The following is a 41,356-nucleotide window of genomic DNA, read 5'->3' as shown; positions in this document are numbered from 1 at the left end:
TTGATCTTCCCCCAATTTTGTAGACTTCTAGCTTCCAGTTAAATACTGTTTTTCATACTCTTCGGGAGACACATGGCCAAGGTGGCTATGTAATCGTTTACGATTGTAGAACATTTCAATGTAATCAAACAAATCTGCTCTAGCATCATTACGAGTCTCGTACACTTTTCGCTTCACGCGTTCTGTTTTTAGTGAGTGAAAAAAGCTTTCTGCTACCGCATTATCTAAGCAATGTCCTCGGCGACTCATACTCGGTACTAAGTTGTTTGCGGTTAAGAATTCACGGTAATCACAGCTCGCGTATTGGCTGCCTTGGTCGCTGTGAACTATTACTTCATGTTTTGGATTTCTGCGCCAAACAGCCATTAATAGTGCTTTGATCACGATATCTTTACTCATGTTCGGTTGCATCGACCAACCAATGATTTTTCGCGAGAATAAATCAAGTACGACGGCAAGGTACAGCCAGCCTTCATAGGTTTTGATATAGGTAATGTCTGCTACCCAAGCCGTATCTGGTTCACTAACAACAAACTGTTGTTGAAGGTGATTATCCGCAATTAATGCGGGCACGGTTGACTTAAAGTACCGCCTTTTATAACCGATATTAGCTTTTAGCTTGGCTTGCTTCATTAGACGGGCAACACGATTCTCTCCACATGTTTCACCTTGCCTGCGTAGCTCATGAGTAATGCGTGGACTGCCATAAACACCACCACTCTCAACATAGCCAGCCTTGATACGCTCAAGCAGCCTCCGGTTATCTTGCTCACGTTTAGATAGTGGTTGTTTGAGCCAAGCATAGAAGCCACTACGGTGAACATTTAATGCCTGACACATTGCTTTGACGCGGTAAACTTCGAGTCGTGATTTTATGAACGCGTATCTTTCCTTGACTCGCTTGCAAAGAACGCGGCGGCTTCCTTTAATATATTCCGCTCTTCAGTCACGCGTTTTAACTCAGCTCTTAGCTTGCGGATCTCTTCCTGCTCTGCTGACTTCTTGGCTGGTACTTTAGTTTTCTTGACCCAGTAATACAGGGACTTATCGGAAATGCCCAAACGTTTGGCAACATCAGGTACTGAATAGCCTTTATCAACCACTTGGCGAACAGCTTCATCTTTAAATTCTTGGGGATATTTATTATTACTCATAACATCTCTCATCATACTTCATTTTCTAAATAAAAGATGTCTACAGTGTTAGGGGAAGATCAGTTCTCTCATACTCAACACCTTCAATGAGCTTTTGGGTTTTAAAAAGCTCATTAGAAAATAGTATTCATCATTCGCTTCCTATTGCTTAGAGCGATCAATATTATAGCATTTACTTGGTGAAGGAATGATTTACCTGAATATTGACTACAATCAGGCAGAAGCAAAATACCTAATCATATAGCAACAAACTTTTCTAATTAGAAACGAAACTCCGTAGAAGGAAAAGGTAAGGCAATAATCATATAAAATATAGAGATGTTTTCCGCTATACTAAAAGTAGCACAGGGTAATTTTTGTTAGTAGGTGTTTGCTAAGGAAGCTTGTAAAAATGGTGGCCCCTCCCAGACTTGAACTGGGGACCTAACGATTATGAGTCGTGTGCTCTAACCAACTGAGCTAAGGGGCCATGCTATTAGCGAAAGCTAATTTTTAGATGCGTTTATAGACATAAGTCTCTAAAGCGGGTTGCAGTATAAAAACTTTTTTTAGCCTTGTCACTAGCAAAACTCTTTATTTTAACAATCAATACTCTAACTGCTCAAATAGTAAACTTATCTATTTTTCAATTACCTCTGCAATGTTGGCTAGTTTGTAGACGTTGATATTGTCCTAGATCAAATAGCAGAATGAGTAAACTCGCTAAAATAGCCACTCTATTAATTGCGGAGTGCTGACTGTGATAAATTTACCAAGCTGGGATCAATCTCTGATCAACAAGTACAATATTTCTGGGCCTCGATATACCTCTTACCCCACCGCATTGTCTTTAGCTGATGGTTATAAACAACAAGATATGATCAATGCGATTGCGGCCTCGAAGAGCCGTTCTTTATCTTTGTATATCCATATCCCTTTTTGCAGTCAGCTTTGTTATTACTGCGGTTGTAATAAAGTGATCACTCGTCATCAATCGAAAGCCGATTTATACCTAGATAACTTGGCACTTGAGATTGCTGAGCAAGCAACGCTATTTGCTGATTATAGCGTTGAGCAACTGCATTTAGGGGGTGGTACGCCAACCTTTCTATCGGCAGAGCAAATGAGCCGTTTAATGGCATTGGTTGAGCAACACTTTAATTTTGCTGATGATGCCGAGCGCGGTATTGAAATTGATCCTCGTTCTTTAGCTGATGGCATGCTAGTACACCTGCGCAAGCTTGGCTTCAATCGTGTCTCGTTTGGTATTCAAGACTTCAATGATGCTGTACAGCTGGCAGTTAATCGCCCACAAAGCGTTCAGTCAGTAAAAGGTTTAATCAGTGAGGCTCGTGAGCTTGGCTTCAAATCAATTAATGCTGATATGATTTACGGTTTGCCATTACAAACACCAGAGAGCTTTAAAGAGACGATTTCGCAGTTAATTGAATTAGACCCAGATCGCGTGTCGGTTTTTAATTACGCTCATTTACCTGATAGGTTCGCAGCGCAGCGTAAAATTAAAGATGCAGACTTACCGTCTGCTAGCGACAAGCTCACAATGTTTAAAAATACGCTTGAACAGATGTTAGCTGCGGGCTATCAGTTTATCGGTATGGATCACTTTGCCCGTAAAGATAATGAGCTCGCCATTGCACAAAACAAAGGTCAATTACACCGCAATTTCCAAGGTTATACCACGCATGGTCAATGTGATTTATTAGGCTTAGGTGTGTCGTCAATTTCGCAAATTGGCAATGCCATTTTACAAAATGAAAAAGAGCTTAAGCACTATTATAAAGCTGTGCAAGAAGGTTTTGGCAGCGCGGTATGTAAAGGTGTTTTACTCAGTGATGACGATACCTTACGTGCAGCGGTGATCAAACAACTGATTTGTCAGTTTGAGCTTGATATTCCAACAATCGAGCAACAGTTTAAAATTAACTTTACACATTATTTCCGTGAAGCTCTACTCGCTCTCGAGCCATTACGTGCTGATGGTTTAGTGTCAGTTAGCGAAGACAAGATCACTGTTACAGCCCGCGGTAACTTATTTATTCGTATTATTTGTATGTGCTTTGACGCGCACTTACAACAACAAATCAAACAAACACGTTTTTCACGGGTTATTTGATATTTTCACGCCCAAACTAAAAAGCAGAGCAATAAAATTGCTCTGCTTTTTTATAACAGCTTTACCAACCCGCTTAATTGAATACGACGTTTTCACTGCCAGGTGCGGCTTTAAACTCTTCGATTAAACGTGCGCAATCCGCTTTTATCTCGTCGCTATGTTGCTCTTCTGCACGCCAACGTGTTGTATCCATTTTGAAAACCTCTTTTTTAGAGTATTTTTTACGGGCATCGTGCGTTGGCATGTCTTTGACCACTTCGTACATTTTAAAAATACCTGGATAGCGCTCACTCAGTTCGAACTCTTCAGCAAAGCTATATTGAGACATCAATACCCAGATACGTAAGCAGCCTTCTGAAAATTCGCATTGCTCTTCATTCATAGCACGCGCTATCAAGTGAATGCTATCAGCCAATTTTGCGTTACGCTTCATTTTTGATGCAGCAAGCTGCTGCTCATGCTCAGCTTGTTTTTTTGCGATCGACTTTTTTTGTACATTTAACTTATACAATAATTGCCCTGCATAAAATGCAAGTCCTGCGATAATTGCCGCTCCTATAACAATGGCAATAATCAAGCTCGTGCTCATCGCTCATCCTCATCGTCTTCATCAAACCATTCGTTCGCTAAATCGTCTGATAAGTACTTATCAAAGTCAGACTCGCCTTCTGCATCAAAGTCATCTTCAAAGTCGTCTTCGTAATCATCTTCATCTTCGATACCTAAAAGCTTACAGAGCGCTTGGTGACGCGCAATACGGCTATTAAAGTATTTGGCATCTTTACCTGTTAGTAACTCGCCACGTTCATGACGCTCAACAAGCTTAAGCAGGCGCTCGTCACTTTCAAGTGCTTCTAACTCTTGCTCTGGCGTTAACTCAGGCTCAGCCACTTTCTTAAGCTCAACCATTGGTTTTAAGTTACGTTTCATTTCAACTTTTGGTTCAGCTTTTGGTGCTACCAATGAAACAGGCTTTTTACTGCCCGTTCGCTTATCTTTAGGCTGACTGTTTGTTGTCGCTTTATCATCTTTTAAAGCATCAGGTGCATTGCGAGTACCGGCTTTTGCCCCTTTTGTTTTCTTTACTCGCTGCTCTTTTAGTGCGCGCATTTCTCTAAGCTTTTCTTTACTTAGACGTACTGGACCATTTGATGGAATCTTACGCGACTTTTTCTTTCTACTCATATCTTGATCGTCTCACTTAAGAGGTTGTGCACAACGCCTCTAGGCATTGTAATGCTGGCATAACCAGAAGAATTTGGTGTGTGCGGATGACGTTGGTCAATACGATGACCTGCGCACTTTTTATACTTATCGTATAAACGGGGGCTATTGTAACAGGACAAATAAAAAGGCGGTAGAGAAAACATCTCTACCGCCTACTAATCTGAGCGCCAATTATCTGGACACTTCTCCCTTCGACTTTTTTAGTCTTTATTATTTTTATTATTATTGTTTTCCATTTTGTTATTATTTTTACCTTCCGTGTAGCATTCCATTTTGTTTTTATTATTAGACTTCCATGAGCTTTTATTATTTTCGGTCAATCCTGACACTTTTTTGTTATTTCCTTTAGGACACCTAACCAGTGTCTACCCCTAAAGATTCGCCGCAGTTACTTTCCTTATTAACATTGTCCATGTTGTTCTATTGTTTCAGCGACAGTGGTTAATTTACTTATTAATAATTTTGTTACAACTAATTTATATAACTTTTCTTACATTGAAGATATTGAAACAAGCTCATTTCATTCAATAACAATAAGTTACATTTAAAGATAAAATAAAAATAAGACTTAGCTCACACCAAGGTATGGTCAATGTCTCACACAAGAGTAGGATATTTCGACACAGGATGTAGATAAAAAAAAGCAGCTTACGCTGCTTTTATCAAACTAAATAAATTTTAGTGCGAAACAATATAGCTCGCAATCAGACTTTAGTGTAAGCCACCTAGGTATTTTGAAAGTACTTCGATGTCTTCATCTGTTAGTTTTTTAGCAATGTCTTGCATCATGCCATTTAGGTCGTTATTGCGCGTACCATCACGGAACTTTTCAAGTTGCGACTTAATGTATTCAGGATGCTGAAACGAAATTTTCGGGAACTTTGCAAGTGATGTACCATTACCACGAGGACCGTGACATGCTGCACATGAAGGGATACCACGCTCAGCATCGCCTGCTTTGAAAAGCTGTTGACCCACTTCAACTACATCTTTAGGTGTTGTACCTTCAGACATATTTAAAGAAGAGAAGTAAGCTGCTAGGTCTTTCATGTCTTGATCGCTAAGCGGCATTGCCATGCCACTCATTACTGGATCCATACGACCTTCTTTGCCGCCAGATGTCATACCTAATTTAAACTCTTGTAATTGTTTATAGATATAATCTGCGTGTTGGCCTGCAATTTTAGGGTAGATAGTAACCGGTGCATTACCGTCTGGGCCGTGACAAGCCGCACACGTTGCCGATTTCTCTTTACCTGCGTTTACATCGCCATCAAATGCTGTTGCGTTGCTTGCTGACAACGTACCAAGCAATATAGTTAAAGATAGTGCTATTTTTTTCATGGTGAATTCTCTGTTTCCGACCCTGTATCATCTACAATATGGATGTTGTGATTTCTATATTCTACACGATAATAAATTCTCTGGCACGTTTTCTGCCCACATTAAGCTCATAATTTATAGGGATTTGACTTAGATTAAGTTTCTACCTAGAAATTTTCCTCATTCAAAGCCAGCTTAGCACCCCTAAATACGCTTTTGAATGCTGCTTTAATAGTATAAAATACGTGCCTTAAGTGGATTTAGGCCACTGACTACCATTATTTTTAAAAGACTAGGAGAGCCTGTGCTCAAATCTCGTATCAAATATAATACTGCGTCCTTTGTTACCAGCGCACCTGATATCTCACGCTTACCTGCTGATACGGGGATTGAAGTCGCGTTTGCTGGTCGTTCGAATGCGGGTAAATCCAGTGCCCTTAATACCTTAACAGATCAAAAATTAGCACGTACATCTAAAACACCAGGTCGTACTCAGTTGATCAATACGTTTGAACTTGATGCCGATAAACGTCTTATCGATTTACCAGGCTATGGTTTCGCTAAAGTTCCTATCGAAATGAAGAAGAAATGGCAAAAATCGCTAGGCGAATACTTACAAAAGCGTCAAAGCTTAAAAGGTATCGTTGTTTTGATGGATATTCGCCATCCGTTAAAAGATTTAGACCGTGACTTAATTGACTGGGCTGTGGGCAGCGAAATTCCAGTGCTGGCACTATTAACCAAGTGCGACAAACTCAAACAAGGTGCGCGTAAAGCACAAGTTTTACACGTTCGCCGTGAGTTAAGTAGCTTAGAGGGTGATATTACAGTCCATGCCTTCTCTTCATTAAAAGGCACAGGCTTACCTGAAGTTGCTAAAAAGCTAGATGAGTGGTTTTTAGGACCAATTGAAGTACACGCGCCTGAGTCTGACGAAACACCTGAAGCGTAACCTCTTAAGCCAAGTAATAACGCTTGGCCAACGATTCGATATAATAGCCCTGCTCGTCTGAGCAGGCTATTTCCGCCCACTGATAATAAACCTTTCTCGATACCCTTGCAGCCAATCCATGGGCCAATTGTAAGTAAGGTATACTCACCCCAGCAAATTCACGTAGCTCTAATGGTTGTTTTTCAGAGACTAGCCAGTTGCGCTGTAAATTATCAACACAGCAAAGCGCACGACCTTGTTCAGTCTCTTCAAAACGCCAATCAACAATAATAAAGGGGACATCATCGACTGCGATAGCCATTTTCTCAACAGGCGTTTTTAAAAAATAGCTGTCAGCTTCTTTGCAAAGCACGGAGGCAAAGAGTTTAACCATTGCCTCGCGTTTTATTTCACTGCCGGCATAAAACCACTGTCCTTGCGCATCAATCGTTATTGGCAATTGCCCACAACTTTGTGGCTGCCATTGATCAAACGGTTTATCAGGTGTCTGAAGGGCGGCTTCTAACTCAGCAAGTGATTGCATTACTTTTCTTTATCAAGCGTAAGTGAAAAGGTAACAGGGACAGCTGTTGCAATGGATGGTAAACCCGCTAGCTTTTGTAATTCGCTGATGCCTTCTGTTACTTTGAAATCGCTTGCATTAATAATAACTGGCGTAAGAGATGACACAGTTACATCGCCTTTCGGTGACATGTTGGCAAGTACATCAATCGTTAACTCTTTCTTGTTCCCATGAAAGTCTAATTCAGCCTTTAAACCTTTAAGTACATGCTGGCCTGGTTTAAGGGTTGCTAGTGTTTTACTGAGATCTGCCGTTAAAATTGCGTTTGGAAATTCATGTGTTTCAAACAGTAATTTAGTCATGCGCTCGTTACGAATTGGAATGAGAGTTTCCACAGACGTCAGATCAATCATTAATTTTAATTGGCCTTGCTCGTTCAAGCCTCCTGATAGCTTTTTAAAATGGTGCGCTTCAGCGATTGAATTCTTCTTGATAGAGACAAAGCTCACTTTACTTTGCTCATTATTAACTTGCCAGTTTGCGCTGGCTAAAGGGGCAACTAATAAACTCGATAATGAAAAGGCAGCAATTGCCATAGATTTAAACATAACGCATTCCTTCGAAAGTAAATAAGAATCACTTTTGATGGTACCATCTAGGTTAATTTGTGCAATGAATTGTATGATAAGAAAAGAAAAAGCGACTCACTCAACAAGGAGTGAGTCGTTATAGCAAACTGGGGAGAAGCTATCAATACGTTGCACCTTTTCAGATGCATCATCAACAGGATGTCCTACAGGATGAGGACGGCGCGGACTTTAGCAAATACTCAGTTAAAAATAAATTAAATCTGGTACTAAAAAACACGAATTGATAAACATATAACGAAACGATAAAACGGTCTTTTCTTGTTAACTTTAATTTTACAACAAAAGCCATTTTACATTATGGGTTCTTCTTCTTGTGCCTTAAGTAACTCGTCTTTTATAAAGGAAGGGTTTTGCCGTGAAGTACTTAATTTTTTACGCGAGCAATTTTGTGGCTGTAACTCGGCGTAAGGTGGGAGGAGCGATTGTATATCGCGCAATCTATAAAAGTGAAAGCGCGAGATAAACCCGCGACTACATTTTAATCCTGCAGAGCCACTTGTATTTTATACTCGCGGCTCCTAATTCAGCGATTAGTGAGCTTGTTGCCAGTTGTCGCCACTGTCGGCTTCAACAATCAGTGGTACATCAAGCGTGGCGGCTTCAGACATTAGCTTACAAATTTCTGCTTTATAGTCGTCCACAGATTCTTCTTTAATTTCAAACACTAATTCATCGTGTACTTGCATAAGTAATTTAACAGAACCTTCAGCTTGTGCGTTCACCCACTGGTGAACTTTCAGCATCGCTTTTTTGATGATATCAGCAGCGGTGCCTTGCATTGGTGCATTGATAGCAGCGCGTTCTGCCGCTTTACGACGAGCTCCGTTTCTTGCGTTGATTTCTGGTAAATGTAATCGGCGACCAAAAATAGTCTCTACATAGCCTTTATCAGCTGCTTTTTCACGGGTTGTTTCCATGTACTCAAGCACACCGGGGAAACGCTCAAAGTATTTATCGATATAATGCTGTGCTTCATGGCGTGGCACATCTAATTGGCGTGATAAGCCAAACGCCGACATACCGTAAATTAAACCGAAGTTAACTGCCTTTGCTTTACGGCGCATATCGCTGGTTACGTCTTCAAGATTTACCCCAAAGACTTCTGCAGCTGTTGCACTGTGTACGTCTAAGCCATTAGCAAACGCGGTAAGTAGGCCTTTATCTTGTGATAAATGCGCCATGATACGTAATTCAATTTGGCTGTAATCCGCAGCCACTATCTTATGACCCTTTGCAGCAACAAAGGCTTCACGAATACGACGCCCCTCTTCCGAACGAATTGGAATATTCTGCAAATTAGGATCCGTTGAGCTTAAGCGCCCTGTTGCTGTTACAGCTTGATGATAAGAGGTATGTACTCGCTTCGTGCGTTCATTAACCATTAGCGGTAGTTTATCTGTGTAGGTTGATTTCAGTTTAGATAAACCACGGTGTTCGATAATCACCTTAGGTAACGGATAGTCATGAGCAAGCTCTTGTAATACTTCTTCAGCTGTTGAAGGCGCGCCTTTTGGTGTTTTCTTAATAACAGGAAGTTCTAGTTTTTCAAACAAAATTGCTTGCAGTTGCTTAGGTGAGCCTAAGTTAAACTTTTCACCAGCCATATCATAAGCTTCTTGCTCAAGCTCTAACAGGCGTTCGCCTAAACGTTGGCTATGAGCAGCAAGCATATTACTATCAATCGCTACACCGGTACGTTCAATATCAGACAGCACAGAAACGAGTGGTAACTCAATCTCTTCGAAGACTGATTTTAATTGGCTGTCAGCATCAATTTTTGGCCATAGTACTTGGTGAAGACGAAGTGTTATATCAGCATCTTCTGCGGCATACGGCGCAGCTTTTTCTAGCTCAATTTGATTAAACGTTAACTGTTTTTTACCTTTGCCTGCGATATCTTCGAAGCTGATATTTTTATGGCCTAGGTATTTAAGTGCCAATGAGTCCATATCATGACGGCTACCCACACTATTAAAAACATACGACTCCAACATAGTGTCGAACTTAATACCGTTTAATTCAAAGCCGGCGTTAGCTAATACGCTTTTATCGTATTTTAAGTTTTGTCCAACTTTGGCTTTGTTTTCATCCGCGAGGATTGGGCCAATTTTTGCCATAACCGTATCTAAGCTTAATTGCTCAGGCGCATCAGGGTAATCGTGAGCAACTGGAATGTACGCGGCTTCACCCGCTTTAACTGCAAAGCTCATGCCAACCAATTGCGCTTGCATATAGTCAAGGCTGGTTGTTTCAGTATCAAAAGCAAAAAGTTCAGCGTCATTTAATTGCTTTACTAAAGTATCAAGTTGCTCTTCAGTTAAGATTGTCTCGTAGTGAGCGTCAGCCACTTTAGGTAATTCGTTAGCCTCAGTAGGTACATCCAAGTGCGTGTCAGCGTCTTTAGGGTTATCCAGTAATTCAGCCAACCAACGGCGGAATTCACATTCGCCGTAGAGTGCAATCAGTTCATCACGATTAGGCTCTTGTAGTTTGAAATTTTCAAGCTCCGATTCAACTTCAACATCACATTTAATCGTCGCTAATTCATAGCTAAGTGGTAGGTGATCAAGTGCTGCAGCAAGCTTTTCACCAATCTTGCCTTTGATTTCACTAGCATGATCAATCACCCCTTGTAATGATCCATATTTTTGTAGCCATTTCACCGCAGTTTTTGGACCACAACCATCAACACCTGGAATGTTATCGACTTTGTCGCCCATTAAGGCAAGGTAATCAATGATCAGCTCAGGCCCCACACCAAATTTCTCAACCACGGTTTCTGGATCTGAAATGCTATCGGTCATCGTGTTAATAAGCGTTACGTGCTCATTAACAAGCTGCGCCATATCTTTATCGCCCGTCGAGATCAGTACATGACGCTGTTGTTCAGAGGCAATACGTGCAAAAGTACCAATCACATCATCCGCTTCAACACCTTCAATACTAATAAGTGGAAAACCCATTGCTTTAATAATGTTATGCAGTGGTGCGATCTGTGTGCGTAAGTCATCCGGCATTGGCGGACGGTTGGCTTTATATTCGCTGTACATGTCATTTCTAAAGGTTTTACCTTTGGCATCGAACACTACCACCATGTGTGATGGATCATATTGTTTGATCAAACTTTTCAGCATATTAACTACGCCATAGATTGCGCCTGTCGCTTCACCTTTTGAGTTAGTAAGGTGTGGTGGCGAATGATATGCACGGAATAAATAAGAAGAACCATCAACAAGAACAAGTGGATTTTCAGGGATCTGAGCCATGGTGAAATTGGATCCTAATTGAATAACATTAAATTGTCTGTAAGCATGCCATAAGGCTATGAAGAAAACGACTGTGAATTATTAACCAATAACGGTTTCTATAATAGCAAGCTGTGGATAACTTTGTAGATAAAACCCACAAGCTATCCTCCCGAAGTAGATTTACACTTAGGAATTTTATATAAGCTTATGTTTTTATTTAAAAAAGATAATGCGAGGTTCTTTTTTTATTATTTTACCCAATGTGGAAAACGGTTTTATCTATTCACGTCCTGTGTCTATTCGACAACGAATATAACGTCCCTTTCCATAACCGGAGGAGTATTCTAGCACAATGGATCAAAGATCATAGCGATCCTTTATACTTTTTTTAACGTTAGTATTTTATGAAAAGGCATAAACAGCGATTCATCGTATGTTGCGAGCATTTTAACGACAAAATTATTTTATTTTGTGGTCTTACTTAGATACTTGCTACACTAAACCCAGTTGCATTAAGGAGAGATATCAAATGAAAAAAGTGGCTGTTATTTTAGCTGGTTGCGGTGTTTATGATGGCGCAGAGATTAACGAAGCAGTACTTACCCTGTTGCACATTGCAAAAGCAGGTGCATCTTATCAATGCTTTGCACCCGATATTGACCAACTACACACAATCAACCATTTAACCGGTGAAGAAATGGCACCTAATCGTAATGTGTTAGTGGAAGCTGCTCGCATAGCTCGTGGTGATATAAAAGCAATTACAGAGTTAAAGGTAAGTGAATTTGATGCGTTAATTGTCCCAGGTGGCTTTGGTGCCGCTAAAAACCTATCTGACTTTGCAGTAAAAGGCCCTGAAGCTCAGGTACAAAATGACGTACTAAAAGCCTGTACAGATTTTGTTAAAGCTAATAAAGCCGCAGGTTATATGTGTATTGCGCCCGCTATGCTACCTCTTATTTACGGTCAAGGTGTTAAAACAACCATTGGTAATGATGCAGACACAGCCTCAGCCATCGAAAAGCTAGGCGGCGATCACCAAGCGTGTGCTGTTGAAGATATTGTTATTGATGAGCAGCATAAAGTCGTTACCACACCCGCCTATATGTTAGCGCAGAGCTTATTAGATGCTGATGCAGGGATTCAAAAACTCGTTAAAAAAGTACTCGAATTGGCATAGTGCGCTATTTAAGCAGCTAATTTTTATTGCGCTAACGCAAAAAATGACGCTTTTTATAAAGAAAAAGCCTTTCAGATCATTTTATAAATTGTGGCTTAGCGTTATAATCGTTCTAATTTCCGTCATATATATCGTGATTGATCACGTTCAAATCGAAGTGAGCAAGGCAAAATGAAAAAACTATCAGCTGCATTATTACTGCTAGCAACAACGGCATATGCGCAAGCATATGACAACTCTTTGACTGAAGATGCCATTAAAAAGCGTCTAGCGCCAATTGGTTCTGTATATCTAGAAGGTGATAAAGCGGCTGCTGCTGCTGAGCCAACAGGTCCACGTTCTGGTGAACAAGTTTATCAAGCCGCATGTTTTGCATGTCACGGCACAGGTGCTCTTGGCGCACCTAAATCAGCAGATGACTGGGCTCCTCGAATTGCCAAAGGTAAAGATACCTTATTAGATCACGCAATCAATGGTTTCAATGCCATGCCGCCGAAAGGGACATGTATGGACTGTTCTGATGAAGAAATCAGTGCAGCAATCGACTTTATGACTAGCAAATAATTGCTAAATAAATAACGACGAAGGGCTTAACTCTGTTAAGCCCTTTTTTTTGCTCTTTAACTCCTCTCAAACCCAAGCAATTCGTACCTATAATCGCATATCTTCACGACTAATAGAGACCATCATCTACTTGACGATCTACGAAAAAAGTGGAACTATAGAGAACAATAAATAAACAAAAATAATAACTGGTTCTAAATCATTGGAAGATTCAGCAACACACATTGAAAAGCTAGCCCATAAAAATGCTCGCTTAAAATCGCTTATAAAGAAATATAAGCAATCACATCACTTGCAGCATGCTCTACTACAACTTTCAGAGCAAGCAAGTACTGTTGCCGAATTAACCCTACTCTACCCTGCTATTCATAATATTCTACAAGACTTTATACCCAGTAAAAGCTTTTATGTCGTACTAAATAACCCTGTTACAGATAACCTTGAACTTTCTTATTTTGCCGATGAAAAAGATGGCCTGTCTGTCCCTCTAAAATATGAACATTTCTTCAAAGATGGTTTAACTGGGTACGTATTTAAGCACGGCAAAACAAGCTATTTTTCTAAACAGCAAACACAAGAAGCCGTTGAGAAGGGATTGTTTAAAGCATACGGCACGCCAGCAGAGCATTGGGTGGGCGTACCCGTTTACCGTGAGAAAGCCATCATTGGTGTCATGGTCGCGCAAAGTTATGACAAAGCACAAAACTATACAGAGCAGCAAATAGAACTACTAGAAGTCATGTCGCTTTACCTTGCAACAGCAATCGAACGGGTGAAAAAACGCGAGTTACTTGAGTCTGAAGTAAAAATTCGCACCCGTGCACTGACGCAAAGTAACCAAGCTTTAAATGATGAAATTTTACAACGTAAAAAAGCACTCGATCGCCAACAAATTTTATTCAAAATATCAGAGCTGGCAACTTTGAGTAAAAACGTTGAAGACGTCTATGCCCATGTGCATGAAATTATTAAAACCATCACCTATGCCGATAACTTATACATTGCCTTGTATGATCAAACATCTAATTGGTTAAGCTTTCCTTATTGCGTAGATGAATTTAATGACAACGCAAAACCTAGACCTTTCGCCAAAGGCTACAGTGAATTAGTACTTAGTACAGAAAAGTGCCAAGTGATAGATGAGCAAAGAGCAAAAGATTTAATAAAACTAGGCGTCATTGAACGCCCTATCGATGTCCCACCACAAAGAAGAGCAACCAGTTGGTTAGGCGCACCACTAAAAACGTCACAAGGGGTCATTGGTCTTATTGTTTGCCAAGCTTATTGTAATAAACATGAATTTAGCCAAGATGATTGCGAATTAATTACTTTTGTATCACATCAAATAGCAAGCGTCATTCAGGCTCATTTAGCAAGCCAAGAGTTAAAGCTGAGCCACCAAAAACTTGAACAACGAGTTACAGAAAAAACGAAAGAGCTCCGCCAAGCAAATATGCATTTACAAATGCAAATTGAAGAGCGTAAAAAAATAGAGCAACAGCTATATCATGATGCACATCATGACTCACTAACCAGCTTGCCCAACCGTAGCTTATTCTTAACTCAACTTGAAAAAACATTACAACATTATCAACGTTATCCTGAGCAACAATTTGCGGTTTTATTTATTGATTTAGATAAGTTTAAAGATATAAATGATCAACTTGGTCACCAAGCAGGGGATCAATTTTTAATTGGTGTTGCCGAGTCTTTCTCACATTGTATAAGAGAGCACGACTTATTAGCTCGCTTAGGCGGTGATGAGTTTGTGGTACTGTTAAATCATTTAACCGAAAGACAGCAAGCAGAAGATGTTGCAAAACGTATTATTGAGATAATGAAAAAGCCTTTTTGCATGAAAGGTCAGTGCGTTCAAAGTGGCGCAAGTATTGGTATTACTTATTCAAAAGCAAGTTATAAACATACCGATGAAATTATTCGTGATGCAGATGCTGCAATGTATTATGCAAAAAATGCAGGGCGTAACCGTTTTGAGTGCTTCCACCCTTTATTAAATACCACCACTTCTCAACACGAAACCGAGAGTATGCATCATCTTGATGACCTGCCAATGCATTTTAGAAGCGCTGAAATCATTACGCTCAACGAGGAGTCTAGAGCTGAGTCATTATTGGAAGCATTTGGTGAACACCCTGTGCTTGGCAGTACTAGTTTTGAAGTATTGAAAAAGTTTGCAACTGATAGAGTTCAACATTTCGAAGTGGAGCTTAGCTTGTTGAAGCAAGCGTTCGAATTAGCCCATAATGCTAACTTACAAAAAGTACTCTTCCCATGCTCAGGGTTAGTATTAGAACGTATTAATTTTCAATCGTTACGCCAGTTACTAAAGGCAAACAATGCACAAAGAATGTGTTTACTGTTTAATGAACAGGAGATCCGTTACGCATCTGCGGTACAAATTGAAAACTTAAAAAGCTTAATTGAACAAGGGTTTTCAGTAGGACTAAACGAGTTCGCAAAAGACAGATGTGAGCTTAATTTACTGACAGAGTTTAACTTTGATTACTTACTACTTAGTTCTACCTTTAGTAAACGTGTGCTCCAACAAGATAATTATCACCTTCAATTGCAAGGCGTGTTGGCCATTACGAATATCCAAAATATTCAGGTAATCGCCAAGGGGCCATCGATTTTTAACTATCGCACTTTGTTAGATAAGCACGGTCTATCCTTGTTTATAGGTAAACAACACGCCCTAGCCCCTTTTAGTCCTTTTTCACAAACAGTACAAAGTATTACTTCTTAAGCATAGCTCTTAGATTAGCTACACGGGCTTGGCCTTTTTCCATGCGCTCAGCCTGTGAAGACGGTGGTTTTTTCGCTTCGAAGGCTAAATCATCTTGTGGTAACTCTTGCACAAAACGACTGAGCTCAGTATCTGACGTTTCACCAAATTGACGGCGTAACTTAGCATAGGTCATTACCAGCTCTTGCTGAGCACGCGTGATACCTACATAAGCAAGACGACGCTCCTCTTCAACGTTATCTTCATCAATACTTACTTGGTGCGGTAATAACCCCTCTTCCATGCCAACCATGAACACATACGGATACTCCAAACCTTTTGAAGCATGTAGCGTCAGTAATTGTACCGCATCAGATTCATCTTCTTCTTCGTTGCGCTCAAGCATATCGCGCAAGGTCAGTTTACTGACCACCTCAGCAAGGTTCAGCGGTGGATTGTCTGCATCCCCTGCTAGCATGTCAGTAATCCAACGATAAAGCTCTGAAACGTTCTTCATGCGCATTTCAGCGGCTTTTGCACTCGGTGATGACTCATATAGGTATGCTTCGTAGTTAATTTGCCTAACTAACTCTTTTACAGCTTCAAGGGTATCGCCCCGTACCGCATTATCAGAAAGCTCAACCACCCAGCGAGCAAAGCCAGCTAAGGCATTAAAGCCACGGCCTTTTAATCGGTGTGCAAGCTCAGGCTCAAAACAGGCAGCAAATAAGCTGATATGCTTTTCATTAGCAAGCGTACCTAGCTTTTCCAGTGTCACCGTACCAATCTCACGGCGTGGCGTATTAACAATACGTAAAAAGGCATTATCGTCGTCTTGATTCACCAGTAAACGTAAGTACGCCATGATGTCTTTGATTTCTGAACGCGAGAAAAATGACATGCCGCCGCTGATCTTATAAGGAATACGGTTGCTCATAAGTGCTTTTTCAAACACGCGTGCTTGGTGATTACCGCGATATAAAATCGCGTAATCTTTATAGCTGGTGCGTTTCATGAATTTATGAGAAATGATCTCTGCCACCACTCGTTCAGATTCATGCTCTTCATCACGACAGCCAATCACTTTGATAGGCTCACCATAACCAAGCTCACTGAATAGTTTCTTATCAAACTCGTGAGGGTTATTGGCAATCAAAATATTCGCCGCTTTAAGAATTCGTCCAGCACTTCGGTAATTTTGTTCAAGCTTAATTAAACGTAAGCCCGGAAAATCTTTACTCAATAGCACAAGGTTTTGAGGCTTAGCACCGCGCCATGAATAAATAGATTGGTCGTCATCGCCTACCACGGTAAAACGAGCGCGTTCACCCACTAATAGCTTAACCAGTTGATACTGACTAGTATTAGTATCTTGATACTCATCCACCAGCAAGTAACGAAAACGCTGTTGCCAACGTTCACGTGCCGTAGCATTTTGGCCTAACAACAAGGTGGGGATCATGATCAGATCATCAAAATCAAGGGCATTATAAGCACGTAGTTGATTTTGATAACGCGCATACAGCTGAGCAAATAAGGCTTTTTGCGGCTCACGAGCTTCGCGAATAGCACGCTCTGGTAGAATCAATTCGTTCTTCCAGCTACCTATTTGCATCTTCAGTAGGTTGAGTAAGTCTTTGTCTTTTTTAAGTTCTTCTTCGGTCAGCTCGGCTAATAACTGGTTGGTATCTTGATCATCAAATAGTGAGAATCCAGGTTTAAAACCTAACGTCGTTAACTCTTTTTTGATGATCTCAAGCCCAAGGGTATGAAACGTTGAAACCCATAAGCCTTTCGACTCTTGTTTACCCAGTGTTTGCGTTACACGCTCACGCATTTCTTTTGCCGCTTTATTGGTAAAGGTTACCGCAGCAATATTGCGTGCTTGATACTCACACTTTTGCACCAAGTAAGCGATTTTATTAGTAATAACACGCGTTTTACCTGAGCCCGCACCAGCTAATACTAAGCACGGCCCACTAATATACTTTACCGCTTCATCTTGTTTTGGGTTGAGTTTCATAAGCCCCTAAAGAAATTATCCAAAGACAGGACGGGCAATTTTACCGTAATCACTACACTACGCCTAGCCAATAAGGTAAGATTGTTTTTTTACGTGACTCAAGGGACGAAGATGATCAACCCAGCAAAACTTGAAGAAATCGCTAAGCAAATCACCGATAACATGCCGCAAGGCGTGAAAAACCTTGCCGAAACAGTCGAAGGCAAAACCAAGCAAGCTATTCAAAACAAACTTGCTGAGATGGACTTTGTAAGCCGTGATGAGTTTGATATTCAAAGCCAAGTACTTATTCGCACTCGTGAAAAACTCACTGAGCTTGAAGAAAAAGTGGCTTTACTTGAGCAGCAACTTGCTAGCAAACAAGACGAACAATAAAAAAGGAGAGCTTATAGCTCTCCTTCTTCTATCTAACTAGCTTTTGGTATTAGCTTTTTTCAGCAACACGTTCAAAAACGCGCTTTACTGCAATACCATAGGTATCACTGGCTTCTTCAGCACAGGTTACGACCGACTCTAGGTCGTTCAAATGACCATTTGCTAAACCATACACCCAACCATGAATTGTTAACTCTTGGCCTTTCGCCCAAGCATCTTGCACAATGTTAGTACGGCACACGTTACGTACTTGTTCGATAACGTTTAATTCGATCAAGCTATTTAAACGCTCTTGCTCAGGTAATGCATTGAGTTGTTCGATATGTTTTTCTTTTACATCACCTACATGGCGTAGCCAGTTATCGATTAAACCAAAGCGTGCTTCGTTTAATACCGCTTGTACACCACCACAGCCATAGTGACCAACAACCATGATGTGCTTCACTTTTAGTACTTCAACAGCGTATTGCATCACTGAAAGGCAGTTATGATCGGTATGAACAACCACATTTGCTACGTTGCGGTGAACAAATAACTCACCCGGCAACAAGTCTACGATTTCGTTTGCAGGTACACGCGAGTCAGAACAACCGATCCATAAGTACTCTGGATTTTGCTGCATTGATAGAATTTTAAAAAACTCAGGGTCATTTTCGCTCGTACGTGCCGCCCAACGTCTATTATTTTCGAATAAATTTTTTAACTTTCTCATTGCGCCTCTTTACGGTTTTTAATAATTAGCTTGGATCAAGATATTCCTTGGTGTCAGTTGTTTCTCACAAAACGTGCTCACCGTTACTTGATATCCTTGTTGTTGCAAATATAAAGCACGATCGAGCACGAGCCAAACTTCAATTGCCCTTCTGAACACATGTCGGACGAGTTCAACTCGCTCGGTGACCCTTTTGCGCTTTTTGCCTATTTCTAAAAACTTATTGTAATCAATACCTTCAGGTAGAGATAATGATTTTTTCTCAGCTGCCCATAAACAAAATGATTCAAAAGAATCAGAGAAGATTGCTTTGTTCACTGACGGCACACTCACATAGTGTAATTCACCAGTGATTGATTTACGTAACGCATCAAATCCAAGACGCCATTCAACCTCTGTTTTTCTGACCTTATCTACGCGACTCGGTGCCGTTACCGTTTCTTGCAGCGCCAGTTTTAAATCGCGATGAGTAAGCGCAAGCTGACTTTGTTTTGCAGGCTCGCTCATTGCCTGATAAGCGTTATCTGTGAATAAATGATAACAACATGGTGAAAAGCTTATTTGCTGAGTTTTCGCTTTGCTTGCTTGCTGCATAAATGTTTGATGCAAACGACCACAAGCATGTAAAGCTACAGCATGCTGTTGGCTTTCAAAAAAGCCATCAATGTCATCGGTTAATACATCTGCTTGTGAAAACTGCATCGCCAATTGCTGTTGTGTTGCACTGTGCTGGCCTTGGTCGCACAAGTGTTGTTGCAGCTCAATACTATGTACACTGGGCGCGCCATTAAATGCCAGCATACGACCTAAATGCCCTTTACCTGCACACCACTCTAAAACAGGCTGGTTTAATGGATGCTGACTAATCGCTGCAACAAAGTCTTGTAGCTGCTCAAATTTACGACCTTTAATGCCATTACTTATCCAAAACGGAAATTCACTACGTGCAGTACTGATCGCTGGCAGTTCACATAACAGAGCCAACTGGTCGATACCCTCAATTGCCTCAGCAAAATAACGATATAAAGCTGGCTGATCGGCATCAAGCTTGCTGACTTGTTGGTCATCCAGCGTCCATAGTAAGTTAGCTAATTCAGGCCAAGGAAGATCATCAAAATCGAAGGCGGTGCATTGCCAGTATTGGCGAGTTTTAAAAAGCAGCGTATCTAAGGCAATAAATTGCTGAGCAAGCGTCATAACTTCTAAACGACAAAAAATAAAACTGATTATAACAGTTTTTCACCCTTTAACGCCTACCACTGCTGATTAAACGTATATAAAGAGGGATGCATAAAATACTCAGTACAATAGCTAGAATAAGCATCCAAGATAATTCAAAGCCGCCATCGTCTTGATGTTGATACATAAAGTGTTTAAACGCGCGGTCAAACTCGGTTTGATCTAGGCCATATAGTTCAGCAATTAAGCGCCACTTTGCCATCGACATACTGCCAAGATTTACTCCTGGTGGCTTAATATAACTCGTTAATACATTTGCTTCATAAGCAAGCTCTTGTAAGCTTTTATGAGTAGCATAATCGTGTTTAGTTACAGCAATACTCTCTTCTAAGTGTAATAACGCGTAACGCCAGCCTTTAATACTTGCATGATAAAAGCGCTCAACGATATCTGGATTTTTTTCTACCATCGCTTCACTGGTATATAAAATATCGCCATACACATTCAAACCAAACTTTTGTGGACAAATGAGTCGGTGACCCACTCCTTGTAATGTCATCGTGTATGGTTCATTGGTGACATAAACTTGCACCGCATCTAAGTCACCGGCAAGCCACTGTTCAATGCCCCCTTCATGGCTTGCAGCTATTAAACTTTGTTGATCAAGCCCTGCACGTTGCAACATCACTAACAACTCAGCGTTTTCAACTGAGCCGATTTTACTTAGCTTCTTATCGGCAAAGTCTCTGGGCTGAAAAATATCTGAGTTATTTTTTACCATCCAGCAGTAAGGTGAAAACTGCAGTATGGCTCCCAGGGCAACAACTGGTGCGCCTTGTTTGCGCTTTTGTAATATGCCTGAGTGAGTAATGGCGAAGTCGGCTTCACCGCTTAATACTTTAGGGAAGGTATCTGGCGCATTCGGATCGGCAGGTATTATGGAAACATCAAGGCCCGCTTCCTTATAAAAGCCTTTTTTTGCAGCCATATAATAGCCTGCAAACTGAAACTGGTGAGTCCATTTTAGTTGTAGGCTAACTTTATCAGCGCACTGTGCGCTCATAGATAGCAATAAACAAGTTAACCCTAGTAGGCTTTTTATACCTTGCACGCATCATCCTTGCTTGAAACCGTGCATTAACTATAGGAAAAATAGAGAGAAAATCAAGACTGCACATTAACAGTCTTGATGATACTTAGCTACTGATTTGCCGCTTTAACTTCACTCAGTTCTTGACCTTGGCTGGTTAAGAACTGAGTGAAACATGGATTGTTCGTTTCATCTTGAACGTTGTATCCCAAACGGTTCAAATGCTCATTGAATACCTCATAATCACTCGGTTCAATCGCAAAGGCCGCTAGCACATTACCAATCGCTCCACCATGATTACGGTAATGGAATAAAGTGATATTCCAATTACTACCAAGAGTATCTAAGAATCGCGCCAATGCGCCTGGATACTCAGGAAACTCAAAGCGAAGTAAACGCTCATGAAGTTGGGCTGGCGCTTTACCACCAACCATATAACGAATATGCAATTTAGCCAGCTCGTTATCTGATAGATCGCAAAATGTATAGTCGTTTTCTGTCAGTGCTGCTTTTAATTCATCGAGCTCTTGTTGGCCTTGCCTTAACGCGATACCAACAAAAATTTGTGCTTCGCCTGGGCCTGCATAACGGTAATTAAACTCGGTGATAGCTCTGCCACCTAACGAGTTACAAAACTGCTTAAAGCTGCCCTTCTCTTCTTTAATCGTCACAGCAAGGAGTGCTTCGTTCTTTTCACCTAGCGCCGTTCGCTCAGCAACATAGCGTAAGCGGTCAAAGTTTAAGTTCGCACCCGATAAAATCGCAGCCACGTTTAAGCCTTTTACACCATTTTGTTGGCACCACTTTTTCAGCCCTGCTGTAGATAGCGCACCTGAAGGTTCTGCTATCGCACGAGTCGAAACAAAGATATCTTGCATTGCGGCGCAGATTTCATCGCCTGTAACAGTAACGACTTCATCACAAAACTTTTGCGCTAAACGAAATGTTTCTGTGCCGATAACTTTTACGGCTACGCCATCTGCAAAGCTGCCAACACGGTCAAGCTCAACGGGCTTGCCTGCTTCAAGCGCTGCTTTTAGGCAAGCACTCTCGTCAGCTTCAACACCAATGACTTTAATATCAGGACGTAACGACTTAATGTACACCGCCATGCCCGCAAGTAAACCACCACCGCCAACAGGAATAAAAACAGCATCAAGGTCATTCAGTTGCTGCATTAATTCACGGGCAACGGTACCTTGGCCAACAATCACATCGGGATCATCAAACGGTGGCACAAACACCCCATTACGCTGCTCTGTCAGCTCTAAAGCATGGGCTTTTGCAGCATCGAAATGATGGCCGTGTAATACCACTTCACCACCGAGTGAACGTACTGCATTCACTTTAATTTCTGGTGTTGTAACTGGCATCACAATCGTTGCTTTATGCCCTAAAAATGAGGCACTGAGTGCCACGCCTTGCGCATGGTTACCCGCTGAGGCAGTGATCACATCAGAGCCTTTTGGCAACTTGCTCAGTTTATGAAATGCACCACGAAGTTTAAATGAATAAACCGGTTGTTGGTCTTCACGCTTTAGCCACACATGGTTGCCTAGCCGTGCACTAAGATCAGCCATTTCGCTGACCTCAGTGACTTTTGCAAGCGGCTCCATGTTCGCTTGGATGATAGCGCGAAAATAATCGAGCTCTTGAGAAACCATAATTAACTAAGCTCCTCAAGTTTTGCTAAATCGCGAACAGCTCCTTTGTCTGCACTGGTTGCCAGTAATGCATACGCTTTCAGTGCTGGTGATACATAACGGTCACGGTCCAGTGGTTTATAAGCATCTTTTCCACGTGCAAGTTGCTTTTGTTTACGTGCTTCAAGCTCTTCATCAGACAGGGCTAGGGTGATTTCACGGGTTGCGATATCAATTACTATTTTATCGCCATTTTCAACATAGGCGATTGCACCACCGCTTGCTGCTTCTGGTGAAACGTGACCAATAGATAAACCCGATGTACCACCCGAGAAACGGCCATCTGTGATAAGCGCACACTTTTCACCTAAGCCCACTGATTTTAAGTAACTCGTTGGATACAGCATTTCTTGCATGCCTGGGCCGCCTTTTGGTCCTTCGTAGCGAATAACAACCACATCACCCGCCTTCACTTCACCGTTAAGAATGCCTTCAACCGAATCATCTTGTGATTCGTATACAACTGCGGGGCCTTCAAAGTGCAGCATTTCTTCAACGACACCGGCACTTTTAACAATACAGCCATCAAGAGCTAAGTTACCTGAAAGTACAGCTAAGCCACCATCTTGACGAAAGGCATTTTCAACACTGCGGATACAGCCGTTTTCACGGTCATTATCAAGTTCAGGCCAGCGGCATTCTTGGCTCATTGCTTTTGTAGTACGGATACCGGCAGGGCCTGCTTTATAGAATTTTTGCGCCACTTCATTATTAGGATCGGTCGCATCCCATTTAGCCACCATTTCGGCCATAGTATGACCTGCCACGTGATCAACCGATAAATCGACAAGGCCAGCCTTACCTAATTCACGGATAATTGCCATCATGCCACCAGCGCGGTGTACATCTTCAATGTGATATTTATTGGTTGCGGGTGCTACTTTACAAAGGAAAGGTGTTTTGCGAGAAAGCTCATCGATGTGCGACATATCAAAATCAACACCCGCTTCTTGCGCTGCAGCTAATAAGTGTAGAACCGTATTTGATGAACCACCCATGGCAATATCAACCACCATTGCATTCATAAAGGCGGTGCGATTAGCAATAGCGCGTGGTAATACTGCTGCATTATCTTTTTGATAATACTCACGGCATAAATCAACAATGCGCGCACCCGCTTCAACATAAAGTTGTTTACGGTCTTTATGCGTAGCAAGTGTGGTACCGTTACCCGGCAGTGCTAAACCAATCGCTTCTAATAAGCAGTTCATTGAGTTGGCAGTAAACATGCCCGAACATGAACCACAAGTAGGACACGCAGAGCGCTCTACTTTTTCAGAGTCTTCATCGCTTACTGTGGTATCAGCGCCTTTTACCATGGCATCCACTAAATCAAGTTTAATGTCGATATCAGCAAGGCGTGTTTTACCCGCTTCCATTGGACCACCTGATACGAAAATAACCGGAATATTTAAACGCAGTGCTGCTAGCATCATCCCTGGGGTGATTTTGTCGCAGTTAGAAATACAGATCATAGCATCGGCACAGTGTGCATTAACCATGTATTCCACAGAGTCAGCAATTAAGTCACGCGACGGTAGTGAATACAGCATACCGCCATGACCCATTGCGATACCATCGTCGATTGCAATGGTATTAAATTCTTTTGGTACACCACCCGCTTCGGTGATGGTTTCGGCCATTAGCTCACTGAGTTGATTAAGATGAACGTGCCCTGGTACAAACTGAGTATATGAGTTAACAACAGCGATAATTGGCTTACCGAAGTCTTTATCTGTCATCCCTGTTGCACGCCACAAAGCACGCGCCCCTGCACGTTTGCGACCTTCTGTTGTTGTTGCACTTCTTAATTTAGCCATAATTACCTCAGTTGTTGCAGTGGCATGCCACTGACTTCCTCATTCCTAATTTATTTCTACTAAAGCATCAACCTGATTGCTCTAGTTACCTGTTGATTTTTTACTAGATTGCTTGTTGTTGAAATTGGTTTTCAACATTAACGTGTTTAACATCAACCAATTTATTTAATTGTGATGTTAGTAGATAAATCGGCTTATCGCTGTCTACCGTCATAGTGACGTGAAACGCTTCATCAGCCATTTCTAAATTCATGGTTGTTAGGTCAAAGCCGCGATGACGTGCAACGCGTAAAAAGCGCTCTACCGCGACACTTTGATTCTTTAGTGCAATCGTTAGGGTGTGTTTCATTTTACTGTCTCCGTCATCATTTCATCATTGGCAGCACCGGGCGGTACAAGCGGCCATACATTTTCTTTATCATCTATACAGGCATGCAGAATATATGGACCTTCGCTATTTACTAACGCATCAACCGCAGCATCAACTTCATCTGCTTTAGTGATAGTTTGACCTGGAATGCCAAACACCGCTGCTAACTGCACAAAATCAGGATTATCTGAAAGGTTTGTTTCAGAATAACGACCTTCAAAAAATAGCTGCTGCCATTGACGTACCATGCCTAAGCGCTGGTTATCTAGGATTAGAATTTTAACTGGCAGATTGTTACGGCGAATTGTTGCCAGTTCTTGTATGTTCATCATGATTGAGCCATCACCCGAGACCGTGATCACAAAATCATTTGGGCGCGCAACTTGCGCGCCGATAGCGGCTGGTAAACCAAAACCCATGGTACCCGCTCCACCACTACTTAAATGATTACTTGGGTGGCTAAACTTCATGTGCTGTGCCACCCACATTTGGTGCTGACCCACATCACAGCATACAACACCCGTTGATGGCATTTTTTGGCTTAGCTGGTTTAATAAGTAAGGGGCAAACACTTTTTCGCCCGGATAGTCATAACGCCATGCATGCTCTTTCATCATGCTTTCGATGTGCGTTAACCACTCATCTGGTGTAACAAAACAATCAAGCTGCGGTAATGACGTTTTTAAATCTGCCACTAATGATGCTTTTGCAGGCTTACGCTTACCAACCTCTGCCGCGTCAATATCAAGGTGAATAACCTTTGCTTTTGCCGCAAACTTGCTTAAATTGCCAGTTACACGGTCGTCAAAACGAGCACCGATACAAACCAAAACATCACACTCTTGCACCGCTAGGTTAGCCGCTTTACCGCCATGCATACCTAGCATGCCAAGATCATATTCATAATCAGGTAATACGCTGCCTAGCGCTTTTAACGTCGATACCGCAGGCATATGTGTTTTTTCTAAAAACTGCATAAGCTCATTTTGCGCATCGGCCGCTTGTACACCACCACCGATATACGCCACAGGACGCTGCGCTTCACTCAATATTTGATTGGCAATAGCAACTTGGTTTGCGTCTAATTTTGGTAAATAATCTTCGGCGGCTAACCAAGGGTGGAATGGTACTTGCACCATTTGGATGTCTTTGGGGATATCAACTAACACAGGGCCTGGGCGGCCGCTTTGTGCTATGTGGATGGCTTCTTGTAGGATTTCGGCTAAGTCTTCAGCTCTTTCAACCATGTAACTATGTTTAGTGCATGATAACGACATACCTAACACATCCACTTCCTGAAAGGCGTCGGAGCCTATCGCTGCGGTAGGTACTTGCCCTGTGATAGCAAGCAATGGCACTGAATCCATCATCGCATCAGCAAGGGCTGTTATTAAGTTAGTCGCACCTGGGCCTGATGTTGCAAAGCACACACCTAACTTACCTGTGCTGCGGGCAAACCCTACTGCTGCAAAACCAGCCCCTTGCTCATGACGCGTCAAATAATGTTTGACTGGCGCACCGTACAAAGCGTCGTAAATAGGCATGATGGCACCGCCTGGGTAACCAAAAACATCCTTAACGCCATGTTTGGCTAATAAATCGATTGTTAATTCTGCGCCTGTCATCGTAAATCCTCATTCCTCAGTGACATTGTGTATTTGCTGCGACTCAAACCTTAAAACAAAAAAGCCCCCCGGACTGTTAAGTGCGGGGGGCTTTTTAAATGCTTCACTTTTCTCTAAGCACTAACTAGCCCCCGCGGTAATAATAATCACCACGACGTTAATCAGAATTAGAGAAAGTTTGTTTGTAAGCATTTATCTGTAACCAAATTTTGTTCATTTGTAGCGGAAATCTAGCCATCCCGCTGCCTTTTTCTATTAGTACCGCGCTAAGCCCTTCAAGTCAACAATAAAATTAATTCAAAAAAACATACAAAAAACACTTAAAAGGGAATTAATATTCAAAATATAGTTAATAAGGGGTTTATATTTCACTTTTAAACAAATATGGAAATGTCATACCTCTTTATTAGCTATTCTATGGCTGATTAATTTTTAGCTCTAAGCCCGTATTTTTTCTGCTTTCATTCGATTTAATTTAACTGCTTATGGAAAATTAGTTTAGTATTGAAAACAGTCACAATTTGAAAGGGAAAATTATGAGATTCATTCAGCGCTTTAATGCTCTGTTTTTTATGGTGCTATTACTTGGTTTTAGCCAATGTGCATTGGCAGAGCCGGGACTATGGAAAATAGAAAAAAACGGCATTTCGTCCTATTTATTTGGCACTGTGCATGTTGGTGATAAAAGCATGCAAGGTCTACCAAAGAAGGTTACATCTGCAATTGAGAGCAGTGATAAAGTTATTGTTGAGGTTGATATCAGCACTATTTCAGCAACCGAAATGCAGCGTCGTTCACTGCCTTTTATGATGCTTAAAGATGGAAAAACACTGCAATCAGAGCTTTCTGTAGATAACTTCAATAAGCTACAAAAATACTTTGCCGATAAGTCTATAGATATCGCAATGTTTAAAAACTTAGCACCGTGGGCTGTGATGGTCACCATGATGCAAATGGAGTTCCAAAACGTTGGTTTTTCAGATCAATACGGCATCGACAAACAAGTACTTGCTTATGCGCAAGCACACAATAAACCTATCGGTGAATTAGAAACTCTTGAGCTACAAATGGAAATGTTTACTCATTTAGCAGTTATGAACGATAAGATGATTGAAGAAACATTTGAGCAGCTAGCTGATGTCGACACTTACTTTTTTGGCCTTATCAATGCGTGGAAATCTGGCGATATGAAAACGCTAGCAAAGTTTTATAACGAAAGCTTTGATGATTCTCAATATGGTGAACTAAGTGAGCAAGTAATGCTAATCGATCGCAATAATAATTGGGTAAAGCAACTTTCATCGCGTATCGGCAAAGAAAAACTATTTATTGCCGTTGGTGCTTTGCACTTGCCTGAACAACATGGTTTGCTAAAGCAGCTAACCGATAAAGGCTTCACGGTTACACGTATCTAAATGTTCTATAATCAAATTCAAATTTTATAAGCGCCTTTTATGGCGCTTTTTTTGTGAAATCAGCCATCTCTAAATAGTGTTCAATACCTGTGATTTTGTCACTTGCATGATGATTAACGTACACGACAGTACTTGTCCCTGCGGCGCAGATTTTTTCTATCAGTAATAGCACTCGCTGCCTATTTGCTTCATCAAGGCCAAGGCAAGGTTCATCTAAAATTAATAAATTAGGGTGTTTTATCATCGCCCTCGCAATCAATAATAATCGCTGATCACCAAAGGATAGCTGACTAAAAGAGCTATTTTTTTTGTCACTTAAACCCAGCAAAGCTAACCACTTGGTAGCAATTTCTAGCTGTTTATCAGTGGCTTTTTGATAAAGGCCAATACTGTCATAAAAACCCGATACAAGGGTATTGAGTGCAGTGATACTAACCCGATAATCCATATGCAGCGCATTAGAGATATAACCAATGTGCTGTTTAATTTGCCAAATACTCTCACCACTGCCACGCTGAAAACCAAACACCTTAATATCGTTGTTATAACACTGCGGGTTATCGCCAGTGATAAGGTTCAGCAAGCAGGTTTTTCCTGAGCCATTTTTGCCGGTTAACTGCCAATGTTCGCCTTGGTTTATTTGCCAGTTTAGGTTTTCAAAAACTGCCTCACCACCATAACTCACTGAAGCATTATTTAGTCTTACCAGCATGGGTTCTGTGAGCGGGGGTGCTTGATGATCAGTATCTGCGTTAGGTATTTGTAACTCCGTATGAGTGAGATGCAATAGCTTTAGTAAATCATCGCGCTGCTCGGTTGTTGGCTTTGCTAATTGCTGAGCCACATGACCTTCTTTAACATAGCCGTAGTGATCAACAAAGTCAGGTATTTCAGTTAATCTATTGAGTACAAAAATGAGGGTTGTTGTTTTACTAAGCTCTGCGAGTAACTGATTAAGTTCGGCCATTGCCGTGACATCTAAGCCATCAAACGGCTCATCAAGCACAAGTAAATCTGCCCTCCCTATCAAAGCCTGAATTAACAATAGCTTACGGGTTTCTCCGGTTGATAAATCGCGAAACGCCTTGCTAAGCTTATCTTTAAAATCAAACATGGCAATTAATTGTTGTAGCAACTTACCATCAAACTGTTGCTCATCACGGCCAGCAATCATAATCTCGTAAACGGTGCTAGAGGCAGTAACACCATCAACAATGTCATCTTGATCTTTTTTTAGCTCAGCCGCAAGAAGCTGCTTTTGGCTGTCTGGCGAGACCAATGCAATTCGCTCAAAGTTATTCTCATAGTGGCCTTGTTCTATTTTTGCAAAGCCAGCAATAGCAGCAGCCACCGCTGATTTACCCGCGCCATTCGCACCAAGTAAAACCCATTGCTGCAATCGCGATACATTGATATTAAGCTCATCTAAATAATAAACATCATTACCCTGCCCCTTTAGGCTAGCTCTAACATTAACCAACTGCACTTGTTGCACGTTGAATCCTCATTCTAAATTACCGTTAGCTTGACGTTACCCCATTCAATAAAAAATTAAAAATCGTTTAAACCTTTTTTGAATACAGCTGCGACTAAGGTATAAAATGTCATTTACAGGAAAAAACAATGAAAAAATTACTTTGTGTGGCTGCAATAGGTCTAATACTGGCAACTTCAGACTCTACAGCAAAAGATTCACGAGAGCTCAATCACACCTTTACAATTAATGGCGCAAGCCAGCTTGAAATCGATTTTCCAGTTGGCAGCTTAGAAGTACAAAACTACGCAGGCAGCGAAGTGGTGGTCACAGTGCGTATTGAACCCAAAAACGATACAGGTTGGTTTGGTTCTGAGATGGACTTATCAGATATTAAACTAAGTCACTCACAAAGCACAGGCTCACTGAGCTTAAAGCTAGATAACGATGACATTCAACAAAATTGGTTAGTAAAAATGCCCAACACAATGGCGATTGATGTAGAGCTCGGTGTGGGTGACATTGAAATAAATGATACAAGTAACTCTGTGGATATTGAGCTTGGAGTGGGAGCTGTGCGTATCGATAGTGCACTTGATGACTACAAACGTATTGAGCTGGAAACAGGTGTGGGTGATACAAAAATTCGTGGCATGCTAAATGAAGCAAAACAAAGCAGAAAAATTGTCAGTTCACACTCACAGTATAGTGGGAATGGGCAATTTGAGATTGATGTTGAGGTGGGCGTCGGCGATATAAAAGTCAGTAACTAAAACCTTTAATGGCGCTTATTCTGCTCTATTTTCAGCAAACATAATCGTCAAGGCTTTTTCTACTGTTTCGGCTGTTATTGGTTTATATAAGTGAAGGTTTGCACCTAACGCATAGATGCGTTGCAAATCTTCACTGGAGGTATTGGCTGTTACAGCCAAAATAGGCGTCAGTTGACATTGCTCATTTCTAATTATGTCAATTGCTTGAAAGCCATCCATCACTGGCATGTTAAGATCCATAAATATCACATCATACGGCTTAGTTTCGGTCATATCTGTCGCGATTAAACCGTTTGGCGCTATATCATAAGTATAATTAAATTGGCTCAGAATACGGCCCAATATTGTCGCATTTAAAGTGTTATCTTCAACAATCAAACAATGCAAGTTACTAGGTAATAATGCCTTAGCTGCCTCTTTAGGTGCTTGCTTAAAGGCTAGCTTAACCACAACTTTCACACCATGGGGCTGGACATTAAAAAACTGAATATCCCCTTCAAGCGCTTTAATAATTTGTTTTACCCTGAACAGTCCCGTTTTTAAACCTTGAAAATGCTGCTCTGCATCTTGCTCGTCATTTAAAAAATCACTGGATGAGTGGTCAAACCCTTTACCATTATCTTGCACCTCAAATACAAAACCTTTCTCTCCTTGGCAACTGGCGGTAACCGCTATACGCCCTTGTGTTGGAGTGAACTTGACAGCATTGTTTACAAGCTCTGCAAATACTTGTTGGAGTCGCCCATGATCACTAATGACCTGTTTGTTTACTGATTCTGCAAAGTTAATCGTAAAAGTAATTTTTTTATCATTACACGCATATTCAAAAGGAGTAACGGCCTGCTTAAGGCTAGTTAATAAATTCCCTTGTGCTAAATTCAGCTGCCACTCCCCTGTAGTAAGCTTCTGCAAATCAAGTAGCTCATCCAGCATTGAGACTAACCTATTTACGCAGTATAAAGCCTGCTTTTTTGTGAGTTGCTGAGTATCATTAATATCCAGCGCCTCTATTGACGCTGTCAGTCCTTGCAATGGTGTTCTAAATTCATGACTGGCGCGGGCTATAAAACGTTCTTTATTGTGGCTAACACGCTCTACAACTTCTTTTTGTTGCTGATATTGTTTTATTGTTTTTGCAATGAGCTTTTCCATTGGTTTGAAGATAAATATAAGCTCCACAATCAGTAGCCCAATAGCAATAATCCAAAAAATAACCTCTAATATAGAAATGACTTTTACCTTGGTAACAGCGCTTTGCTCTAACAGATAAACAGCTTCATCTAAATCCATTAAAAGCTTTTCTAAATGTTCACTACTAAATGGGGAGCGACCTTGAGTGCCATAATTAGAGCGACTATTTAATAGTTGCTGCGCTTTGCTGATGTATTGCTTAACGTGCAAATCTAGTTGTGTTGGAGAAGAGAAATAGTGAGCCTTTAGCGCATCATTTAAATAAAGAAACTGTCCACTGCTATCTTTTTGAAGTAAAAACTGATGGCCCGCCACGAATTGCTCTACAGCGTGCTGCAATAGCATGCGATGCTGATGTGTTTGCCCTGATTTTTCGAAGATAAGCGCATTTCCATAAAGCGCTATTTTTTGTGACAACATGCGCTGTTTACCAGCGATGTTAATAACTTGCGCATCACCTTTTTGAATATAAAGTAGATACTGCATCAAAGACACAGATACCGAAATTAAAATGGCGATTGCCAACAATCCCCAGCGATATCGTTTTCTGATATCTACAACCAGATCTAACATATCCGACTCAAGTATTTTTTATATTCAGTGTAGTATAAAAAGATTTATAAAGCCTACAGCGATAGGCTCTATAAATCATACTACTTACTCGTTATTACCTATTCTCTAAGCGGTTGTAATCGAATAAGCCAAACTCAACACCACGGTATTCTTTTGCCGTTTTATGCAAAATATCGCTGTACTGCCAAAACTGCGGGTGGGTTCGGCGAATTGCAAACTCACTTTTTAAATCTCGGTATGCAGCTTCATCCGTTGCCTTTGCAAGCCCAGATGCAAACGCAGAAACTTGCTGTTCATTATGTAGATACCAAATAGCTTCAGGGTAATCACCAATAAAACCAGGCACAATAGTGACGGTGTCTTCCGCATAAGCACGTTGCCCTTCTTCATTCAACAAGCTCGAAATATTATAGTGAGCGTTATGATGAATAAGTGTGTATGCCTTGTGTTTATCAGTGCCATCTTTTACTAACACAAACGATATTTGTGGCAATAGATTCACTGCCTTTACAGGTAAATGATTAATACTGGCTAACGGCTCTGGTACCTTTGTATAGTCAAATCGGGGGCTCAAAACAGACTGCAACTTTGCTTTTAACATAGTGAACAACTCTGCTTGCGGATCTGATGTTTTATAATCAACGCCTGTTGGCTGGCTAAACGACAACTCATCTTCAAAGAAATTAGTTAAGCTAGGTGGCGATTTACGATACCACTGCGCTTTAATTTCCTTACGTTTAGCCTCTGGTAGCAATGCCAAATAATTCGCTTCACCTTCTAAACGCAAAAAATCCATATATAAACGGGTAAGTAACTGATGGCCTATATTGCCATACACGTCGAAGCCTGCCACCAGCAAGTAGTGAATACGTTCAAACAACGCATAATCAAGCACCCACGCTGTTTTTGGCTGCTGGCCTATCCAACCTTTGACAACCGTTGCGCTATCAAAATGACGAAATACTGTTAGCGCCGCATTTTGGTTATGTCCGTCACCTTGCCAAAGTAGGTCTGTTGTTAAATGTTGGCCATTTTCAAACATTTTATTGGCCAACGCGACTTTTGCTGACAAATACTGGTTTTGACGTTTAGAGTATTTTACCCAGCTTGAAATTGGTAAAGCATTACTCTCTTCCTCAGCTGGCAATGCAAGTGCATCTTCGTGCTGTAATAATAACTCACCCACTTTAGGTGTAGCTGCCATTTCAGGCTTTGCAAAGGCTACCCAAAATTGATCATTAATAACATTTAAGGCTATTTGACCTCGGCATACAGGCCCTTTAATGAAGCCCATAATTATCAGCTCAGCTTCATCAAGCATAAATTGATAACGTGAGTTAACAGGGATTGCAGAAAATGCTTTAAATGGGTTTGATGCAACTTCAGGTTTATAACTCGGAAGTTTACTCACCTGGTAATCAGCGTCAATGAATTGCGAACGTATACGTTCAAGCTTCTCATCATTAAGTGCTAAAGGCAGGTGCGTTTTCGCTAAAATAGTTGAGCGATCATGCATTAAGCGATAGTAAACTCGTTCAACTTTAGGATCTTCATAAGGACGACGAGTACTTATTACTTTGATATCTTGCCCCGGTGGGGTTGATGAACGCACAAGTTTAAAGTAACTATGCTTATCAGCATGCTCAGGGAAGTAAATATGGGCCAAATACCAATGTTCATAAATATAGCGCGCAGCTAGCTGGGCTTTTAAATCATCTTGATTAAAAAATGCCTCCCAACGCTTAACCTGCTCAAGAACATCGGGCTCTGGTGGTTCGATGTGAGCTAAATATCCCCCCTTTCTTAACCACTTAGCAAGGTGCTGAAACTCTTCAGTTGAAATCCCCGGTAAACCATAAGGCATACCACTGTGAGGGTTATCTTTAGCAAATGAATCGAATTCACCCATTGTGGTACAGGTTTGCTCGCGATCAAGGCTGAAATCAAATTCATCGCCTAAAATTGCTTGCGCTGGTAATGGGCTACTTTGCTTAAGTACTAAGGCATTATAAAGCACACTGCCTGCAAGGTTGGCTTCTTCAGTTTGAATGCGCTCATTGAGCACGGGAGTAAAGCCTTTTTCACGCCACTGAGCGGTATTTACTGCATCGAAGAGCAAACGACTAGGCTCTTGAGCAAGTAAACGTGTCCCATCATAAACGCGCTCTTTACTAAGGCCACGATCAATTCCTTCCACTGATGACAGTTTTAACTGACACGGTGCATCATAACAGCCATGGCACACAACACATCGGCTATCAAGCACAGGTTTTACATCCGTTAAAAATTCTACACCTTCAGGTGAGGCTGCTCCGACTACTCGTTCTTGAGGCTGCTCTTTACCAAAAAGCTCATCGTAATGCGCTGCCCCTAAATAAGCACAACCGCTTAATAATATTAAACCAAACAGCGTGGTTAAGGCCTTTTTCATTCTTCTTCCTCGCTATCTTCGATGTCATCACCTAAATCAAATGTTGGCATCATATCGACCTGTGGCGATACAAAGCTATGCTCCCCTTCAGTGCTCAACATTGCACTTAACAAGGGACCTCGAACAAGGGTTAATTGAGCATCGTGTTCTGTATCTATAAGCGATTGGTAATCAGCGCTAATAACATCAACGCGGTAATCTGTCAGCGTTATAGCTACACTGCTATCTTGCGCAGGGTTTTGACAAAGCTGAGTAAGCAACTCTTCACTGAGCGTGACATGCAAAAGTAAATCTGGGGACTCAATATCACGACTGTGAAGGTTCTCGTCAAAATAAAAAAGGGGAAGAGTTAAATCGCTATTTTGCTCTAATTCCATGTGCTGCTCTCTACATCGATATGGCTTTCAATTGTACGAGTATAGCAAACAATAAGTTCAAAAATTAGCGAAAGTTATCAGTAGTTAGCAGCAATTTAACTACTAACTACCCTATTTTTAAACAAGGTGAGCTTAGTCTTACCAAGGCAAGGTTTCACCATTGGAGTGCCAAAAGCCTCCGGTATTACTTAGGTTTAGTTCATCAATACGTTTTATTAAACGCTCTACTGCTGTGTTGGGGCTAATATCACCTGCAAAATTAACCATTTGCGTTTGCACAAATCCCGGATGGAATAATCCGACCGCAATTTTTTTATCTTTAAGCTCATGTGCCAAGCTCACACCTGCAGCATTGAGTGCCGCTTTAGACATACGATAACCAATGTAACCACCTGAACCATTGTCAGCAATTGACCCCATTCGTGATGTGATCATCGCAACCTTCGCATCAAGGCCCAAACTTTGTAGTAATGCATGGGTGACTCGAACAGGGGCGATGGCATTCACATGAAGTTGTTTTTCAATTGCGCTAAAGTCCATGTCGTCTAAAGTTTCATTATGAAAAACACCTGCGTTGTTAATCAAAATATCAATTTTGTCACCATGAAGGTGACTCGCTAAAGTGGTAACATCATCGGCGTTGGCTACATCAATATCGCTAATAATTTTGACATCTAATGCTTTAAGCTCTTCACTTGGGATGCGAACAACGGCGGTTACTCGATACCCTCTAGCCACGTATTGCTTGCAAAAATTAAGACCAATACCTTTGTTCGCCCCCGTTACCACAACATGCTTTGTCATCACCACACTCCTAAAATTATCATGTACCCTATAACCTTGGGGTTAATAAGAAAAAACCAAGAGCTAAAATCCATTAGCTGTGATGGCTGATCATTCTTACTAATGATGATGTTTATGTGAGCCTTGTAACTGATTGCCTTGGGCATCATAAAAACCGCTGGCGCCATGCTCAACAAAGCCTTGGTTGATCATTTTTGCAAGGAATGGGTCGCTCTCATTATCACCGATGTCTGCGTAATCTGTCGTTTGATAGCTATCCCATTTCGCAAACTGCGCCTGCACTTCTTGCTGGTTATGATTACTGGCTGTTAAAACAATTTCACGACTATAGCTTGGTGTTGAAATGCGAATTGATTTTAGTAATTTTTGATTTGCAAGCCAGCTTAGCTCTATCTTGCTCTCACCTTGCTGCTTTGTGTAATACTCCGTTAGCTCACAGCCTTCACCTGTACTTTTCTGGTGCGTCATTGAGGCTAAAAGTTTATCGCTGACTAACTGATATTTACTACTCCAATCTTGCTTGCCTTGCACTTCTGAGGGTTGATACTCAATACCGCGTTGAGCTTCTTGAAAATAACGAATTGGTCTTATTTGTTGGTTCCGTAACTCTTGCCATAATTCAATAAACTGTGGGTTTTGTTTAGCCACTTGATGCGGCGTACGCCAAAGGGTAAAGGTGCTTTCTGTATGCTGCTTTTTAGTAATAGTATCCGTCGTGACTTTGTAGTTAGCTTGCGTAAAACCTGTATTCATGTTGCATTGGTCAGCAACGGCGAGTGGACTCATTAATGTGGCAATTAAGATAGCTGCTTTCACGGTATTCTCTTTTTATCTACGTTTTTCTATCAATAACTTACAGAGTAAGGGAGGCTCAGAGCCTCCCAAAAACTCATTATTGTGCTAATTTAGCATCGGCTTGTTTAACAAGGTCAGCGGCATAATCCATTACATGGAAAATAAGGCTTTGCTCATTAGTACCCGTTACTAAATGCGCGCCAGGGCCTACTGCATACACACCCACATCTTCTGCAGCGTGTGTTTCAGAACCCAGTGGAACAACAGCCTCTTGGTGGAAGCCTGGTGTTGTTGTGTCAACATCAGTTAAATCAACGCGGCCTGTCACTGGCGCAAAGTTATAACCTACGTCAGCATCGGTCTCATCACCTAGGTCACGGAAACCGCCGCCATTGGTATAACCAACCGTTGTATACGGCATATTATCGGCGGCAAGTGATGGTTCATCACTACCCACTGGCACCACTTTACCTAAAATTGGGTTACCGCGTTTAGGGTAGCCTGCAATGGTAAATACGTGACTATGGTCAGCTGTTACGATGATTAGCGTGTCTTCAATACTGGTTTTATCAAGGGCAACTTGCACTGCTTTTGATAACTCAACAGTATCGCTTAATGCATTGTATGCATTGCCCGCATGGTGAGCATGGTCAATACGACCTGCTTCAACAGTTAAGAAGAAACCATTGTCGTTGTTATCGAGTACATCAATTGCTTTTGCGGTCATTTCAGAAAGTGACGGCTCACCAGCAACATCGTTGGCGCGGTCTGCTTCGTATTGCATATGTGATTCATTGAACAAACCAAATACGCGCTCTGTTGTATCTGCATTGATTGCATCAAAACCTGCCTGGTCCATCACATACTGACCCGCTGGGTATTTCGCTTTCCATTCTGCGGTTAGGTCGCGACCATCGGTACGGTCGCCTTCAACAGAGCTCACAGCATCTGCTGAGTTAAATGTAGCGTCTTTAGGTAAGAAATGACGACGACCGCCGCCCATCACAACCTCTAAACCATCAACATTTAGGCCTGCATAGCGTGCTTCTAAGTTCGCTTCGAAGTTCACTAACTGCGATGCAATATCTTCACAGCCAGCAGTAACTGCAGCTTCAGGCATATCTGATACATCTTCCCAGTTACGATCAGCCGATTTTGCATACGTTGCAGCAGGCGTTGCGTGCGTTATACGCGCAGTCGATACAATCCCTGTCGACTTACCAGCAATCTCAGCAAGCTCCGTCGCTGTTACCAGCTCATTACCCGCAACCGTTGCGCAGTTACCACGTTCGATATCTTCATCAACGCCGATAACACCTGCATCGGTTTTTACACCTGATGCCATTGCCGTCATCGTGCCCGCTGAATCAGGTGTTTGCGCATCCACGTTATAGGTTTTAGCAAAACCAGAAAACGGTAGGGCTTCAAAGCTAAGTTGGTGCTCTTCACCTAGCTTACCTTCTAGCTGACCTGCCATAATACGTGCAGCAGTCACGGTCGAAATACCCATGCCATCACCTACAAACAGGATCACGTTTTTCGCTTTACCTGAGTCTTTCGCAACTGCAGCAATGTTTTCTTCGCTAGTAGCCACTTTGGCTTGCGCTTCTTTAAACCAGTCATTATCTGTAAGCGGCGCTAGTTGTGCTGCTGTTAAAGTGGTTGCCGGTGCATTACATGACAAAGTTGTTTCGGTAACTTCTGCTGAGTCTAACGTACCGTTATCATTGCTATCGGTGCCAGTTAGCGTTTCTGTTCCACCGTTTACACACTGCTCTGACCCCACAGCGAGTGTGTTTTCAACAGTTAACGTTTTTGGTGAGTTGTCATCATCATCAGAACAACCCGCTAATGCCACTACTACAGCAAGAGAAATTAAATTTAGTTTTTTCATCGTCGTCGCCATTATTCTTCAATTAGTTCGAGAGCTTGATTAATGATGTGGAAAATTACATTCTGCTCCACAACCCCTTGCGCAAGTTGCGCACCTGGACCTTTCGCATGCAATGAAATATCTTCACCAGCATGTGTCTCTGAACTTAACGGCACGATGGCTTCTTGGTGATAACCTGGTGCTGTCGTATCAACCCCCACTAAATCAGCGCGGCCAGCAAAAGCAGCGTCGTTGTATGATGCATCTGCATCAGTTTCATCGCCTAAATCACGGAATCCTAAACCATTTGCATAACCAACGGTGGTATAAGGCATGCCATCTGCAGCAAGACTTGGCTCTTCGCTACCAACAGCAACTACTTGACCTAGAATTGGATTACCACGCTTAGGATAGCCAGCAATCGTAAATACATGGCTGTGATCAGCGGTAACTAGGATTAACGTTTCTTCAGGGTTCGTGTTATCGACTGCTGATTGAACCGCTTTAGCAAATTCAATAGTATCGTTTAACGCGTTATAAGCGTTGCCTGCGTGATGAGCATGATCAATACGACCTGATTCAACAGTTAAGAAAAAGCCTTTTTCATTACTCTTCAAGATATCGATTGCTTTAGTTGTCATTTGTGAAAGTGAAGGCTCACCTGCAACGTCATTATCGCGATCTGCTTCATACTGCATATGTGATTCGTTAAACAGTGCAAAGACTTTTTTCTCGTCGCCTACCAGTGCATCGAAACCAGCTTGGTCCATCACATACTTGCCATCAGGGTACATTGCTTGCCATTCAGCAGTTAGGTCACGCTCATCGGTACGGTCACCTTCAACACTGCTGACAGCATCAGCCGAATTAAATGACACATCTTTTGGTAAGAAGTGACGACGACCGCCGCCCATTACCACATCAAGACCATCGACATCCGTACCAACAAAACGCGCTTCTAAATTTTTCTCAAAATTAACGAGTTGTGAGGCTATGTCTTCACAACCAGCTTCTATCGCAGCAGCTGGCATATCTGATACATCTTCCCAGTTACGATCAGCCGATTTTGCATAGGTCGCTGCTGGTGTTGCGTGTGTGATACGTGCTGTAGAAACAACGCCTGTAGCCAAGCCCTTAATCTCAGCTAGCTCTGTTGCCGTAATTAACTCATTACCAGCAACTGTAGAGCAGTCGCCACGCACAATATTTTCATTAACACCAATAACACCCACATCCGTTTTAACGCCTGAAATAATTGCCGTCATAGTGCCTGCGGAATCAGGTGTTTGTGCATCAACGTTATACGTTTTAATTTGCGCTGAGTAAGGGAATTCCTCAAAGCTGAGTAAGCCTTCTTCACCCGTTTTACCTTCCATTTGCCCTGCCATGATACGGGATGCAGTGAGCGTTGAGATACCCATACCATCACCAACAAATAGAATGACATTTTTTGCTTTAAACGTTTGCTCAGCCTGAGCTGCCGCTTCTTTTTTTGTTACTTTAGCTTCTGCGGCACTATACCAATCATTTTGTTTTTGACTATCTGGTAACACGCCCGCATTGGCGGTGGCTGATAATGCCAACGTTAAGCCAATTGCAGTGGCAATTTTATTAATTTTCATCGTTACGTTCCGTTAGTACGTTATTTTTTAAAGAGTTAGAGTGCTAACTAAACTGCACAAGAGTAATCAGCGCGGTTATGGTAAAACCGTTTTGTTACTTAAAAAGTGACTTTTCATGACGAAATGATGAAACAAAAGAGGAAGTCTAGTGGTAAGTTAAGCTATTAGTTTTAGAGGAATAAAAAGTAGTAATAATAATGAGTGGATGCTCAACTCATTTTCTTTAGGCATTAAAAAAGGCCGCCTAGGCGACCTTTTTATAAGCTGTGAAGCTCTATCTGTTGATATTACTCAACGATAGTTGCTACAACACCAGCACCAACTGTACGGCCACCTTCACGGATAGCGAAGCGTAAACCTTCGTCCATCGCGATTGGAGCGATTAGTTCTACAGTCATCTTGATGTTGTCACCAGGCATTACCATTTCAACGCCGTCTGGTAACTGTACGTCACCTGTTACGTCAGTTGTACGGAAGTAGAACTGTGGACGGTAACCTTTGAAGAATGGCGTGTGACGACCACCTTCATCTTTAGAAAGTACGTATACTTCTGAAGTGAACTTCGTGTGTGGAGTGATTGAACCAGGCTTAGCTAGTACTTGACCACGTTCAACGTCTTCACGCTTAGTACCACGTAGAAGTGCACCGATGTTCTCACCCGCACGACCTTCGTCTAGAAGCTTACGGAACATCTCAACACCTGTACACGTTGTCTTCGTAGTTTCTTTGATACCTACGATTTCAACTTCGTCATTCACGTTGATGATACCAGCTTCAACACGGCCAGTTACAACTGTACCACGGCCTTGGATTGAGAATACGTCTTCGATAGGCATGATGAATGGCTTATCGATGTCACGCTCTGGCTCTGGGATGTAAGAATCTAGTGCTTCTGCAAGCTCAACGATTTTGTCTTCCCACTCTTTCTCACCTTCTAACGCTTTAAGCGCAGAACCTTGGATTAGAGGTAGGTCATCACCTGGGAAGTCGTACTCAGAAAGAAGTTCACGAACTTCCATCTCAACTAGCTCAAGTAGCTCTTCGTCGTCAACCATGTCACATTTGTTCATGAATACGATGATGTAAGGTACACCAACCTGACGAGAAAGTAGGATGTGCTCACGAGTTTGTGGCATAGGACCGTCAGTCGCAGCAACTACTAGGATTGCGCCGTCCATTTGAGCAGCACCAGTGATCATGTTTTTAACATAATCGGCGTGTCCTGGACAGTCTACGTGTGCGTAGTGACGAGTTGGTGTATCGTACTCAACGTGTGAAGTTGAGATTGTGATACCACGCTCACGCTCTTCTGGAGCGTTATCGATTGATGCGAAGTCTTTCGCTACACCACCGTATACTTTTGCAAGTACGTTAGTGATTGCTGCAGTTAGGGTAGTTTTACCGTGGTCAACGTGGCCGATTGTACCTACGTTTACGTGCGGTTTTACGCGTTCAAACTTTTCTTTTGCCAT

At 41.7% G+C, this 41,356-nt stretch carries 32 protein-coding genes and 1 tRNA gene; 8 read left to right on the top strand and 25 right to left on the bottom strand.

All coding sequences use genetic code 11. The features are described 5' to 3' along the window. Nucleotides 1-27: 27 nt before the first annotated feature. Nucleotides 28-1,154, bottom strand: a protein-coding gene (locus NYF15_RS08025) for an IS3 family transposase (protein WP_371352430.1) whose coding sequence is annotated in 2 segments (ribosomal slippage) — nt 28-929 and nt 929-1,154 — 1,128 coding nt in all. Because the reading frame shifts where the segments join, the coding sequence is not laid out codon by codon here. A gap of 392 nt (nt 1,155-1,546) precedes the next feature. After that, nucleotides 1,547-1,623, bottom strand: a tRNA-Ile gene (locus NYF15_RS08020). Nucleotides 1,624-1,893: 270 nt separating this feature from the next. Here NYF15_RS08020 and hemN point away from each other — a divergent pair. Next, a complete protein-coding gene (gene hemN / locus NYF15_RS08015; RefSeq protein WP_371353276.1) occupies nt 1,894-3,267 on the top strand; it encodes an oxygen-independent coproporphyrinogen III oxidase in 1,374 nt (457 codons plus the stop codon). A 73-nt stretch (nt 3,268-3,340) separates the two neighbouring features. Here hemN and NYF15_RS08010 read toward each other — a convergent pair whose 3' ends face one another. The 3 genes from NYF15_RS08010 to NYF15_RS08000 form a co-directional block, all read right to left on the bottom strand. Then, nucleotides 3,341-3,856, bottom strand: a complete 516-nt coding sequence (locus NYF15_RS08010) for a DUF2489 domain-containing protein (protein ID WP_130149284.1) — start codon at nt 3,854-3,856, stop codon at nt 3,341-3,343. Then, nucleotides 3,853-4,452 carry a Der GTPase-activating protein YihI gene (gene yihI, locus NYF15_RS08005; protein WP_341803397.1) on the bottom strand — a complete coding sequence of 200 codons (600 nt, stop codon included), beginning with the start codon at nt 4,450-4,452 and terminating at the stop codon, nt 3,853-3,855. The genes NYF15_RS08010 and yihI overlap by 4 nt, the downstream gene beginning before the upstream one ends. A gap of 753 nt (nt 4,453-5,205) precedes the next feature. Continuing rightward, entirely contained in the window at nt 5,206-5,838 is a 633-nt protein-coding gene (locus tag NYF15_RS08000; protein WP_130149282.1) for a cytochrome c, read from the bottom strand. Nucleotides 5,839-6,121: 283 nt separating this feature from the next. Between NYF15_RS08000 and yihA the strand changes: the two genes are divergently transcribed. After that, nucleotides 6,122-6,769 carry a ribosome biogenesis GTP-binding protein YihA/YsxC gene (gene yihA / locus NYF15_RS07995; RefSeq protein WP_130149281.1) on the top strand — a complete coding sequence of 216 codons (648 nt, stop codon included), beginning with the start codon at nt 6,122-6,124 and terminating at the stop codon, nt 6,767-6,769. Between the two features lie 4 nt (nt 6,770-6,773). Here yihA and NYF15_RS07990 read toward each other — a convergent pair whose 3' ends face one another. From NYF15_RS07990 to polA, 3 genes are all read right to left on the bottom strand, one after another. Further along, on the bottom strand, nt 6,774-7,292 hold the full coding sequence (locus NYF15_RS07990) for a DUF1285 domain-containing protein (RefSeq protein WP_371353275.1): 519 nt from the start codon (nt 7,290-7,292) through the stop codon (nt 6,774-6,776). Continuing rightward, nucleotides 7,292-7,879 carry a YceI family protein gene (locus tag NYF15_RS07985; RefSeq protein ID WP_062568508.1) on the bottom strand — a complete coding sequence of 196 codons (588 nt, stop codon included), beginning with the start codon at nt 7,877-7,879 and terminating at the stop codon, nt 7,292-7,294. Before NYF15_RS07985 ends, NYF15_RS07990 begins: the two co-directional genes overlap by 1 nt. Nucleotides 7,880-8,451: 572 nt before the next feature. Further along, nucleotides 8,452-11,187, bottom strand: coding sequence for a DNA polymerase I (gene polA / locus NYF15_RS07980; protein WP_371353274.1), 2,736 nt, complete (start codon nt 11,185-11,187; stop codon nt 8,452-8,454). Between the two features lie 511 nt (nt 11,188-11,698). Here polA and elbB point away from each other — a divergent pair. The 3 genes from elbB to NYF15_RS07965 all read left to right on the top strand — a co-directional run bounded on the left by elbB (nt 11,699) and on the right by NYF15_RS07965 (nt 15,680). Continuing rightward, nucleotides 11,699-12,349: an isoprenoid biosynthesis glyoxalase ElbB gene (gene elbB / locus NYF15_RS07975; protein ID WP_130149278.1), complete on the top strand. Its 651-nt coding sequence runs from the start codon at nt 11,699-11,701 to the stop codon at nt 12,347-12,349. A 171-nt stretch (nt 12,350-12,520) separates the two neighbouring features. Beyond that, entirely contained in the window at nt 12,521-12,913 is a 393-nt protein-coding gene (locus tag NYF15_RS07970) for a cytochrome c5 family protein (RefSeq protein WP_062568504.1), read from the top strand. A gap of 202 nt (nt 12,914-13,115) precedes the next feature. After that, entirely contained in the window at nt 13,116-15,680 is a 2,565-nt protein-coding gene (locus NYF15_RS07965) for a diguanylate cyclase domain-containing protein (protein WP_371353273.1), read from the top strand. Here the strand turns inward: NYF15_RS07965 and rep are convergent. Further along, nucleotides 15,670-17,682: a DNA helicase Rep gene (gene rep, locus NYF15_RS07960; protein ID WP_371353272.1), complete on the bottom strand. Its 2,013-nt coding sequence runs from the start codon at nt 17,680-17,682 to the stop codon at nt 15,670-15,672. The genes NYF15_RS07965 and rep overlap by 11 nt on opposite strands. Nucleotides 17,683-17,793: 111 nt before the next feature. On the opposite strand from rep, the gene NYF15_RS07955 reads away from it, so the two are divergent. Next, nucleotides 17,794-18,057: an accessory factor UbiK family protein gene (locus NYF15_RS07955; RefSeq protein ID WP_054561163.1), complete on the top strand. Its 264-nt coding sequence runs from the start codon at nt 17,794-17,796 to the stop codon at nt 18,055-18,057. Between the two features lie 49 nt (nt 18,058-18,106). Here the strand turns inward: NYF15_RS07955 and can are convergent, their stop codons facing one another. The 7 genes from can to ilvG form a co-directional block, all read right to left on the bottom strand. Next, a complete protein-coding gene (gene can, locus NYF15_RS07950) occupies nt 18,107-18,769 on the bottom strand; it encodes a carbonate dehydratase (RefSeq protein ID WP_062568501.1) in 663 nt (220 codons plus the stop codon). An 18-nt stretch (nt 18,770-18,787) separates the two neighbouring features. Continuing rightward, the gene (locus NYF15_RS07945) at nt 18,788-19,966 is read right to left on the bottom strand and encodes a methyltransferase (protein ID WP_371353271.1); all 1,179 of its coding nucleotides are present in this window, start codon (nt 19,964-19,966) and stop codon (nt 18,788-18,790) included. A gap of 49 nt (nt 19,967-20,015) precedes the next feature. Then, nucleotides 20,016-21,011: an ABC transporter substrate-binding protein gene (locus NYF15_RS07940; RefSeq protein ID WP_371353277.1), complete on the bottom strand. Its 996-nt coding sequence runs from the start codon at nt 21,009-21,011 to the stop codon at nt 20,016-20,018. A gap of 137 nt (nt 21,012-21,148) precedes the next feature. Next, a complete protein-coding gene (gene ilvA / locus NYF15_RS07935; RefSeq protein ID WP_217875637.1) occupies nt 21,149-22,702 on the bottom strand; it encodes a threonine ammonia-lyase, biosynthetic in 1,554 nt (517 codons plus the stop codon). A gap of 2 nt (nt 22,703-22,704) precedes the next feature. Then, the gene (gene ilvD, locus NYF15_RS07930) at nt 22,705-24,561 is read right to left on the bottom strand and encodes a dihydroxy-acid dehydratase (protein WP_371353270.1); all 1,857 of its coding nucleotides are present in this window, start codon (nt 24,559-24,561) and stop codon (nt 22,705-22,707) included. A gap of 103 nt (nt 24,562-24,664) precedes the next feature. Then, entirely contained in the window at nt 24,665-24,910 is a 246-nt protein-coding gene (ilvM, locus tag NYF15_RS07925) for an acetolactate synthase 2 small subunit (protein ID WP_054554110.1), read from the bottom strand. Continuing rightward, on the bottom strand, nt 24,907-26,556 hold the full coding sequence (gene ilvG, locus NYF15_RS07920; protein WP_371353269.1) for an acetolactate synthase 2 catalytic subunit: 1,650 nt from the start codon (nt 26,554-26,556) through the stop codon (nt 24,907-24,909). The genes ilvM and ilvG overlap by 4 nt, the downstream gene beginning before the upstream one ends. 536 nt (nt 26,557-27,092) lie before the next feature. Between ilvG and NYF15_RS07915 the strand changes: the two genes are divergently transcribed. After that, nucleotides 27,093-27,971 carry a TraB/GumN family protein gene (locus NYF15_RS07915; RefSeq protein ID WP_371353268.1) on the top strand — a complete coding sequence of 293 codons (879 nt, stop codon included), beginning with the start codon at nt 27,093-27,095 and terminating at the stop codon, nt 27,969-27,971. A gap of 37 nt (nt 27,972-28,008) precedes the next feature. On the opposite strand, the gene modF is transcribed toward NYF15_RS07915, so the two are convergent. Continuing rightward, a complete protein-coding gene (modF, locus tag NYF15_RS07910; RefSeq protein WP_371353267.1) occupies nt 28,009-29,466 on the bottom strand; it encodes a molybdate ABC transporter ATP-binding protein ModF in 1,458 nt (485 codons plus the stop codon). Between the two features lie 128 nt (nt 29,467-29,594). Between modF and NYF15_RS07905 the strand changes: the two genes are divergently transcribed. Then, a complete protein-coding gene (locus NYF15_RS07905; RefSeq protein ID WP_371353266.1) occupies nt 29,595-30,218 on the top strand; it encodes a hypothetical protein in 624 nt (207 codons plus the stop codon). A 15-nt stretch (nt 30,219-30,233) separates the two neighbouring features. On the opposite strand, the gene NYF15_RS07900 is transcribed toward NYF15_RS07905, so the two are convergent. The 8 genes from NYF15_RS07900 to tuf form a co-directional block, all read right to left on the bottom strand. Further along, on the bottom strand, nt 30,234-31,982 hold the full coding sequence (locus NYF15_RS07900) for a response regulator (RefSeq protein ID WP_237120074.1): 1,749 nt from the start codon (nt 31,980-31,982) through the stop codon (nt 30,234-30,236). A gap of 94 nt (nt 31,983-32,076) precedes the next feature. After that, entirely contained in the window at nt 32,077-34,413 is a 2,337-nt protein-coding gene (locus tag NYF15_RS07895) for a fatty acid cis/trans isomerase (protein WP_371353265.1), read from the bottom strand. Beyond that, nucleotides 34,410-34,790 (bottom strand): hypothetical protein, encoded by a 381-nt coding sequence (locus NYF15_RS07890; protein ID WP_371353264.1) that lies wholly within the window; start codon nt 34,788-34,790, stop codon nt 34,410-34,412. The genes NYF15_RS07895 and NYF15_RS07890 overlap by 4 nt, the downstream gene beginning before the upstream one ends. Before the next feature lie 138 nt (nt 34,791-34,928). Continuing rightward, complete coding sequence (locus NYF15_RS07885) at nt 34,929-35,594, bottom strand: SDR family oxidoreductase (protein WP_341803413.1); 666 nt, start codon at nt 35,592-35,594, stop codon at nt 34,929-34,931. A 99-nt stretch (nt 35,595-35,693) separates the two neighbouring features. Further along, a complete protein-coding gene (locus NYF15_RS07880; RefSeq protein WP_240701201.1) occupies nt 35,694-36,410 on the bottom strand; it encodes a hypothetical protein in 717 nt (238 codons plus the stop codon). A gap of 76 nt (nt 36,411-36,486) precedes the next feature. Beyond that, on the bottom strand, nt 36,487-38,283 hold the full coding sequence (locus tag NYF15_RS07875; protein ID WP_371353263.1) for an alkaline phosphatase: 1,797 nt from the start codon (nt 38,281-38,283) through the stop codon (nt 36,487-36,489). A gap of 11 nt (nt 38,284-38,294) precedes the next feature. After that, complete coding sequence (locus NYF15_RS07870; RefSeq protein WP_130149263.1) at nt 38,295-39,884, bottom strand: alkaline phosphatase; 1,590 nt, start codon at nt 39,882-39,884, stop codon at nt 38,295-38,297. A 287-nt stretch (nt 39,885-40,171) separates the two neighbouring features. Further along, nucleotides 40,172-41,356, bottom strand: coding sequence for an elongation factor Tu (gene tuf, locus NYF15_RS07865; RefSeq protein ID WP_062567544.1), 1,185 nt, complete (start codon nt 41,354-41,356; stop codon nt 40,172-40,174).

The sequence above is a fragment of the Pseudoalteromonas sp. 68 DY56-GL68 genome, assembly GCF_041414825.1.
Taxonomy (GTDB): domain Bacteria; phylum Pseudomonadota; class Gammaproteobacteria; order Enterobacterales; family Alteromonadaceae; genus Pseudoalteromonas.
Note: the sequence above shows the minus strand (reverse complement) of the source record. Positions and strands in the feature narration are given on the sequence as shown.

Excerpts from the sequence above, each read along its gene's own strand:
- NYF15_RS08010 (WP_130149284.1), bottom strand. The coding sequence starts at position 3,856 with ATGAGCACGAGCTTGATTATTGCCATTGTTATAGGAGCGGCAATTATC.
- yihI (WP_341803397.1), bottom strand. The coding sequence starts at position 4,452 with ATGAGTAGAAAGAAAAAGTCGCGTAAGATTCCATCAAATGGTCCAGTA.
- NYF15_RS08000 (WP_130149282.1), bottom strand. The coding sequence starts at position 5,838 with ATGAAAAAAATAGCACTATCTTTAACTATATTGCTTGGTACGTTGTCA.
- NYF15_RS07990 (WP_371353275.1), bottom strand. The coding sequence starts at position 7,292 with ATGCAATCACTTGCTGAGTTAGAAGCCGCCCTTCAGACACCTGATAAA.
- NYF15_RS07985 (WP_062568508.1), bottom strand. The coding sequence starts at position 7,879 with ATGTTTAAATCTATGGCAATTGCTGCCTTTTCATTATCGAGTTTATTA.
- polA (WP_371353274.1), bottom strand. The coding sequence starts at position 11,187 with ATGGCTCAGATCCCTGAAAATCCACTTGTTCTTGTTGATGGTTCTTCT.
- elbB (WP_130149278.1), top strand. The coding sequence starts at position 11,699 with ATGAAAAAAGTGGCTGTTATTTTAGCTGGTTGCGGTGTTTATGATGGC.
- NYF15_RS07970 (WP_062568504.1), top strand. The coding sequence starts at position 12,521 with ATGAAAAAACTATCAGCTGCATTATTACTGCTAGCAACAACGGCATAT.
- rep (WP_371353272.1), bottom strand. The coding sequence starts at position 17,682 with ATGAAACTCAACCCAAAACAAGATGAAGCGGTAAAGTATATTAGTGGG.
- NYF15_RS07955 (WP_054561163.1), top strand. The coding sequence starts at position 17,794 with ATGATCAACCCAGCAAAACTTGAAGAAATCGCTAAGCAAATCACCGAT.
- can (WP_062568501.1), bottom strand. The coding sequence starts at position 18,769 with ATGAGAAAGTTAAAAAATTTATTCGAAAATAATAGACGTTGGGCGGCA.
- NYF15_RS07945 (WP_371353271.1), bottom strand. The coding sequence starts at position 19,966 with ATGACGCTTGCTCAGCAATTTATTGCCTTAGATACGCTGCTTTTTAAA.
- NYF15_RS07940 (WP_371353277.1), bottom strand. The coding sequence starts at position 21,011 with ATGAGCGCACAGTGCGCTGATAAAGTTAGCCTACAACTAAAATGGACT.
- ilvA (WP_217875637.1), bottom strand. The coding sequence starts at position 22,702 with ATGGTTTCTCAAGAGCTCGATTATTTTCGCGCTATCATCCAAGCGAAC.
- ilvD (WP_371353270.1), bottom strand. The coding sequence starts at position 24,561 with ATGGCTAAATTAAGAAGTGCAACAACAACAGAAGGTCGCAAACGTGCA.
- ilvM (WP_054554110.1), bottom strand. The coding sequence starts at position 24,910 with ATGAAACACACCCTAACGATTGCACTAAAGAATCAAAGTGTCGCGGTA.
- ilvG (WP_371353269.1), bottom strand. The coding sequence starts at position 26,556 with ATGACAGGCGCAGAATTAACAATCGATTTATTAGCCAAACATGGCGTT.
- NYF15_RS07915 (WP_371353268.1), top strand. The coding sequence starts at position 27,093 with ATGAGATTCATTCAGCGCTTTAATGCTCTGTTTTTTATGGTGCTATTA.
- NYF15_RS07905 (WP_371353266.1), top strand. The coding sequence starts at position 29,595 with ATGAAAAAATTACTTTGTGTGGCTGCAATAGGTCTAATACTGGCAACT.
- NYF15_RS07900 (WP_237120074.1), bottom strand. The coding sequence starts at position 31,982 with ATGTTAGATCTGGTTGTAGATATCAGAAAACGATATCGCTGGGGATTG.
- NYF15_RS07895 (WP_371353265.1), bottom strand. The coding sequence starts at position 34,413 with ATGAAAAAGGCCTTAACCACGCTGTTTGGTTTAATATTATTAAGCGGT.
- NYF15_RS07890 (WP_371353264.1), bottom strand. The coding sequence starts at position 34,790 with ATGGAATTAGAGCAAAATAGCGATTTAACTCTTCCCCTTTTTTATTTT.
- NYF15_RS07885 (WP_341803413.1), bottom strand. The coding sequence starts at position 35,594 with ATGACAAAGCATGTTGTGGTAACGGGGGCGAACAAAGGTATTGGTCTT.
- NYF15_RS07875 (WP_371353263.1), bottom strand. The coding sequence starts at position 38,283 with ATGAAAAAACTAAATTTAATTTCTCTTGCTGTAGTAGTGGCATTAGCG.
- NYF15_RS07870 (WP_130149263.1), bottom strand. The coding sequence starts at position 39,884 with ATGAAAATTAATAAAATTGCCACTGCAATTGGCTTAACGTTGGCATTA.
- tuf (WP_062567544.1), bottom strand. The coding sequence starts at position 41,356 with ATGGCAAAAGAAAAGTTTGAACGCGTAAAACCGCACGTAAACGTAGGT.